At 70.2% G+C, this 55197-nt stretch carries 58 protein-coding genes and 1 pseudogene (1 of these 59 cut by a window edge); 23 read left to right on the forward strand and 36 right to left on the reverse strand.

The features are described from left to right. The 4 genes from PXH83_RS19135 to afsQ1 all read right to left on the reverse strand — a co-directional run. Nucleotides 1-510, reverse strand: the 5' portion of a protein-coding gene (locus tag PXH83_RS19135) for a VanZ family protein (RefSeq protein WP_274561592.1). It extends 45 nt beyond the left edge of the window; the window shows 510 of its 555 coding nt (coding positions 1-510); its start codon is at nucleotides 508-510; its stop codon lies beyond the left edge, outside the window. 96 nt (nucleotides 511-606) lie between these two features. After that, nucleotides 607-1248 (reverse strand): hypothetical protein, encoded by a 642-nt coding sequence (locus PXH83_RS19140; protein WP_274561593.1) that lies wholly within the window; start codon nucleotides 1246-1248, stop codon nucleotides 607-609. Next, nucleotides 1233-2768, reverse strand: a complete 1536-nt coding sequence (locus tag PXH83_RS19145; RefSeq protein ID WP_274561594.1) for a sensor histidine kinase — start codon at nucleotides 2766-2768, stop codon at nucleotides 1233-1235. The genes PXH83_RS19140 and PXH83_RS19145 overlap by 16 nt, the downstream gene beginning before the upstream one ends. Beyond that, on the reverse strand, nucleotides 2765-3442 hold the full coding sequence (gene afsQ1 / locus PXH83_RS19150) for a two-component system response regulator AfsQ1 (RefSeq protein WP_214921288.1): 678 nt from the start codon (nucleotides 3440-3442) through the stop codon (nucleotides 2765-2767). Before afsQ1 ends, PXH83_RS19145 begins: the two co-directional genes overlap by 4 nt. A 196-nt stretch (nucleotides 3443-3638) precedes the next feature. Here afsQ1 and PXH83_RS19155 point away from each other — a divergent pair, with 196 nt between their 5' ends. Then, a complete protein-coding gene (locus tag PXH83_RS19155; RefSeq protein ID WP_274561595.1) occupies nucleotides 3639-4391 on the forward strand; it encodes a SigE family RNA polymerase sigma factor in 753 nt (250 codons plus the stop codon). Nucleotides 4392-4700: 309 nt separating this feature from the next. Here PXH83_RS19155 and PXH83_RS19160 read toward each other — a convergent pair whose 3' ends face one another. From PXH83_RS19160 to deoC, 4 genes are all read right to left on the reverse strand, one after another. After that, nucleotides 4701-5339, reverse strand: coding sequence for a uridine kinase family protein (locus PXH83_RS19160; protein ID WP_274561596.1), 639 nt, complete (start codon nucleotides 5337-5339; stop codon nucleotides 4701-4703). A 159-nt stretch (nucleotides 5340-5498) separates the two neighbouring features. Further along, a complete protein-coding gene (locus tag PXH83_RS19165; RefSeq protein ID WP_274561597.1) occupies nucleotides 5499-6413 on the reverse strand; it encodes an aldehyde dehydrogenase family protein in 915 nt (304 codons plus the stop codon). After that, a complete protein-coding gene (locus tag PXH83_RS19170; RefSeq protein WP_274561598.1) occupies nucleotides 6406-7842 on the reverse strand; it encodes an aldehyde dehydrogenase family protein in 1437 nt (478 codons plus the stop codon). Before PXH83_RS19170 ends, PXH83_RS19165 begins: the two co-directional genes overlap by 8 nt. Before the next feature lie 5 nt (nucleotides 7843-7847). Beyond that, entirely contained in the window at nucleotides 7848-8807 is a 960-nt protein-coding gene (gene deoC / locus PXH83_RS19175) for a deoxyribose-phosphate aldolase (RefSeq protein ID WP_274561599.1), read from the reverse strand. A gap of 89 nt (nucleotides 8808-8896) precedes the next feature. Between deoC and PXH83_RS19180 the strand changes: the two genes are divergently transcribed. Next, the gene (locus PXH83_RS19180; protein ID WP_274561600.1) at nucleotides 8897-9547 is read left to right on the forward strand and encodes a PH domain-containing protein; all 651 of its coding nucleotides are present in this window, start codon (nucleotides 8897-8899) and stop codon (nucleotides 9545-9547) included. Nucleotides 9548-9557: 10 nt separating this feature from the next. Here PXH83_RS19180 and PXH83_RS19185 read toward each other — a convergent pair. The 4 genes and pseudogenes from PXH83_RS19185 to PXH83_RS19200 form a co-directional block, all read right to left on the reverse strand. Next, a pseudogene (locus PXH83_RS19185) lies at nucleotides 9558-9816 on the reverse strand (hypothetical protein); the annotation flags it as partial. A 269-nt stretch (nucleotides 9817-10085) separates the two neighbouring features. Next, nucleotides 10086-11738: a phospho-sugar mutase gene (locus PXH83_RS19190; RefSeq protein ID WP_274561601.1), complete on the reverse strand. Its 1653-nt coding sequence runs from the start codon at nucleotides 11736-11738 to the stop codon at nucleotides 10086-10088. Between the two features lie 304 nt (nucleotides 11739-12042). Beyond that, complete coding sequence (locus tag PXH83_RS19195) at nucleotides 12043-12873, reverse strand: purine-nucleoside phosphorylase (RefSeq protein ID WP_214921296.1); 831 nt, start codon at nucleotides 12871-12873, stop codon at nucleotides 12043-12045. Between the two features lie 123 nt (nucleotides 12874-12996). Beyond that, nucleotides 12997-13434, reverse strand: coding sequence for a gamma-glutamylcyclotransferase family protein (locus tag PXH83_RS19200; RefSeq protein ID WP_274561602.1), 438 nt, complete (start codon nucleotides 13432-13434; stop codon nucleotides 12997-12999). Between the two features lie 192 nt (nucleotides 13435-13626). Here PXH83_RS19200 and PXH83_RS19205 point away from each other — a divergent pair, with 192 nt between their 5' ends. Continuing rightward, nucleotides 13627-15066: an NAD(P)H-quinone dehydrogenase gene (locus PXH83_RS19205; protein WP_274561603.1), complete on the forward strand. Its 1440-nt coding sequence runs from the start codon at nucleotides 13627-13629 to the stop codon at nucleotides 15064-15066. 143 nt (nucleotides 15067-15209) lie between these two features. Further along, entirely contained in the window at nucleotides 15210-16193 is a 984-nt protein-coding gene (locus PXH83_RS19210) for a DeoR/GlpR family DNA-binding transcription regulator (RefSeq protein WP_274561604.1), read from the forward strand. Between the two features lie 4 nt (nucleotides 16194-16197). On the opposite strand, the gene PXH83_RS19215 is transcribed toward PXH83_RS19210, so the two are convergent. Beyond that, nucleotides 16198-16749, reverse strand: a complete 552-nt coding sequence (locus PXH83_RS19215) for a TetR/AcrR family transcriptional regulator (protein WP_214921325.1) — start codon at nucleotides 16747-16749, stop codon at nucleotides 16198-16200. Nucleotides 16750-16920: 171 nt separating this feature from the next. After that, nucleotides 16921-18675 carry an acetyl/propionyl/methylcrotonyl-CoA carboxylase subunit alpha gene (locus tag PXH83_RS19220; protein WP_274561605.1) on the reverse strand — a complete coding sequence of 585 codons (1755 nt, stop codon included), beginning with the start codon at nucleotides 18673-18675 and terminating at the stop codon, nucleotides 16921-16923. 364 nt (nucleotides 18676-19039) lie between these two features. Between PXH83_RS19220 and PXH83_RS19225 the strand changes: the two genes are divergently transcribed. Then, the gene (locus PXH83_RS19225) at nucleotides 19040-19504 is read left to right on the forward strand and encodes a hypothetical protein (protein ID WP_274561606.1); all 465 of its coding nucleotides are present in this window, start codon (nucleotides 19040-19042) and stop codon (nucleotides 19502-19504) included. Between the two features lie 52 nt (nucleotides 19505-19556). Here the strand turns inward: PXH83_RS19225 and PXH83_RS19230 are convergent, their stop codons facing one another. Together PXH83_RS19230 and PXH83_RS19235 are read right to left on the reverse strand one after the other, a co-directional pair. After that, the gene (locus PXH83_RS19230) at nucleotides 19557-20252 is read right to left on the reverse strand and encodes a B3/B4 domain-containing protein (RefSeq protein ID WP_274561607.1); all 696 of its coding nucleotides are present in this window, start codon (nucleotides 20250-20252) and stop codon (nucleotides 19557-19559) included. 49 nt (nucleotides 20253-20301) lie between these two features. Continuing rightward, nucleotides 20302-20907 carry a LysE family translocator gene (locus tag PXH83_RS19235; RefSeq protein ID WP_274561608.1) on the reverse strand — a complete coding sequence of 202 codons (606 nt, stop codon included), beginning with the start codon at nucleotides 20905-20907 and terminating at the stop codon, nucleotides 20302-20304. A gap of 64 nt (nucleotides 20908-20971) precedes the next feature. Between PXH83_RS19235 and pdxR the strand changes: the two genes are divergently transcribed. Then, nucleotides 20972-22543 carry a MocR-like pyridoxine biosynthesis transcription factor PdxR gene (gene pdxR / locus PXH83_RS19240; protein ID WP_420803233.1) on the forward strand — a complete coding sequence of 524 codons (1572 nt, stop codon included), beginning with the start codon at nucleotides 20972-20974 and terminating at the stop codon, nucleotides 22541-22543. Here the strand turns inward: pdxR and PXH83_RS19245 are convergent. From PXH83_RS19245 to PXH83_RS19260, 4 genes are all read right to left on the reverse strand, one after another. Next, a complete protein-coding gene (locus PXH83_RS19245; protein ID WP_274561610.1) occupies nucleotides 22524-23138 on the reverse strand; it encodes a Maf family protein in 615 nt (204 codons plus the stop codon). The two genes, pdxR and PXH83_RS19245, sit on opposite strands and share 20 nt — an antisense overlap. A gap of 104 nt (nucleotides 23139-23242) precedes the next feature. Then, a complete protein-coding gene (mmpB, locus tag PXH83_RS19250) occupies nucleotides 23243-23371 on the reverse strand; it encodes a morphogenic membrane protein MmpB (RefSeq protein ID WP_274561611.1) in 129 nt (42 codons plus the stop codon). Nucleotides 23372-23677: 306 nt separating this feature from the next. Beyond that, on the reverse strand, nucleotides 23678-23887 hold the full coding sequence (locus PXH83_RS19255) for an acyl-CoA carboxylase epsilon subunit (protein WP_214930075.1): 210 nt from the start codon (nucleotides 23885-23887) through the stop codon (nucleotides 23678-23680). A gap of 20 nt (nucleotides 23888-23907) precedes the next feature. Next, nucleotides 23908-25488 (reverse strand): acyl-CoA carboxylase subunit beta, encoded by a 1581-nt coding sequence (locus tag PXH83_RS19260; protein ID WP_274561612.1) that lies wholly within the window; start codon nucleotides 25486-25488, stop codon nucleotides 23908-23910. Between the two features lie 105 nt (nucleotides 25489-25593). On the opposite strand from PXH83_RS19260, the gene PXH83_RS19265 reads away from it, so the two are divergent. From PXH83_RS19265 to hutH, 5 genes are all read left to right on the forward strand, one after another. Continuing rightward, complete coding sequence (locus PXH83_RS19265) at nucleotides 25594-26484, forward strand: biotin--[acetyl-CoA-carboxylase] ligase (RefSeq protein WP_274561613.1); 891 nt, start codon at nucleotides 25594-25596, stop codon at nucleotides 26482-26484. A gap of 100 nt (nucleotides 26485-26584) precedes the next feature. Next, a complete protein-coding gene (locus PXH83_RS19270) occupies nucleotides 26585-27772 on the forward strand; it encodes an adenylate/guanylate cyclase domain-containing protein (protein WP_274561614.1) in 1188 nt (395 codons plus the stop codon). 49 nt (nucleotides 27773-27821) lie between these two features. Continuing rightward, nucleotides 27822-28631, forward strand: coding sequence for an enoyl-CoA hydratase/isomerase family protein (locus PXH83_RS19275; protein ID WP_274561615.1), 810 nt, complete (start codon nucleotides 27822-27824; stop codon nucleotides 28629-28631). Between the two features lie 80 nt (nucleotides 28632-28711). Next, nucleotides 28712-29857, forward strand: a complete 1146-nt coding sequence (locus tag PXH83_RS19280; protein WP_274561616.1) for a GGDEF domain-containing protein — start codon at nucleotides 28712-28714, stop codon at nucleotides 29855-29857. Nucleotides 29858-30004: 147 nt separating this feature from the next. Beyond that, nucleotides 30005-31549, forward strand: a complete 1545-nt coding sequence (hutH, locus tag PXH83_RS19285) for a histidine ammonia-lyase (protein ID WP_274561617.1) — start codon at nucleotides 30005-30007, stop codon at nucleotides 31547-31549. Between the two features lie 34 nt (nucleotides 31550-31583). Here hutH and PXH83_RS19290 read toward each other — a convergent pair whose 3' ends face one another. Further along, nucleotides 31584-31910: a hypothetical protein gene (locus PXH83_RS19290; protein WP_274561618.1), complete on the reverse strand. Its 327-nt coding sequence runs from the start codon at nucleotides 31908-31910 to the stop codon at nucleotides 31584-31586. 157 nt (nucleotides 31911-32067) lie between these two features. Here PXH83_RS19290 and PXH83_RS19295 point away from each other — a divergent pair, with 157 nt between their 5' ends. The 5 genes from PXH83_RS19295 to PXH83_RS19315 all read left to right on the forward strand — a co-directional run bounded on the left by PXH83_RS19295 (nucleotide 32068) and on the right by PXH83_RS19315 (nucleotide 37470). Then, complete coding sequence (locus tag PXH83_RS19295) at nucleotides 32068-32334, forward strand: hypothetical protein (protein ID WP_274561619.1); 267 nt, start codon at nucleotides 32068-32070, stop codon at nucleotides 32332-32334. A gap of 214 nt (nucleotides 32335-32548) precedes the next feature. Next, on the forward strand, nucleotides 32549-33817 hold the full coding sequence (locus PXH83_RS19300) for a L,D-transpeptidase (RefSeq protein WP_274561620.1): 1269 nt from the start codon (nucleotides 32549-32551) through the stop codon (nucleotides 33815-33817). 139 nt (nucleotides 33818-33956) lie between these two features. Next, on the forward strand, nucleotides 33957-35426 hold the full coding sequence (locus PXH83_RS19305; RefSeq protein WP_274561621.1) for an ABC transporter permease: 1470 nt from the start codon (nucleotides 33957-33959) through the stop codon (nucleotides 35424-35426). A gap of 65 nt (nucleotides 35427-35491) precedes the next feature. Further along, a complete protein-coding gene (locus PXH83_RS19310) occupies nucleotides 35492-36181 on the forward strand; it encodes an ABC transporter ATP-binding protein (RefSeq protein WP_274561622.1) in 690 nt (229 codons plus the stop codon). A 314-nt stretch (nucleotides 36182-36495) separates the two neighbouring features. Further along, nucleotides 36496-37470 (forward strand): GNAT family N-acetyltransferase, encoded by a 975-nt coding sequence (locus PXH83_RS19315; protein ID WP_274561623.1) that lies wholly within the window; start codon nucleotides 36496-36498, stop codon nucleotides 37468-37470. A gap of 37 nt (nucleotides 37471-37507) precedes the next feature. Here PXH83_RS19315 and PXH83_RS19320 read toward each other — a convergent pair whose 3' ends face one another. Continuing rightward, a complete protein-coding gene (locus PXH83_RS19320; RefSeq protein WP_274561624.1) occupies nucleotides 37508-38119 on the reverse strand; it encodes an RDD family protein in 612 nt (203 codons plus the stop codon). 30 nt (nucleotides 38120-38149) lie between these two features. On the opposite strand from PXH83_RS19320, the gene PXH83_RS19325 reads away from it, so the two are divergent. Together PXH83_RS19325 and PXH83_RS19330 are read left to right on the forward strand one after the other, a co-directional pair. Next, nucleotides 38150-38911, forward strand: coding sequence for a group II truncated hemoglobin (locus PXH83_RS19325; RefSeq protein WP_274561625.1), 762 nt, complete (start codon nucleotides 38150-38152; stop codon nucleotides 38909-38911). A gap of 133 nt (nucleotides 38912-39044) precedes the next feature. After that, a complete protein-coding gene (locus tag PXH83_RS19330; RefSeq protein ID WP_274561626.1) occupies nucleotides 39045-39389 on the forward strand; it encodes a DUF1330 domain-containing protein in 345 nt (114 codons plus the stop codon). Nucleotides 39390-39534: 145 nt separating this feature from the next. On the opposite strand, the gene PXH83_RS19335 is transcribed toward PXH83_RS19330, so the two are convergent. The 6 genes from PXH83_RS19335 to PXH83_RS19360 all read right to left on the reverse strand — a co-directional run bounded on the left by PXH83_RS19335 (nucleotide 39535) and on the right by PXH83_RS19360 (nucleotide 43963). Beyond that, complete coding sequence (locus PXH83_RS19335; protein ID WP_274561627.1) at nucleotides 39535-40287, reverse strand: excalibur calcium-binding domain-containing protein; 753 nt, start codon at nucleotides 40285-40287, stop codon at nucleotides 39535-39537. Nucleotides 40288-40642: 355 nt separating this feature from the next. Next, on the reverse strand, nucleotides 40643-41080 hold the full coding sequence (locus PXH83_RS19340) for a hypothetical protein (protein WP_274561628.1): 438 nt from the start codon (nucleotides 41078-41080) through the stop codon (nucleotides 40643-40645). Nucleotides 41081-41183: 103 nt separating this feature from the next. Next, the gene (locus tag PXH83_RS19345; protein ID WP_274561629.1) at nucleotides 41184-41708 is read right to left on the reverse strand and encodes a type II toxin-antitoxin system RelE family toxin; all 525 of its coding nucleotides are present in this window, start codon (nucleotides 41706-41708) and stop codon (nucleotides 41184-41186) included. A gap of 3 nt (nucleotides 41709-41711) precedes the next feature. Further along, nucleotides 41712-42020, reverse strand: a complete 309-nt coding sequence (locus tag PXH83_RS19350) for a type II toxin-antitoxin system prevent-host-death family antitoxin (RefSeq protein ID WP_274561630.1) — start codon at nucleotides 42018-42020, stop codon at nucleotides 41712-41714. 103 nt (nucleotides 42021-42123) lie between these two features. After that, nucleotides 42124-42786 carry a peptide-methionine (S)-S-oxide reductase MsrA gene (gene msrA, locus PXH83_RS19355; protein WP_274561631.1) on the reverse strand — a complete coding sequence of 221 codons (663 nt, stop codon included), beginning with the start codon at nucleotides 42784-42786 and terminating at the stop codon, nucleotides 42124-42126. Between the two features lie 70 nt (nucleotides 42787-42856). After that, the gene (locus tag PXH83_RS19360) at nucleotides 42857-43963 is read right to left on the reverse strand and encodes a hypothetical protein (protein ID WP_274561632.1); all 1107 of its coding nucleotides are present in this window, start codon (nucleotides 43961-43963) and stop codon (nucleotides 42857-42859) included. 61 nt (nucleotides 43964-44024) lie between these two features. Here PXH83_RS19360 and PXH83_RS19365 point away from each other — a divergent pair, with 61 nt between their 5' ends. Beyond that, nucleotides 44025-45170: a cystathionine gamma-synthase gene (locus PXH83_RS19365; RefSeq protein ID WP_274561633.1), complete on the forward strand. Its 1146-nt coding sequence runs from the start codon at nucleotides 44025-44027 to the stop codon at nucleotides 45168-45170. 76 nt (nucleotides 45171-45246) lie between these two features. Here the strand turns inward: PXH83_RS19365 and PXH83_RS19370 are convergent, their stop codons facing one another. The 4 genes from PXH83_RS19370 to PXH83_RS19385 form a co-directional block, all read right to left on the reverse strand. Next, the gene (locus PXH83_RS19370; protein WP_274561634.1) at nucleotides 45247-45438 is read right to left on the reverse strand and encodes a DUF1059 domain-containing protein; all 192 of its coding nucleotides are present in this window, start codon (nucleotides 45436-45438) and stop codon (nucleotides 45247-45249) included. 72 nt (nucleotides 45439-45510) lie between these two features. Beyond that, the gene (locus PXH83_RS19375) at nucleotides 45511-45762 is read right to left on the reverse strand and encodes a hypothetical protein (RefSeq protein ID WP_274561635.1); all 252 of its coding nucleotides are present in this window, start codon (nucleotides 45760-45762) and stop codon (nucleotides 45511-45513) included. Beyond that, nucleotides 45759-46259 carry a sigma factor-like helix-turn-helix DNA-binding protein gene (locus PXH83_RS19380; RefSeq protein WP_274561636.1) on the reverse strand — a complete coding sequence of 167 codons (501 nt, stop codon included), beginning with the start codon at nucleotides 46257-46259 and terminating at the stop codon, nucleotides 45759-45761. Before PXH83_RS19380 ends, PXH83_RS19375 begins: the two co-directional genes overlap by 4 nt. Before the next feature lie 32 nt (nucleotides 46260-46291). Next, the gene (locus PXH83_RS19385; RefSeq protein WP_274561637.1) at nucleotides 46292-46864 is read right to left on the reverse strand and encodes a MarR family winged helix-turn-helix transcriptional regulator; all 573 of its coding nucleotides are present in this window, start codon (nucleotides 46862-46864) and stop codon (nucleotides 46292-46294) included. A gap of 146 nt (nucleotides 46865-47010) precedes the next feature. On the opposite strand from PXH83_RS19385, the gene ilvA reads away from it, so the two are divergent. Continuing rightward, nucleotides 47011-48240 (forward strand): threonine ammonia-lyase, encoded by a 1230-nt coding sequence (gene ilvA, locus PXH83_RS19390; protein WP_274561638.1) that lies wholly within the window; start codon nucleotides 47011-47013, stop codon nucleotides 48238-48240. Between the two features lie 145 nt (nucleotides 48241-48385). Here ilvA and greA read toward each other — a convergent pair whose 3' ends face one another. Together greA and PXH83_RS19400 are read right to left on the reverse strand one after the other, a co-directional pair. Further along, on the reverse strand, nucleotides 48386-48883 hold the full coding sequence (gene greA / locus PXH83_RS19395; protein WP_274561639.1) for a transcription elongation factor GreA: 498 nt from the start codon (nucleotides 48881-48883) through the stop codon (nucleotides 48386-48388). A 142-nt stretch (nucleotides 48884-49025) separates the two neighbouring features. Continuing rightward, nucleotides 49026-49445 carry a DUF4307 domain-containing protein gene (locus PXH83_RS19400; protein ID WP_274561640.1) on the reverse strand — a complete coding sequence of 140 codons (420 nt, stop codon included), beginning with the start codon at nucleotides 49443-49445 and terminating at the stop codon, nucleotides 49026-49028. A gap of 96 nt (nucleotides 49446-49541) precedes the next feature. Here PXH83_RS19400 and mca point away from each other — a divergent pair, with 96 nt between their 5' ends. The 3 genes from mca (at nucleotide 49542) to PXH83_RS19415 (ending at nucleotide 53069) form a co-directional block, all read left to right on the forward strand. Then, entirely contained in the window at nucleotides 49542-50423 is an 882-nt protein-coding gene (gene mca / locus PXH83_RS19405; protein WP_274561641.1) for a mycothiol conjugate amidase Mca, read from the forward strand. Beyond that, the gene (locus PXH83_RS19410) at nucleotides 50416-50694 is read left to right on the forward strand and encodes a hypothetical protein (protein WP_274561642.1); all 279 of its coding nucleotides are present in this window, start codon (nucleotides 50416-50418) and stop codon (nucleotides 50692-50694) included. The genes mca and PXH83_RS19410 overlap by 8 nt, the downstream gene beginning before the upstream one ends. Before the next feature lie 344 nt (nucleotides 50695-51038). Beyond that, nucleotides 51039-53069, forward strand: coding sequence for a thioredoxin domain-containing protein (locus tag PXH83_RS19415; RefSeq protein WP_274561643.1), 2031 nt, complete (start codon nucleotides 51039-51041; stop codon nucleotides 53067-53069). A 106-nt stretch (nucleotides 53070-53175) separates the two neighbouring features. On the opposite strand, the gene PXH83_RS19420 is transcribed toward PXH83_RS19415, so the two are convergent. Together PXH83_RS19420 and PXH83_RS19425 are read right to left on the reverse strand one after the other, a co-directional pair. After that, a complete protein-coding gene (locus PXH83_RS19420) occupies nucleotides 53176-54348 on the reverse strand; it encodes a glycosyltransferase (protein WP_274561644.1) in 1173 nt (390 codons plus the stop codon). Further along, entirely contained in the window at nucleotides 54345-54680 is a 336-nt protein-coding gene (locus tag PXH83_RS19425) for a hypothetical protein (RefSeq protein ID WP_274561645.1), read from the reverse strand. The genes PXH83_RS19420 and PXH83_RS19425 overlap by 4 nt, the downstream gene beginning before the upstream one ends. Nucleotides 54681-55197: the final 517 nt, after the last annotated feature.

The following is a 55197-nucleotide window of genomic DNA, read 5'->3' on the forward strand; positions in this document are numbered from 1 at the left end:
AGACACCTCGTCCCCCCTCAGCGCCCGGCCTCGCCCCCGCCGCTGCCGGCGTCGGCGCCGCAGCCGCGCCCGCCCCGCCGGTACGACCGTCAGGTGCGCCAGCGCCACCCCGGCCGCGTTCAGCAGCACCGAGTCCACGTCGACGACCTGTCCCGGCACCCCGGTCTGAAGCAGCTCGATCCCGAGCGAGACCAGCGTCCCGGCCGCGACCGTACGTACCAGCGAGGCCACCGGCGAGACGAACAGCCTGCCCCCGGCCATGGGCAGCAGTACGCCCAGCGGCGCGAGCAGCAGCAGCCCCTCGCAGATGCGGCGCGCGGCCTCGGCGGGGCCGAGCGCCAGGTCCGCCTTTATGCCGGCCAGCGGATGGAAGTTCGGCGCGGTGATCCACGGAACGTCCAGGGGCCGAAGCGTCAGCCACCCGACGAGCAGCAGATGCGCGAGGAGGAGGAGACCTCCGGCGACGCGGAAGCGAATGATGACGGCGCTGCCGTCCGAGCCATGACGCACGCCCCACAAGACGCGCCTACCGGCGGGATCGGTTCCGCCATGTTCCACGGTGTGAGGAACAACAGTTGAGGTGCCACCGTGCCGTCGTGCCGCCGCTCAGCGCGACGGGCGGGTCTCACCCACCGTCGGAACGGCGTCCGGCCGGTCCTTGAGCGCCGACGTGCACTGATAGCCGCGCGCGGGGTCGTCGGAAGGCCCGCCGAGGATCACGGCCCCGTCGGACCCGGACGCCGCACTGTCCGCGTACGTGCAGACAATCTGCGCCAGCGCATGCGTGGGCAGATCCTCGGGCTGGCTGCTCAGCCGCAGCGTGTTCTTCGCATCGCCCTTTCGCGGACCGGAAACCGCCAGTGTGTCCCGTACGACCGTGGTGAAACCGGCCTGCCTCTCCTCGGCCGAAGGCTCCCTCTGGAGCTCGTCGAGGAGCGTCTGCGCGACCCGCACCCGGTCCGACATCAGCTTTTCCTCGGGTATCCGCACCGCCCGGTCCACCGAGACCAGCTGAGCCCCGCAGACCAGGTACACCTCAAGCGGAATGCCCGGCGTCGACTGCGTGGCGATGTCCTCCGGCGCCAGCTCGCACGGCACCCTCGACGGGGCAGCGCCCGCGTCGACCGGCACCGACGTCGTCCGGATGCCGCAGCCGGCCAGGGCGGCGCAGAGCACGGCGAGGCCCGTGACGGAGCCCAGCCGCCTGCGTCGCGTCCCGCTCTCCGCGGCTGTCACTGCTCTTCGCATTCCTCCCCCTCTCTCAAGCCGTCGTCCTCTCCTTCGTCCGCCGCCTGCGACACATCGAGCGGCAGCCGCAGTACGAACACCGCGCCGCCCTCCTCCGAGTTGGACGCCGTGATGTCGCCGCCGTGAATGTGCGCGTTCTCCATCGCGATGGACAGGCCGAGCCCGCTGCCCTCGGAACGGGGCCGCGACGCGCTCGCCTTGTAGAAGCGGTCGAAAACATGCGGCAGTACGTCCTCGGGGATGCCCGGGCCGTGGTCCCGTACCTCGATGACCAGCTCATGATCGACGGGCCGCACGGACACCCGTACCGGCGAACCGCCGTGCTTCAGCGCGTTGCCGATCAGATTCGCCAGGATCACATCCAGCCGGCGCGGGTCGAGCCGCGCCATGATGCCGCGCTCGGCGTCGAGATCCACCGCGTCCAGCCAGGCGCGGGCGTCGATGCAGGCGGTCACCTGGTCCGCGACATCGACGTCGTCGAGGACGAGACGGGCCGTACCCGCGTCGAAGCGGGTCACCTCCATCAGGTTCTCCACCAGGTCGTTGAGCCGCCGCGTCTCGCTCACCACCAGATGTACGGCGGGTGCGATCATCGGGTCGAGGTTGTCCGCCTCGTCCTCCAGGACCTCCGCCACTGCCGTGATCGCGGTGAGCGGCGTCCGCAGTTCGTGCGACATGTCGGCGACGAAGCGGCGGCTCGACTCCTCCCGCGCGCTCATGTCGGCGACCTTCTTCTCCAACGACTCGGCGGTCCTGTTGAACGTCCGTGACAGATCGGCCAGTTCGTCCGTGCCCGACACCCGCAGCCGCGTGTCGAGCTTCCCCTCACCGAGCTGCCGCGCCGCGTCCCCGAGCCGCTGCACAGGCTTGAGCACCGTCGTCGCCGCCGCCTGCGCGAGCAGCGCGGAGCCGAGCAGCGCGAGGGCGGTGGCGATCGCGAGGGACCAGGCGAGCGAGTTGAGGTCGGCGCGCTCCTGCTCCAGGGAAGTCAGCATGTAACCGGTCGGCCCGCCGCCGATGACCTTCGTACCGGCCACCAGGAACGGCTTGTCCTTCGGGCTTATGCGCAGCCAGTACAGGTGGTACGCATAGTCGTTCGCGTCCGTGACCTTCTGCCTGCGGTTCACCGCGTCCTGAAGCTCCTGCGGTACGTCTTCGAGCGTGAAGGCGTCGATGTCCGAGTTGCCGACGATGGGCTTGCCCGCCGCCCGCTGGTCGACGAGCAGCACGCTGTAACCGGGGCCGCTGCTGGCCGCCATCTGCGCGGCCGCGGCCTGGAGTTCGGACTGGGTCGGGCGTATCGGCAGGGTGGCAGCGCGGTTCTGCATCTCCTGCCGGAAGTCGTTCAGCGCGGCGTCCTGCGTACGCGTCAGCACCGCCTCGCGGTTGAGCCAGTACGCGATGGCGGACGCGGAGACGGCGGCGGTCAGCGCCACCAGGGCGAACACGACGACGAGCCGCAGCCGCAGACTGGTCCAGCGCAGCCCCGCCAGCAGCGCGCGCCTGGGGGCGGCACTCACGAAGGTGTGTCCAGCCGGTAACCGACACCCCGGACGGTACGGATGAGAGTCGGCGACGACGGTACGTCCTCGACCTTGGCCCGCAGCCGCTGCACGCAGGCGTCGACCAGCCGCGAGTCGCCGAGGTAGTCGTGCTCCCACACCAGGCGCAGCAACTGCTGCCGCGACAGGGCCTGCCCGGGTCTGCGGCTGAGCTCCAGGAGCAGCCGCAGCTCGGTCGGCGTGAGCTGCAGGTCCTCGCCGTTCTTGGTGACCGTCATGGCAGAACGGTCGATGGTCACATTGCCGAAGACCGCCGCGTCGTTGGCCTCCCGCTCGCCGCGACGCAGTACCGCGCGGATGCGGGCGTCGAGCACCCGGCCCTGGACGGGCTTGACGACGTAATCGTCCGCGCCCGACTCCAGGCCGACCACGACGTCGATGTCGTCGCTGCGCGCGGTCAGCAGAATGATGGGCAATTGGTCGGTACGCCTGATGCGCCGGCACACCTCGAATCCGTCGATGCCGGGCAGCATCACGTCCAGCACAATCAGATCCGGCCGCTGCTCGCGCAGCAGTTTCAGGCCGTCCTCTCCCGTCGCCGCGGTGGCCACTCGGTGGCCCTGGCGTGACAGCGAGAGTTCGAGGGCCGTGCGGATGGCGTCGTCGTCCTCGATCAGCAACAGGAAAGGCACAGAGGTCATTCTGGCCCATGGGGGAGGAGTACTTCGACATCCCCCAGACTTCGTCCGGGGGGACCCCCATCCGCGCTCCCATTGCTGTGACAGGCCTGTGACAGTCGGCGGACACCGCGATGAAACTGCCCCGGCAAGCTCATTGGCACACGGACCGCAACAGACAGCAACGGATTCCACCGACGGGGGGCGCGAGATGAACGCACTGCACAGCACCACCTCCAGCGCAGTTGTCACGCGTCTCCACGACGTCACGAGGAACACCGAGAAGTCCGGTGCAGCGAGCTTGCGGGGGTGTGCTCGCGGCACCGGGCGTCAGCGCACGCAGACCATGCATGTGGCTGCGGTGCTCGACGCTTCTGTGGGGGGACACGGGGGCCAGGGGGGAACGGCGTACGGGGAGGTCACCGGGGAACGGGCTTCTGTGTCGGAGGCGGAATTCACCGCCTACGTCCAGGAGCGCCGAGCCTCCCTGTACGCGACCGCCTACCACCTGACCGGCGACCGCTTCGAGGCCGAGGATCTGCTGCAGAGCGCCCTCTTCTCGACGTACCGCGCCTGGGACAGGATCAGCGACAAAGCGGCGGTCGGCGGCTATCTGCGCCGCACCATGACGAACCTGCACATCAGCGCCTGGCGCAGGCGCAAGCTCAACGAGTACCCGACCGAGGAACTGCCGGAGACGGCGAACGACACGGACGCGATGCGCGGCACCGAACTGCGCGCCGTGCTCTGGCAGGCGCTCGCCCGGCTGCCCGAACTCCAGCGCACGATGCTGGTCCTCCGCTACTACGAGGGCCGCACCGACCCGGAGATCGCGGACATCCTCGACATCAGTGTCGGCACGGTGAAGAGCAGCATCTGGCGGTCACTGCGCCGGCTGCGCGAGGACGAGGTCCTCAGCTTCGGCCGTGACGAGGAAGAGTCCTTCGGCGAGCTGGTGGCCTGAAGGTACGGGGGGACACGGGGGACAGGGGGAATCGGGGGAGGAACGGCCGCGGTCTCGGGGGAGACGGCGGCCGGTACGGGGGAAAACGCAGCGGGGCTGGATGGGCCGGGGGGCCTGTTCGGCCCTGCGGTGCGTTTACGCGGTGCGGTGCGGGGTGCCGGTGCGGGCCGCTGCGCGGGGCTTTCCCCACCCCGCCCCTTCCCGCTGTGACATTTGCGGCTCCGCCGCGGGCCTCAAACTCCCCCAAGGACTGCGTCCAGGGGGGACCCCCACGGGCTGGGTTTTCCAGCCCGTACGTGCCGCGGGCCGCTACGCCGGCTCGCGTGCCGCCGGGGTGCGGTGGCGGCCCGCTGCCGCGGCTGCGAGGCGGCCCAGGGCCTCCTCCTTCGCGCAGGGGTGCGCCCCCAGCGCCGCCTGACGCTCCACGATGCCGCGCTCCGCCCGCATCAGCCGCCAGCCCCTGCGCAGCAGGAAGGGTACGGATTTGCGGCCCTCCCGCAGATCCCGGAGCAACCGCCGCCGGAACGTCGTCGCCGGACGCCCCCGCAGACACAGCGCGTCCGCGAGCACGCCGAGCTCCTGGCAGCGCGCAACAATGTCCGCCGCAAAGATCCCCTCGGCCACGAAGAGCGGTGTGCGCTCTATGTCGAGCGCCTCCCTGTCCACGCGTGCGCTGATGGAGATGTCGTACACGGGGACGGTCGTACGTCCCGTACGGCACAGTTCCTCGATCGACGCGACGGCGGCGTCCGCGTCCCAGGACAGCGGAGAGTCCCAGTCGATGTCCGTACTACCCGCGACCTGCGGAAGCGTGGGGTCGTCGCCCTCCTTGTAGAAGTCGTCGAGGCGCAGCACGGGCAGACCCGTGCGGGCGGCGAGCGACGACTTTCCGGAGCCGGAGGGGCCTGCGAGCAGGACGACGCGAGTGGGTATGGGGGATGAACTCACGGGACACAATCATGCGGCATCGAGCCGGTCCTGGGACCCCACCGTGCACCCGCTGGTGCCGTTGGTATTGAGCATCACATCGCGGCCACGCAGAACATGAGACGACCCCGCCGGTCGGGGGACGGCCCGGCCGGCGAGGTCGTGTCGGTGGGGCTCCGCTCAGTACGCGGAGCCGGACGCGCCCAGGGAGCCCGTCGGGTGCCAGACCGTCTTCATCTCCAGGAAGGCGGTCAGGCGGTGGGTGCCGGGGTCGGCCGCCCAGTCCACAGGCTGTGGACGGAAGACCCGCTTGAGGTTGTCCGCCGCGGCGATCTCCAGGTCGCGGGACAGCTCGCTGTCCGCGCCGGTGAGGTCGATCGCGTTGACGTCCTGGTGGGAGGCGAGCGGGGCCGCGATCTCCGACGTACGGCCGGTCAGGATGTTGACCACACCGCCCGGCAGGTCGGACGTGGCCAGGACCTCGCCGAGGGAGAGCGCGGGCAGCGGGGACTTCTCCGAGGCGACCACGACGGCCGTGTTGCCCGTCGCGATCACCGGGGCGATCGCCGAGACCAGGCCCAGGAAGGACGACTCCTGCGGGGCGAGCACGGTGACGACGCCGGTGGGCTCCGGCGTGGAGAGGTTGAAGAACGGGCCCGCGACCGGGTTCGCGCCGCCCACGATCTGGGCGATCTTGTCGGTCCAGCCCGCGTACCAGACCCAGCGGTCGATCGCCGCGTCGACGACCACGGCCGCCTTCGACTTGGACAGGCCCTCGGCGTCCGCCACTTCACGTACGAACTGGTCCTTGCGGCCCTCCAGCATCTCCGCGACGCGGTAGAGGATCTGGCCCCGGTTGTACGCCGTCGCCCCCGACCAGCCGCCGAACGCCTTGCGCGCCGCGACGACCGCGTCACGGGCGTCCTTGCGGGAGGAGAGCGGCGCGTTGGCCAGCCACTTGCCCTTGTGGTCCTGCACTTCGTACACCCGGCCGCTCTCGCTGCGGGGGAACTTTCCCCCGACGTACAGCTTGTAGGTCTTGAAGACGCTCAGACGCCGCGCGGCGGAGCCGCTGATCGATTCGTGCTCAGACATCGAGGTACGCCTCCAGGCCGTGGCGGCCGCCTTCGCGGCCGAAGCCCGATTCCTTGTATCCGCCGAAGGGCGAGGTCGGGTCGAACTTGTTGAACGTGTTGGCCCAGACGACACCGGCCCGGAGCTTGTTCGCGACCGCCAGGATGCGGGAGCCCTTCTCGGTCCAGATGCCTGCCGACAGGCCGTACTGGCTGTTGTTGGCCTTGGCGACGGCCTCGTCGGGCGTACGGAACGACAGGACCGAAAGCACCGGGCCGAAGATCTCGTCGCGCGCGACGGTGTGCGCCTGCGTGACGTTCGTGAAGAGCGTCGGCGCGAACCAGTAGCCGGAGGACGGCAGATCGCACGGCGCGGACCAGCGCTCGGCGCCCTCCGCCTCGCCCGTCTCGGTGAGCGCGGTGATACGGGCCAGCTGCTCGGCCGAGTTGATCGCGCCGATGTCGGTGTTCTTGTCCAGCGGGTCGCCGAGACGCAGCGTCGACAGGCGGCGCTTCAGCGAGTCGAGCAGCTCGTCCTGGATCGACTCCTGGACCAGCAGGCGCGAGCCCGCGCAGCAGACCTGGCCCTGGTTGAAGAAGATTCCGGTGACGATGCCCTCTACGGCCTGGTCGATGGGGGCGTCGTCGAAGACGATGTTTGCGCCCTTGCCGCCCAGTTCGAGGGTGACCTTCTTCGACGTACCGGCGACCTGGCGGGCGATCGCCTTGCCGACGGCCGTGGAGCCGGTGAAGGCGACCTTGTTGACGTCCGGGTGCTCGACGAGTGCGGCGCCCGCGTCCCCGTAACCGGGAAGGATGTTGACGACGCCCTTGGGCAGGCCCGCCTGGCGGCAGATGTCCGCGAAGAAGAGCGCGGACAGCGGGGTCGTCTCGGCCGGCTTCAGGACGACCGTGTTGCCCGTTGCGAGCGCCGGGGCGATCTTCCACGCGAGCATGAGGAGCGGGAAGTTCCAGGGGATGACCTGGCCCGCGACACCGAGGGGCGCCGGATTCGGCCCGTACCCCGCGTGGTCGAGCTTGTCGGCCCAGCCCGCGTAGTAGAAGAAGTGAGCGGCGACCAGGGGAAGGTCGGCGTCCCTCGTCTCCTTGATCGGCTTGCCGTTGTCGAGGGTCTCCAGGACGGCCAGCTCGCGCGAGCGCTCCTGGATGATCCGGGCAATACGGAAGAGGTACTTGGCGCGCTCGGCGCCGGGCAGTGCCGACCACTTCTGGAAGGCCTTGCGGGCCGCCTTCACCGCACGGTCGACGTCCTCGGTGCCCGCCCGGGCGACCTCGGAGAGGACCTCCTCGGTGGACGGCGACACGGTCTTGAAGACCTTGCCGTCGGCCGCCTCGGTGAACTCGCCGTCGATGAACAGGCCGTACGACGGGGCGATGTCGACGACCGAGCGCGACTCGGGCGCGGGTGCGTATTCAAAAACAGATGCCATGGTGATCAGTCCACCGTCACGTAGTCGGGACCGGAGTAACGGCCGGTGCTCAGCTTCTGGCGCTGCATCAACAGGTCGTTGAGCAGGCTGGAGGCGCCGAAGCGGAACCAGTGGTTGTCCAGCCAGTCCTCGCCCACGGTCTCGTTGACCAGGACCAGGAACTTGATCGCGTCCTTGGTCGTGCGGATCCCGCCGGCCGGCTTCACGCCGATCTGGATTCCAGTCTGCGCCTTGAAGTCGCGTACGGCTTCGAGCATCAGCAGGGTGTTGGAAGGCGTGGCGTTCACGCCCACCTTGCCGGTCGAGGTCTTGATGAAGTCCGCGCCCGCCAGCATCCCGAGCCACGAGGCCCGCCGGATGTTGTCGTACGTCGACAGCTCGCCGGTCTCGAAGATGACCTTGAGGCGGGCCTTGTCGCCGCACTCGGCCTTCACGGCCACGATCTCCTCGTAGACCTTCAGGTAATGACCGGACAGGAAGGCTCCCCGGTCGATCACCATGTCGATCTCGTCGGCCCCGGCGGCCACGGCGTCGCGGACGTCCGCGAGCTTCACCGGCAGCGCCGCGCGGCCCGCCGGGAAGGCGGTGGCGACCGAGGCGACCTTGATGCCCGTACCGGCCAGGGCTTCCTTGGCGGTGGCCGCCATGTCCGGATAGACGCAGATCGCGGCGACCCTGGGCGTCGTACGGTCGGTCGGGTCCGGGTTGGCGCCCTTGGCGCACAGCGCCCGGACCTTGCCCGGGGTGTCCGCGCCTTCGAGCGTGGTCAGGTCGATCATGGAAATGGCCAGGTCGATGGCGAACGCCTTCGACGTGGTCTTGACCGAACGGGTGCCGAGGGATGCGGCGCGTGCTTCGAGGCCGACGGTGTCTACGCCGGGCAGCCCGTGCAGGAAGCGGCGCAGCGCACCGTCGGACGCCGTCGCGTCGGCGAAAGCGGCAGTTGCGGGTGCAGTGGTGGGCATGGTCACTACTGCAGCATATCTACGCGCGTAGCAACCTGTACAGCCCCGGCCCCGAACAAGGCGGTGTGACGTGAGGCAGAATCGGGCCCATGACAAGCAGCAGCCCCGGCCGGCAGCCCGGCGAGCCCACCGAGCCGACCTACGCCGACCGCGTCTTCCGCTCGCCCGGCGCGCTCGCCGGCGGCGTCCTGGTGCTCCTGCTGGCCGCCTGGGTCGGCGGTGACGCGCTGATCCGCGGGGAGGGCCGTACGCCGTGGGTGGCGCTGGCCGGTCTGTTCTTCGTCGTGCCGCTGGTCGTCGCATACACACTGCGGCCCGCCGTCTTCGCCAACGACGACCGGCTCCTGATCCGCAATCCGTTCCGTACGATCACGCTGCCCTGGGCGGCGGTCGACGGCGTGCGCGCCGGGTACTCCAGCGAGGTGCTCGCGGGCGGCAAGAAGTACCAGCTGTGGGCCGTGCCCGTCTCGCTGCGCCAGCGCAAGCGCGTCGCCCGCCAGCAGGCGAAGCAGGCGCACGACGACCCGTACGGCAGGACGTCCGTGACCGCCGACGTGACCGACGCACAGGCCCGCCGGGCGCCCGCCGACCAGACCGTCGAGGACCTGCGCGAGCAGGCCGAGCGGTGCGCGGCGCGGCCGACGGCTCAGGGGGACCCGGAGGTCCGCTGGGCATACGAAATCATCGCGCCGTGTGTGGTGGGCGCGGTGGCGCTGACCGTGCTGCTGGCCACCGGCTGATCGGGCTGATCTACGGCGGGCCCGGCCAGATCAGCAGCATGTACGCCCCGAAACCACACCGACGACATCACCGCCCCGCCCACCACCAGCACCCCGATGAGCCGCCTTCTCGCCCGCGTCACCGCGAGCGCGACCGGCAGCAGCAGCGGGAAGCCGGGGACCAGGAAGCGGGCGCGCGGGAAGTAGACACCGCCGCTGCCCAGGACGACGAGCAGCAGTATGCCGGTGAAGACCAGCAGCGGCAGGCGCTCGGCCGCGCACAGCAGGAACCGCGATCCGGTCCCGCGCGCCTTGGTGCGGGCGGCGGTCGGCAGGGACGGCCGGCCAGGGCCGTCGGGTCACCTGGGGTGCGGTCGGGGGCACTGCGGCGCTCCAGGACTCGGCGGGGATACCGGTCAGCCTTCTCCGTGTGATCGGGGGAGGGCACTGGGCGCTGCGGCGACTGCCGTATGCAAGTCACTCGTACGGGCGGGCCGGTTCCCGTCCTGGGAAGCGACCCGCCCGTACGAGTGCGGTGGTGTCAGTGATGCCAGTGGTGTCAGATGCCTGCGGCGGCCGACAGATCACGCTTGATCGCCGCGAGGATCCCGTCCGCCCGCTCACGGGCGGGTGCCAGCTCACTCGCGTCGGCGACCGGAACCACGGTCTCCAGGTAGCACTTGAGCTTCGGCTCGGTGCCGCTCGGCCGCACGATCACGCGGGCCTTCACCGCACCGTCCAGCTGGTAGCGAAGCCCGTCCGTGGGCGGCAGCCGGTCGGTGCCCCGCGTCAGGTCCTCGGAGCTGGTGACCCTGAGACCCGCGAGCGAGGTGGGCGGCTGCTCGCGCAGCTGGCTCATCGCATTGGCGATCACCGTCAGGTCCTCGACGCGCACCGACAGCTGGTCGGTGGCGTGCAGACCGTGCTCCACGGCGAGGTCGTCCAGCAGGTCGAGGAGCGTGCGGCCCTGCTCCTTGAGCTCGGACGCGAGCTCGGTGACCAGGAGCGCCGCCGTGATGCCGTCCTTGTCGCGTACGCCCTCGGGGTCGACGCAGTAGCCGAGCGCCTCCTCGTAGCCGTAGCGCAGGCCCTCGACGCGGGCGATCCACTTGAAGCCGGTCAGGGTCTCCTCGTACGGCAGCCCGGCCGCCTCGGCGATACGGCCCAGCAGCGACGACGACACGATCGACTCGGCGAACGTGCCGCGAGCGCCCTTGTGCACCAGGTGCGCGGCGAGCAGCGCGCCGACCTCGTCGCCGCGCAGCATCCGCCACTCGTCACTGCCGGGTACGGGGACGGCGACGGCGCAGCGGTCCGCGTCCGGGTCGTTCGCGACGATCAGGTCGGGCTCGGCGCGGCGGGCAGTGGCGAAGGCCAGGTCCATGGCCCCCGGCTCCTCCGGGTTGGGGAAGGCGACCGTGGGGAAGTCCGGGTCGGGCTCGGCCTGCTCGGCGACAAGGACGGGCTCCGGGAAACCGGCGCGGGCGAAGGCGGCCGTCAGGACCTCCTTGCCGACGCCGTGCATGGCCGTGTAGACGACGCGGGCGGTGCGGGGGGACCCGTTGGTCAGGACCTCGTCCGTACGCGCGAGATAGGCCTCCAGGACCTCCTCGTCGAGCGTGAACCAGCCGTCCTCGGGGCGCGGTACGTCGGCGAGCGACCGTACGGCGTCGATCTCGGCGGCGATCTCGGCGTCGGCGGGCGGCACGATCTGCGAGCCGTCGCCGAGGTAGACCTTGTAGCCGTTGTCGCGGGGCGGGTTGTGGCTCGCGGTGACCTCGACGCCGGCCACGGCTCCCAGATGCCGTATGGCGAAGGCCAGGACGGGAGTGGGCAGCGGGCGGGGCAGGAGGGCTGCGCGCAGCCCCGCGCCGGTCATGACGGCGGCGGTGTCGCGGGCGAAGTCGGCGCTCTTGTGGCGGGCGTCGTAGCCGATGACGACGAGACCGCCCTCCTGGCCCTTCGCCCTCAGGTACGCGGCGAGGCCGGCGGCGGCCCTCATGACGACGGCGCGGTTCATGCGCATCGGGCCGGCGCCGAGTTCGCCCCGGAGGCCTGCCGTGCCGAACTGGAGGGTGCCGGCGAAGCGCGCGGCGAGCTCGTCCAGGTCTGCGGCGTCGATGAGCTTGCCGAGCTCGTCCCGGGTCTCGCTGTCCGGGTCCTCGGCCAGCCAGGCCTGCGCCCGTGCGACCAGGTCCTGCTCCTGCTGCACGATGTGGTCCACCTCTCGTGTGGGTGCGATCAGATTCGCCTAGCGGCGGGCTTTCCCACCCCCGCCCATATTCCGGGGTTACTACCCCGTACCCGGTCGGCACCGCACCGGTGCCTGCGGCGCAGTTCCCCTACCCGCCCCTTCCCGAACTGGGGCTCCGCCCCAGACCCCGCTCCTCAATCTCCCCCAAGGACTGCGTCCAGGGGGGACCCCCAGAGGCTGGTATTTCAGCCCGTCCGGCGTTTGAGAACTCGGGAAGGGGCGGGGTGGGGTTAAGGAAAAGCTCCGCCCGGGCTCCGGTTCGTCAGATGCGGCGCAGGACCTGGGCCAGGAGTTCGCCCATGCGGGCGGCCGAGTCGCGGCCGGCCTGGAGGACTTCCTCGTGGTTGAGCGGTTCGCCCGTCAGGCCCGCGGCCAGGTTGGTGACCAGGGAGATGCCGAGCACCTCCGCGCCCGCCTCGCGCGCGGCGATGGCCTCCAGGACCGTCGACATGCCGACGAGGTCGCCGCCCATGGCACGGACCATGTTGATCTCGGCCGGCGTCTCGTAGTGCGGGCCGGGGAACTGGACGTAGACGCCCTCCTCCAGGCTGGCGTCGACCTCCTTGCACAGGGCGCGCAGACGCGGCGAGTACAGGTCCGTCAGGTCGACGAAGTTCGCGCCGATGATCGGCGACGTGGCCGTCAGGTTGAGGTGATCACTGATCAGGACCGGCTGGCCGGGGCGCATGCCGGGGCGCAGGCCGCCGCAGCCGTTCGTGAGGACGATGGTCTTGCAGCCGGCGGCGACAGCGGTGCGTACGCCGTGCGCGACGGCGGCGACACCGCGGCCCTCGTAGTAGTGCGTACGGCCCAGGAAGACCAGGGCGCGCTTGTCGCCGATCTTGTACGAGCGGACCGTACCGGCGTGGCCCGCGACCGCGGGCGGCGGGAAGCCGGGCAGCTCGGTGACGGCGAACTCGTGCTCGGGCGCGCCCAGTGCCTCGGCGGCGGGCACCCAGCCCGACCCCATTACGAGGGCGACGTCGTGGGTCTCGGCGCCGGTCAGCTCGCGCAGGCGGGCGGCGGCGGCGTCGGCAGCCGCGTGGGGGTCGGCGAAGCCGTCGGCGGGGGCAGGGGTAACAGATGCGTTCACGCCGACGAGGGTAACCGGTCTGGCCCTACGCGCGTAGATGTCAGTGCTTACGGTGTTCTGATTGTTGCCTTGGCGGATCGAACGAATGCCCCGAAAGGCAGAGGTCAGAATGGTCCGGACAGGTCAGCAGGGGCGCTTGCGGAGCTCCATCACATAGTCGTGCGGCGCGCCCGCCGACTCCGCCGCATCGGCGATTTCGCCCAGGTACCGGGCCGAGGGCAGCCCGCCCTCGTAACCGTTCAGCACGTACACCCAGGCAGGCTCCTCGCCCTCCAGCGTGTGCACCCGCAGCCGCATCCGGCGGTAGATGTCGAGTCCGACACCTTCCCAGCGGTCCATGGAGTCCTCGTCCATGGGAGCGATGTCGTAGAGCGCGACGAACACCTGCGAACGCGGGGCTTCCACGATCGTGGCGAGCGCGCCCTCCCAGCCCATCGACTCGCCGCCGAAGGTCAGCCGCCAGCCGTTGAGCCAGCCGGTGCCGCGCAGCGGTGAGTGCGGGGCGCGGCGCGTCATCAGCCGCGCGTCGAGGTTGCCGGCGTACGCGGCGTAGAGCGACATGAGGTCGAGGGTACGGGAGGGGCTCGTGCGACGGGGCCTCAAGAGGTCACGGCCGGATGGAGGGCCCCGGGGCGAAGCATCTTGAAGCATGCGGGACAATGAAGTACGTACTGCATTCCCCCCGGGCGATCCCCGGATCCCCGGCCGAGCGGGCAGGCGGGCCGGGATTGACAATGCGAGGCGGACTTTTTCGTGACCCGGATCGTGATCATCGGTGGCGGACCCGGCGGTTATGAGGCGGCCCTTGTGGGCGCCCAGCTCGGCGCGGAGGTGACCGTCGTCGACAGCGACGGTCTGGGCGGGGCGTCGGTGCTCACCGACTGCGTGCCGTCGAAGACTCTGATCGCCACGGCCGAAGTGATGACGACCTTCGACTCTTCGTACGAGGAGTTGGGCATCATCGTCGCCGACGACACCCCCCACGTCGAGCAGGCGGCCCGCGTCGTCGGCGTCGACCTGGGCAAGGTCAACCGACGGGTGAAGCGCCTCGCCGTCGCGCAGTCCCACGACATCACCGCGTCCGTCACCCGGGCCGGCGCCCGGGTCCTGCGCGGCCGCGGCCGCCTGGAGGGCCAGCAGGGCGCCGACGGGTCGCGCACCGTCGTCGTCTCGTACGCGGACGGCAACGAGGAGCGCCTCACCGCCGACTCCGTACTGATCGCGACCGGCGGCCACCCGCGCGAGATCCCCGACGCGCTCCCCGACGGCGAGCGGATCCTCAACTGGACGCAGGTGTACGACCTGGACGAGCTCCCCGAGGAGCTCATCGTGGTCGGCTCCGGTGTGACCGGCGCCGAGTTCGCCGGCGCGTACCAGGCACTCGGCTCGCGCGTCACCCTCGTCTCCTCCCGCGACCGCGTGCTGCCGGGCGAGGACCCGGACGCCGCTGCCGTCCTGGAGGACGTCTTCCGGCGCCGCGGCATGAACGTCATGGCCCGCTCGCGCGCCGAGTCCGCCAAGCGCGTCGGCGACCGGGTGGAAGTGACGCTGTCCGACGGGCGCGTCATCACCGGTACGCACTGCCTGATGGCCGTCGGTGCCATCCCGAACTCCGCGGGCATGGGCCTGGAGGAGGCCGGGGTCCGGCTGAAGGACTCGGGCCACATCTGGACCGACCGGGTCTCCCGCACCAGCGCGCCCGGCGTGTATGCGGCGGGTGACGTCACCGGGGTGTTCGCTCTCGCGTCGGTCGCGGCCATGCAGGGCCGCATCGCGATGTACCACTTCCTCGGCGACGCGGTGACTCCGCTGAACCTCAAGACCGTCTCGTCGAACGTCTTCACCGACCCCGAGATCGCGACGGTCGGCTACACCCAGGCCGACGTGGACGCGGGCAAGATCGAGGCACGCTCGGTGAAGCTGCCGCTGCTGCGCAACCCGCGCGCCAAGATGCAGGGCATCCGCGACGGCTTCGTCAAGATCTTCTGCCGTCCGGGCACGGGCATCGTGGTCGGCGGCTGTGTCGTCGCCCCGCGCGCGAGTGAGCTGATCCATCCGATTTCGATCGCGGTCGACAACAATCTGACCGTGGAACAGATCGCGAACGCGTTCACGGTGTACCCGTCCCTGTCGGGATCGATCGCCGAGGTCGCGCGCCAGCTGCACACCAGGAAGACGTCGGGCGAGGCGTAACGGCCCCGCTGCCGGCCCGTAGTTGCGCGGCAGATACCGGGTGTACGCCGCCTATACCACTTCCGGGCTCACCTTACGTACAACTTCTGTTATTCGGCGCAAACTGCTGAGAACTATCGGCCGCTCAGGTTACTGTCAGTTTCGTGTTCGCTGCAGAACGTCGCCAATTGATCCTTGAAATGGTGCGTGCCAACGGGGCGGTTTCGCTCCGTGAGCTCGCCCGTGTCGTCCAGACCTCCGAAGTGACCGTACGGCGGGACGTGCGGGCGCTTGAGGCCGAAGGACTCCTAGACCGCCGGCACGGCGGTGCGGTATTGCCGGGCGGTTTTACGCGGGAGTCCGGCTTTCCGCAGAAATCCCATCTCGCGACCGCGGAGAAGACGGCCATCGCCGACCTCGCCGCGGGACTCGTCGAAGAGGGCGAAGCCATCGTCGTCGGCGCCGGGACAACGACGCAGGAGCTGGCAAGACGGCTTGCCCGGGTCCCCGGGCTGACCGTCGTCACCAACTCCCTGCTGGTGGCCCAGGCGTTGGCCCACGCCAACCGCGTCGAAGTCGTCATGACCGGCGGCACGCTGCGTGGCTCGAATTATGCGCTGGTCGGCAGCGGGGCGGAGCAGTCCCTACAGGGTCTGCGCGTCTCCCGGGCCTTCCTCTCCGGAAGCGGACTGACCGCGGAGCGCGGGCTTTCCACCTCCAACATGCTGTCGGCGAGCGTCGACAGGGCGCTGGTGCAGGCCGCCGCCGAAGTGGTGGTCCTCGCCGACCACACGAAGCTCGGCACCGACACCATGTTCCAGACGGTGCCGACGGACGTGATCACGCGCCTCGTCACCGACGAGCCGCCGCAGCACGACGACCGCGCCGCCACCGAACTGCAGGCCCTGGCAGACCAGGGAGTGCAGATCGCCGTCGCCGGACCGGGGACCGGAGCGGCGGGACCGGGGGGTGACGGCGTCCCGACCGGACGGCAGTCCCGCCGGGACGTGCCGCTTCCCGGCCAGCGCCGTACGCACCCGGGCGGACCCGGGACCGGTGCGCAACTGCGCAGCGCCGGAGCCCTCGCGGAGCAGGCGGGACCCGCCGAGCGCGAGCGGGCGCGCGTCGCCGATCTGCGCCGGCGCTGAATGCTTACTTCTCCGCCCGCAGGCCCTTCAGCGTCAGCGTCAGCAGTCGGTCGGCCAACTCCGGATCGTCGGGTGCCTGTTCGGCAGCCAGCGCGATGGCATTGGTCAGCTGCATCAGGTCCCCGATGGAAACGTCGGGCCTGACCGCGCCGCTCTTCTGAGCCCGTACGAGCAACCGCTCGCCGGCCTCCCTCATCGGCGTACTGCACCGCGCCAGCGCCGAACTCTCGTCGCGCGAGGCCGACATGAGCTCACGAGCGAGCCCCCGGTACTCACCCGCATGAGTGATGATGTCGCGCAGCCACGTCACAAGCGCCCCACAGGGCGCATCGGCATCGGCCAGCGCACGTGAATGAGCCAGCAGCTCGTCCACCGCGCCCTGGAAGACCGCGCTCATCAGCGCGTGCCGGTTGGGGAAGTGCCGGTAGAGCGTGCCGATGCCCACGCCGGCGCGGCGTGCGACATCTTCCAGCGAGGCGTCCGTGCCGTGCTCCGCGAAGGCGATACGGGCCTCGGCGAGCACCCGCTCGTAGTTGCGGCGTGCGTCGGCGCGCATGGGCCGTGCCGAAGGCGTCGACGACGCCGTCGACGTCTCTGCGCTGCTGCTGGTCGCCATTGCGCCGCCCTTCTCGTACCGGCTCTGACTCCAGGATGCCATTGCGTAAACGGAGGGCCTCGCCGGTACTCCGGCGGGGCCCTCCGTCACGTACGCACGTACAGCCGGACGTCAGTCCTTGATTTCGCAGATGGTGGCGCCGGAGGTGACGGACGCGCCGACTTCGGCGGTCAGGCCCTTGACGGTGCCGGAGCGGTGCGCGTTCAGCGGCTGCTCCATCTTCATGGCCTCAAGTACGACGACGAGGTCGCCTTCCTTGACCTCCTGGCCCTCCTCGACCGCGACCTTGACGATGGTGCCTTGCATCGGGGATGCGAGGGTGTCGCCGGAGGCGGCCGGGCCGGACTTCTTCGCCGCACGCCGCTTGGGCTTGGCACCGGCGGCCAGGCCGGTACGGGCCAGGCTCATGCCCAGCGAGGACGGCAGGGAGACCTCAAGACGCTTGCCGCCGACCTCGACGACGATCGTCTCGCGACCGGCCTCGTCCTCCTCGGTGTCCGCACCGGGCACCGAGAACGCGGGAATGGTGTTGACGAACTCCGTCTCGATCCACCGGGTGTGGACCGTGAACGGGTCGGAGGTGAAGGCGGGGTCGGCGACGACGGCGCGGTGGAAGGGGATGGCGGTGGCCATGCCCTCGACGTTGAACTCCGCCAGAGCGCGGGCGGCGCGCTGCAGTGCCTGCTCACGGGTGGCGCCGGTGACGATCAGCTTGGCGAGCAGGGAGTCCCAGGCGGGGCCGATCACGCTGCCGGTTTCGACGCCGGCGTCGAGGCGGACGCCGGGGCCGGAGGGTGTGGAGAAGGCGGTGACGGTGCCGGGGGCGGGCAGGAAGCCGCGGCCGGGGTCCTCGCCGTTGATGCGGAACTCGATGGAGTGCCCGCGCACCGCGGGGTCGTCGTAGCCGAGCTTCTCGCCGTCGGCGATGCGGAACATCTCGCGGACCAGGTCGATGCCGGTGACCTCCTCGGAGACCGGGTGCTCGACCTGCAGGCGGGTGTTGACCTCCAGGAAGGAGATCGTGCCGTCCACGCCGACGAGGAACTCGACCGTGCCCGCACCGACGTAGCCGGCCTCGCGCAGGATCGCCTTCGAGGCGGCGTACAGCTCCTCATTCTGGGCTTCGCTCAGGAACGGGGCGGGGGCCTCTTCCACCAGTTTCTGGTGGCGGCGCTGCAGCGAGCAGTCACGGGTGGAGACGACCACGACATTGCCGTGGGCGTCGGCCAGGCACTGCGTCTCCACGTGCCTGGGCTTGTCGAGGTAGCGCTCGACGAAGCACTCCCCGCGCCCGAACGCGGCCACCGCCTCGCGTACGGCGGAGTCGTAGAGCTCGGGGACCTCATCGAGGGTGCGGGCGACCTTCAGGCCGCGCCCGCCGCCGCCGAACGCCGCCTTGATCGCGATCGGCAGCCCGTGCTCGCGGGCGAACGCGACGACCTCCTCGGCCCCCGAGACCGGGTCGGGGGTACCCGCGACCAGCGGGGCACCGGCACGCTGGGCGATGTGCCGGGCGGCGACCTTGTCACCCAGGTCACGGATGGCCTGCGGGGGCGGGCCGATCCAGGTCAGGCCCGCATCCAGCACGGCCTGGGCGAACTCGGCGTTCTCGGAGAGAAATCCGTACCCGGGGTGAACCGCGTCCGCTCCCGAGTCCTTGGCGGCCTGGAGCACCTTGGCCATGTCCAGATAGCTGGCGGCCGGGGTGTCACCGCCCAGAGCGAACGCCTCGTCCGCGGCACGGACATGCAAAGCGTCCCGGTCCGGATCGGCGTAGACGGCTACGCTCGCGATCCCGGCATCCCGGCAGGCCCGAGCAACGCGGACAGCGATTTCGCCACGGTTGGCGATGAGCACCTTGCGCACGATGGCTCCCTCCTTGAAACAAGCTGAGTTTAGGGACTGCCGACACGGCCCTACGACCCGTCCCCAATGGTGAGCTTGCCCACACGGAGCGTGATGCGAGGCTCGCGCGAGTCGCGAATTCCCTTGTCGCACCACGGTACGACGGGTTCCCTCACCGCACAGTAGCCCTCGGGTGTGGCCAAGGTCTCTGTCCTGGGAGCCAGTGCGGCGGCAGCTTTCTTTGTCGAGTCCCTACGAATGGCCGAATGATTCTTTGCCGCGGCGGTCCGGCTGCGTCAGGACCCTTGTCCCGGCGATTACCGGTTAGTAGCGTTTGCGTCTCGCGTACGTACTAGGGGTAACAGCCGGAAGAGGGTGGGGCGCCGTGCCGCGCAGACCGATAGCCGCCGTGGCAGCGGCCCTGCTGTTCGTCGAAGCCGCCGGGATCGTGTTCGTCAACTGGATCCTCGGCAAGGTCGTCAACAGCCAGTCGATGTCCCTGGACGGCCTGGACCCCGACGTCATGGCCGCGTCGACCTGGGTGATGGGCGGCGTCTTCGGCCTCTACCTGGTCGGCTGCGGCGTCTTCCTGCTGCGCGCCGCGCTGACGGACCGGGCTCCCGGGCGTTTCGGACGCGTACTGCTGATCGCGTGCGCGGTGGTGCACGGTGTGCTGGGGGCGTTGTCGGTCGGGCTGGTCGGCTGGGCGGCGTTCGTGGTGCTGATGGTGGAGTTCGGGCTGATCGTGCTGTCCGTCATCGCGTACGGCAGGCGTGAGGAGCAGCGGGCCGGGGCGGACGCGTCCGGTGCGGCGGACGCGCCGGAGGGCGGGGCTCCCGCGCCGGCCTGACAGGCGCAGGCCCGACGGGCCCTCAGAACGAAGACCCTCAGAACGAAGACCCTCAGAAGTCGAACTGCGGCGACGACCGGCTCAGGATCACGGGCTTCGCGGTCACGGACCACAGGGCGTCCAGCTCGTCGGCGAGCGCGGCCGTGAGCCTCTCCATGTCGGCCGGAGCCGAGTCGTGCATCGCCTCCGCGATGATCAGCACGGTGGACGTCGTCTCCCGGACGGCGGAAGAACCGCTCTGCCGGTTGGTCCACCGCCGGGAGTGGGCCTGTCCGCTGCCGTCCGCGAAGATCACTTCACGTGGGGCGGGATTCTCCGTACCGCCGGAGAACGTCACATAGGTTTCGTCACCGGCCGCGTACCGGACTTCCAGGTTCCCGGTGATCTCGGAAACGTCGAAGACGCCCACCGGGATCGCGAACGCGAGTGAAATGGAGTTGCAGACGTCGATCAGCGGGTGGATCCGGGGAAGCGAGTCCTCTTTCCTGAATCGCCGCAGCAGCGACTCGGAGGCGCACCGGTATTGGGTGGGCTTGAGTCCCATCCGGGAGAACGTACGGCGCCAGGCCTGGATTTCGGGCAGTTCGCCCTCCGTCACGGTCGCCAGCCGGGACCTGGCGATCGCGTTGTAGCGCGCGATCGCGGCGTCGGCCGAAACGTCCGGGGTGATTCCTTCGGCGAAGAGAACCCCGGGAACAAGCTCCGGGAAGTCCTGCCGGACGGCGTCCGCGTGCTGGAAGTGACGCATAAGGTGCCTCGCTGTTTTTGTGTTGAGTATCGCCAGGTCAGAGGGCCGGTCAGAAGAAGGCGAGCTTGGCGCCGAGGGCTGTGAACGCGCCCGCGAACGTCCGGCGCAGCCAGGTCAGGACCCGGGGGCGGGAGATGACGTGACTCCGCATCGCGGCGGCGAATTTCCCGTACGCGACGAAGACGATGAACGTGAGCAGCATGAAGACGGCGCTCAACTCGACCATGCGCAGGAATGCGTTCGGCTCACGGGCGCTCACGAACTGCGGCAGGAACGCGAAGAAGAAGATCGTGAGTTTTGGGTTGAGGATGTTGATCAGGACGCCCGAGGTGATCACCTTCACCGCTGATACGGGCGTCTCGGCCTTCTCCGTCGTGAGTGCGTCCTTGTCGCGCAGGGTGCTCCACGCCATGTAGAGCAGATAGGCCACACCCAGATACTTGAGAATCTGGAACGCCATTGCGCTGGTGTGGAGCAGCGCCGCGAGGCCCGTGATCGCCGCCATCATGTGCGGAATGGTGCCGAGGGTGCAGCCGACCGCCGCGACGATGCTTGCGCGGGTGCCGCGCGAGAGTCCGGCCGCCATGGTGTAGAGCACGCCTGTGCCGGGAGTCGCGACAACGACGAGCGACGTCAACAGGAACTCGATGGTCATGACTTGACCCTGTCGCGACAATGGTCCGGTGAACAGGTCCAATGAGAATGGTCATGACCGGTCCATAAGCGGCGGGTCGGGATCGGGATCGGGGTCCGGGTCCGGGTCCGACTTCCTCCAGCTGGATACCGGTGACGCGCCGGTGGGTGGCCTCTCCGACTGGCTCGCGCACCGGCTGCGGCTCGCGATATCGGACGGCCGGCTGCCGGTGGGCAGCAGGCTGCCCGCGACCCGGGTGCTGGCCGCCGAGCTCCGGGTGTCGCGCGGGGTGGTGACCGAGGCGTACCAGCGGCTGACCGAGGACGGGCATGTCGCCGGGCGGGGGCGGGGCGGAACTGTCGTGGTGGCTACGCCGGTTGCGGTGCGGGTCGCTGAGCGTGGTGCGGGCGGGGCTTCCGGTGCGGGTGCGGGTGCGGGTGCGGGTGCCGGCGGTGGCGGTGCCGGTGGCAGTTGCGATGCCTCTCCGGCTCGTGTGCTGTTCGGCGCCGCCGAGCCCGGCGCCGACATCTTCGACGCGCTACGGGCGGCGCCGGCCCGGATCGACCTGTCGCCCGGTGTGCCCGACCTGGCCGCCTTCCCGCGCGCGGCGTGGCTGCGGGCCGAACGTTCCGTACTCAGGGACCTCTCGGCGTCCGACCTCGGTTACGGAGATCCGCGGGGGAGGCCCGAGCTGCGTACCGCCGTGGTCGACTGGCTGGCCCGCAACCGGGGAATCAGGGCCGACCCCGGCGAGGTACTCATCACCGCAGGCACCGCTCAGGGGCTCGGACTGCTCGCGCAGGTGCTCCGTGACGACGGGTTCCGCGAGATGGCGGTGGAGGATCCCGGCTCGCTCGGCGCCCGGCAGCATCTGCACAACCGGCGGTTGGCGACCCCGCCGGTGCCGGTCGACTCCGAAGGGATACGGGTCGACAAGCTGCGCGCCACGGGAGCCCGGGCCGTACTGCTGACCCCGGCCCATCAGTTTCCGGCCGGTGTGGTGCTCGGGGGAGGCAGACGGCGTGAGCTCATGCAGTGGGCCGGTGACGGCGGCCTGATCGTCGAGGACGACTACGACGCCGAGCACCGCTACGACCGGCCTCCGGTGCCTGCCCTGCGCTCACTGCTCCCGGAGCAGGTCTGTTACGCCGGAAGCGTCTCCAAGCTGCTGGCTCCCGCACTGCGGGTGGGCTGGATTCTGGCGCCGCCGAAGTACCGGGAGGCGCTGGTGGACGCCAAGCGGTTCACCGACCTGGGGAACGCGGCGCTGCCGCAACTGGTGCTGGCCCGCCTGATGGAATCGGGCGACATGGAACGCCAGTTGCGGCTGCTGCGCAGGCGCCATCGGAGGCGCAGGGACGCGATGATCGGTGCGATCGGGGCGCATCTGCCGGGCGCGGTCGTGCACGGCGCCGCGGCCGGTCTGCACCTGATGATCACCTTTGAGCGGACGGACCTTGTGGACACGGACCTTGCCGCGGGCGCGCTCGCGCGTGGTGTGAAGGTGCAGCCGCTGTCGTGGCACCGGCAGCGGCCGGGCCGTCCGGGGCTCGTGCTGGGCTACGCCGCGAGTACGTCGACCGCCATCGGCGAGGGGGTCGCCGTGGTCGGCGATGTGCTGCGGGGGGACGGCGACGTCACGTCCACAGGTCGGTGATCGAGACGTCCAGCTCGCGCAGCAGGCGGCGCAGCAGGGGCAGGGACAGGCCGATGACGTTGCCGTGGTCGCCGTCGATGCTGTCGACGAAGGGGGCCGAGCGGCCGTCGAGAGTGAAGGCGCCGGCGACGTGGAGCGGCTCGCCGGTCGCGACGTACGCCGCGATCTCCGCGTCGGTCGGGTCGCCGAAGCGGACGGTGGTGGACGCGGTGGCGGAGGCACGGCGGCCGGTGGCGGTGTCGATGACGCAGTGACCGGTCTGGAGGATGCCGGAGCGGCCGCGCATGGACTTCCAGCGGGCGGTGGCGTCCTCGGCGTCGTCGGGCTTGCCGAGTGCCTGGCCGTCGAGTTCGAGTACGGAGTCGCAGCCGATCACCAGCGCGTCGGTGGCCTCGGGGCGGTCGGCGACCGACGCGGCCTTCGCCTCGGCGAGTACGAGCGCGAGCTCCCCCGGAGTCGGCGCGCTGATCGCGTCCTCGTCGACTCCGCTGACGATCACCTCGGGGGCGAGGCCCGCCTGGCGGAGGAGCGCGAGGCGGGCGGGGGAGGCGGAGGCGAGGACGAGGCGTCGGCGGGCGTGAGTCATGCGGCTCATGGTAGGACGCGGTGCGGGGGTGGTTGCGAGTGCGGCCTGCCTGCGGCGCTTCCCCCTACCCGCCCCTCTCCCGAAACTGGGGGCAAGCCCCAGCCCCCGGACGTTCAGCGAAGGCCGAGAACGAACATCGCCAGCACCATCGCCAGCGCCATCACGAAGCCCGCGCGGCGGAGCATGGCCTGCGTCTCGCGCAGGTCTTTCGGAGGTTCGTTCTCCGGGTCGGACCACAGCATGCATCCGATCCTGCGGCCGGGCGGCCTCCTCCGCCTGAGTACTCGTACTCAAGCGGACCAGTGCCAACGGACTAATTAGTCGTTCAGTAGGTGAACGCTCCTGCCCGGGCCGCCGCCACCGCCACCGCCGCAGCGCGGACCTCGTCCTGCTCGTGCAGCGGTTTCCGGCTCACTGCGAAGCGGTAGTAGAGGCGAAGACCGTCGCCGAAGTCCTCTGAAGCGCGTACGCCGAAGGCCGGGCCCAGGGAGGGTCCGGCCTTCGGTGTCAGGCTTCGCTCGCGCGGGCTTCGCTCACGCGGGCTTCGTCTACGCAGGCCAGTACGTCCGGCTCCACGCCGCCCGTCCCGGCCGCGGCAGCGGGTGTGCCGCGACCCTCGCCGGGTCCGACCAGGCGGGCGGGGGCTCCTCCGCGCCGCCGGACGCTGCACCGGCCACCGCCGCGGCGCGTGCCTGGACCACCGCGAGAGCGGCGGCCAGCTCCTCCGGGGTCGGGTTGCCCCGTACGACCTTGATCATGGTCACGTCCCTTTCCAGTTCTAGAGCGGGATGTTGCCGTGCTTCTTGGGCGGCAGTGACTCGCGCTTCGTCCGCAGCTGGCGCAGCCCGCGCACGATGTGGCGGCGGGTCTCCGACGGCATGATCACCGCGTCGACGTAGCCGCGCTCGGCCGCGACGTACGGGTTCAGCAGCGTGTCCTCGTAGTCGGCGATCAGCTCGGCGCGGGTCGCGTCGACATCATCGGCGGCCGCGATCGTACGGCGGTGCAGGATGTTCACCGCGCCCTGCGCGCCCATGACGGCGATCTGCGCGGTCGGCCACGCCAGGTTCAGGTCCGCGCCGAGGTGCTTGGAGCCCATGACGTCGTACGCTCCGCCGAACGCCTTGCGCGTGATGACGGTGATCAGGGGCACCGTCGCCTCGGCGTACGCGTAGATCAGCTTCGCGCCGCGCCGGATGATGCCGCCGTACTCCTGGTCGACGCCCGGCAGGAAGCCCGGCACGTCCACGAAGGTAAGGACGGGGACGTTGAACGCGTCGCAGGTGCGGACGAAGCGCGCGGCCTTCTCGGACGCGTTGATGTCCAGGCAGCCCGCGAACTGCATCGGCTGGTTGGCGACGATGCCCACCGGGTGGCCTTCGACCCGGCCGAATCCGGTGACGATGTTCGGCGCGAACAGGGCCTGCGTCTCCAGGAATTCGCCGTCGTCCAGCACGTGCTCCATGACGGTGTGCATGTCGTACGGCTGGTTGGCGGAGTCCGGGATGAGCGTGTCGAGCTCGCGGTCCTCGTCGGACGTCTCCAGGTCCGCCTCCTCGGGGAAGGCCGGCGCATCGCTGAGATTGTTCGAAGGGAGGTACGAGAGCAGCGACTTGACGTACTCGATGGCGTCCTTCTCGTCGCCCGCCATGTGATGCGCCACGCCCGACGTGGTGTTGTGCGTCCGGGCGCCGCCCAGCTCCTCGAAGCCGACGTCCTCACCGGTGACGGTCTTGATGACGTCCGGCCCGGTGATGAACATGTGCGAGGTCTGGTCGACCATCACCGTGAAGTCGGTGATCGCGGGCGAGTAGACCGCGCCGCCCGCGCACGGGCCGACGATCAGCGAGATCTGCGGAATCACACCGGACGCGTGGGTGTTGCGGCGGAAGATCTCGCCGTACATACCGAGGGCCATGACGCCCTCCTGGATACGGGCGCCGCCGGAGTCGTTGATGCCGACGACCGGGCAGCCGGTCTTCAGCGCGAAGTCCATCACCTTGATGATCTTCTGGCCGAAGACCTCGCCGAGCGCACCGCCGAACACGGTGAAGTCCTGCGAGAACACCGCCACCGGGCGGCCGTCGACCGTGCCGTAGCCAGTGACGACACCGTCTCCGTACGGGCGGTTCTTCTCCAGCCCGAAGGCGGTGGAGCGGTGCCGGGCGAACTCGTCGAGCTCGACGAACGATCCCTCGTCCATGAGCAGAGCGATCCGCTCACGGGCCGTCAGCTTGCCCTTGGCATGCTGCTTTTCGACCGCGCGCTCGGAGCCCGCGTGCGTTGCCTCTTCGATACGGCGCTGCAAATCCGCGATCTTGCCCGCGGTGGTATGGATGTCAGTCTCGGGCTCGGACATCGGGATGCGGCTCCCTGCCTGGTCAGCGGACGGCTACTGACACGTAGCGTATCGGCGCGTGTGCCGCTCGGCAGTGCGTCGTTTGCCACACCTACGCTGGGTTGCATGACGCCCCCCGATGCTTCAGGTGATCGCTGGTCCGACCTCGGCCGGCCGCCCCTCAACGCCCCCGGACTGCGCCGTGCGATCGTCCGGCCGGACGGTCTCTGGACCTCCCTGGAAGTCGTTTCCGCCACCGGCTCGACCAACAGCGACCTGGCTGCCCGGGCGGCTGACCTGCCCGAAGGTGCCGTGCTCATCGCCGAGGAGCAGACCGAGGGGCGCGGCCGCCTCGACCGGCGCTGGTCGGCTCCCGCACGCTCCGGGCTCTTCTTCTCCGTACTGCTGAAGCCCGCCGAGGTGCCCGTGGAGCGGTGGGGCTGGCTCCCGCTGCTCGCCGGAGTCGCGGTGGCCACGGCCCTGTCCCGGTCCGCCGGCGTCGATACGGCCCTCAAGTGGCCCAATGACCTGCTGGTGAATGTCGGCGGCGAAGAGCGCAAGGCCGGCGGCATCCTCGCCGAGCGGACGGCGGACGGTGTCGGCGTCGTGGTCGGCATCGGCATCAACGTCTCACTGAGCGACAAGGAACTGCCGGTGCCGGGCGCGGGGTCGCTGCTGCTGGCCGGTGCGGTGTCGACCGACCGGGACCCGCTGCTGCGGTCCGTACTGCGTTCGCTCGACAAGTGGTACGGCGACTGGCGCACGGCGGGCGGCGACCCGGCGGCCAGCCGCCTGCAGGAGGCGTACGCGGCGGGCTGCGCGACGCTCGGCCGCACCGTACGCGCCGAACTGCCCGGCGGCCGGTCCCTGACCGGCGAGGCAGTGGCCGTCGACGGACACGGGCGGCTGGTGCTGGCGACGGAGGAGGGGATGCAGCAGCCGGTGGGGGCGGGTGACGTCGTACACCTCAGGCCATGGACAGGTGCGGAAGACACCCGGGACGGAGGAGTGAGCTAGGGCACACCTGCCGTATCGTTGAGGCGATCCGCGACGGATCGCGCGACAGATGATCGGCAGGACACAGGGCAGTGCGCAGGGAACGGGCAGGAGGCGGTACGTGACCGTCGACGACACGGCGTCCGGCATGGACGCGGAGCCGCCTTCGGGGTCTTCTGCGGGTGGCGACGCGCGCCCGGACCGGGACCCCTCGCAGCATCCCACCCCCCATCACGCCGTCGACCACACCGCCGAGCCGACCGACGACCCGCTCGCCATCCGCCTCGAACAGCTGATCCTCGGCGCCGAGCGCCGCTACACCCCCTTCCAGGCCGCCCGTACCGCAGGCGTCTCCATGGACCTCGCATCCCGCTTCTGGCGTGCCATGGGCTTCGCCGACATCGGGCAGGCCAAGGCTCTGACCGAGGCGGACGTGCTCGCCCTGCGGCGGCTCGCGGGGCTCGTCGAGGCGGGGCTGCTCAGCGAGCCGATGGCGGTACAGGTCGCCAGGTCGACCGGGCAGACCACCGCCCGGCTGGCCGAATGGCAGATCGATTCCTTCCTGGAGGGGCTCACGGAGCCGCCCGAGCCCGGCATGACCCGTACCGAAGTCACGTATCCGCTCGTCGAGCTGCTCCTTCCCGAGCTGGAGGAATTCCTGCGCTACGTCTGGCGGCGGCAGCTCGCCGCCGCCACCGGGCGGGTGGTCCAGGCCGCTGACGACGACGAGATGGTCGACCGCAGGCTCGCGGTCGGCTTCGCGGACCTCGTCGGCTTCACGCGGCTGACGCGGCGCCTGGAGGAAGAGGAGCTGGGGGAACTCGTCGAGGCCTTCGAGACGACCTGCGCGGACCTCGTCGCGGCCCACGGCGGCAGGCTCATCAAGACGCTCGGCGACGAAGTCCTCTACGCGGCCGACGACGCCGGTACGGCGGGCGAGATCGCGCTGCGGCTCATCGAGACGATGGCCAGCGACCAGACGATGCCCGCCCTGCGCGTCGGCATCGCCTTCGGCACGGTCACCACGCGCATGGGCGATGTCTTCGGTACGACCGTGAACCTGGCCAGCAGGCTCACCTCAATAGCGCCGAAGGACGCGGTCCTGGTGGACGGGGCATTCGCGGAGGAACTGTCGCGTACCGGTGAGGCTCCGGTCTCCGAGGCGGAGGCGGCGGCCGAGGCGGAGAAGGCGGAGAAGGAAGGCGTCGAGCCGCCTGCGTACCGCTTCGGGGTGCAGCCGATGTGGCAGCGGCCGGTGCGCGGGCTCGGCACGGTCGAACCGTGGCTCCTGACGAGGCGTGCCACCTAGGGGGTGTCCCCCTAGGATCCTCCCGATAACGGTCGTTAACCGGGAGGGCATGTTCATGAGCGACGAGCAGCGGTTCGGGGACTTCGTCGGCGTACGCCGGCATGCGCAGGGGCACGTGGCCGAGCTGGTCCTCGACCGGCCCAAGGCGATGAACGCGGTGTCCACGGACATGGCCCGCTCCGTCGCGGCGGCGTGCGATGCGCTGGGCGCGGACCCGCAGGTGCGGGTGACCGTGGTGACGTCCAGTCACGAGCGGGCGTTCTGTGTGGGCGCCGACCTCAAGGAGCGGAACTCCTTCACTGACGCCGAGCTGGTACGTCAGCGCCCGGTCGCCCGGGGTGCGTACACCGGCGTACTGGAACTGCCGATGCCGACGATCGCCGCCGTGCACGGCTTCGCGCTGGGCGGCGGCTTCGAGCTGGCGCTGGCCTGCGACCTGATCGTGGCGGACCGTACGGCGGTCGTCGGGCTGCCCGAGGTGTCGGTGGGCGTCATTCCCGGCGGCGGCGGTACGCAGTTGCTGCCGCGGCGGGTCGGGGCGGCGCGGGCGGCCGAGCTGGTGTTCACAGCGCGGCGGGTGGAGGCGGCGGAGGCGGCCTCGCTCGGCCTCGTCGACCAGCTGGTGGACGCCGGCCAGGACCGGGAGGAGGCGCTGGCGCTGGCCGCGCGGATCGCCGGGAACTCGCCGGTGGGGTTGCGGGCGGCGAAGCGGGCGATGCGGCTGGGGCACGGGCTGGACCTGCGGGCGGGGCTGGAGGTCGAGGACGCGGCGTGGCGGTCGGTGGCGTTCTCGGGCGACCGGGCGGAGGGCGTGGCGGCGTTCAACGAGAAGCGCAAGCCGGAGTGGCCGGGGCAGTAGGGCGCTTTCCCGGTTCCCGCTTTCCTGCGTTCGCTTTGCTGAAGCGATCAAAACGTCACAAAACTCCATAAGCTGTGGAGATGGGCGAGGATGCGCGGCTGCAGGCCGTAGTGACGCTGGCGCAGGCGATGGCGGCGGCGCACACCCCGCGTGAGTCCTGGCGGGCGGCCGCGCTGGGCGCGCAGGAGGCGCTCGGCGGCAGCTTCGCGGCCGTCTCGGTGTGGGAGCGCGACCTGGGACGACTGCGGGTGCTCGTGAACGCGGGTGAGCTGGCGGAGGGGGAGGAGAGCTTCCCCGAGGGGGAGACGTATCCCGTACACCAGTTTCCGGAGATCACGGAGTTCCTGCACGAGAAGTGGGCAGGCGGGGGCGAGCCGAACGCGTGGGTCGAGACGGCGCAGGGCCCCGCGGACGGGGCCGATGCCGCCGGGTACTGCCATCAGAGGGTGGCGGCGCTGCGGCGGCGCGGGCGCGGGTCGTGCGTCGTCGCGCCGATCGTGCTGCGCGGACAGGCGTGGGGCGAGCTGTACGTCGCGAGGCCGGCCGGGGCGACGGTCTTCGACCGGTCCGACGCGGACTTCGCGACGGTGCTGGCTTCGGTGGTCGCGGCGGGCATCGCCCAGACGGAAGCACTGGAAGAGGTCCGCAAGCTCGCCTTCACCGACCCGCTGACGGGGCTGGCGAACCGCCGCGCGGTCGACATGGGGCTGGACGAGGCGGTGGAGCGGCACCGCCGCTCGGGCACGGTCGTCAGCCTCGTCGTCTGCGACCTGAACGGCCTGAAGCGGGTCAACGACACCCACGGCCACGAGGTCGGCGACCGTCTCCTCGAACGTTTCGGCTCGGTGCTGTCGCGGTGCGGCGCGCAGCTGCCGGGGGCGCTGGCCGCGCGGCTCGGGGGTGACGAGTTCTGCCTGCTCGTGGTGGGGCCTTCGGCGGACGAGGTGGTGCGGGTCGCCGATGAGCTGTGCGTACGGGCCGGGGAGATGGATCTGGGGGAGGGGGTCGCATGCGGGGTCGCGTCGACGGGTGACGAGATCGGGCCGGTCAAGTCGGCCCGGCGGCTCTTCCGGCTCGCCGACGCGGCGCAGTACCGGGCGAAGGCGGCGCGCTCGGCGAAGCCGGTGGTGGCGGGGCGGGACGGGGCGGTGGTCCGCCTCGCGGACACGCCGCCGCCCGACCCGCACGAGCGCCGCCGCTTCAGGGGGCAGCGGCCGGATGCGTGACGCGGCTGCCGCCGCACGGCAACCTCCCCCGAGGACTGCGTCCAGGGGGGACCCCCAGGGGCTGGATCTTCCGCCTCCCGCCGGGGTAAGGAGCCAAGTCGCCATCCGGTAGTGACAGGGTGGGATTCAGTCCGTAGGGTTCTGAATATGGATATGCAAACAGTCGTGCTGGGCACCGCCGGGACCACCGCAGCGGATGTCATCGCCGTCGCCCGCGGCAACGCCCGCGTCGAGCTCTCCGACGAAGCCGTGGCCGCGCTCGCCGCGTCCCGCGAGATCGTGGACGCGCTGGCCGCCAAGCCCGAGCCCGTCTACGGCGTCTCGACCGGCTTCGGTGCTCTCGCCACCCGGCACATCAGCCAGGACCTGCGCGCCCAGCTGCAGCGCAACATCGTGCGGTCGCACGCCGCCGGCATGGGGCCGGCCGTCGAGCGTGAAGTGGTGCGCGCACTGATGTTCCTGCGGCTCAAGACCGTCGCCTCCGGCCGCACAGGCGTACGGCCGCATGTTGCGCAGACCATGGCCGACCTCCTCAACGCCGGGATCACGCCCGTCGTGCACGAGTTCGGATCGCTGGGCTGCTCCGGCGACCTCGCCCCGCTCAGCCACTGCGCGCTCGCGCTCATGGGCGAGGGTGACGCCGAAGGGCCCGACGGGACCGTACGGCCCGCCGGGGAGCTCCTCGCCGAGCACGGCATCGTGCCCGTCGAGCTGCGCGAGAAGGAAGGGCTCGCCCTCCTCAACGGCACCGACGGCATGCTCGGCATGCTGATCATGGCCATCGCGGACCTCCAGCGGCTCTACACCTCCGCCGACATCACCGCCGCGCTCAGCCTCGAAGCGCTGCTCGGCACCGACAAGGTCCTCGCCCCCGACCTGCATGCCATCCGCCCCCACCCCGGCCAGGGTGCCTCCGCCGACAACATGCTCCGCGTTCTCGCCGGGTCCGGTCTCACCGGTCACCACCAGGACGACGCCCCGCGCGTCCAGGACGCGTACTCCGTGCGCTGCGCCCCGCAGGTCGCCGGCGCCGGTCGCGACACCATCGCGTACGCCCTGACGGTCGCCGAGCGCGAGCTGGCCTCCGCCGTCGACAACCCCGTCGTACTGCCCGACGGCCGCGTCGAGTCGAACGGCAACTTCCACGGCGCCCCCGTCGCGTACGTACTCGACTTCCTCGCCATCGCGGCGGCCGACCTCGGCTCCATCTGCGAGCGGCGCACCGACCGGCTCCTCGACAAGAACCGGTCGCACGGGCTGCCGCCCTTCCTCGCCGACGACGCCGGCGTCGACTCCGGCCTGATGATCGCCCAGTACACGCAGGCCGCCCTGGTCAGCGAGATGAAGCGGCTCGCCGTCCCGGCGTCCGTCGACTCGATTCCGTCCTCCGCCATGCAGGAGGACCACGTCTCCATGGGCTGGTCGGCGGCGCGCAAGCTGCGTACCGCGATCGACAACCTGGCGCGGATCGTCGCCGTCGAGCTGTATGCCGCCACGCGCGGCATCGAGCTGCGCGAGGGGCTCACGCCCGCGCCCGCCTCGCAGGCCGTCATCAAGGCCGTGCGGGAGGCGGGGGTCGAGGGGCCCGGGCCGGACCGGTTCCTGTCGCCCGACCTCGCCGCCGCCGACGCCTTCGTAAGGGCGGGCCGGCTCGTCGAGGCCGTCGAGCCGGTGACCGGGCGGCTGGCGTAACGAGGGTTCGGGAACAGCTGTCGAGGGCCGCGCGTCAGATCAGGCGCGCGGCCCTTCGCACCGAAAACGCCACAAAACCGGCGCCCACTCCGAGGAACGCCGTCCCGCCGATCAGGTACGGGGTGGTGTCCACGCCGCTGCCCGTGTCGGCGAGTCTGAGGTCCTGGGGCAACGGCTCGGGGGACTCGGAGGGCTGCGCGGAGTTGGCCGGAGGCTGTGCCTGAGTCTGCGCTCGCGCCTGCTCCTGCGCCTGGTCCTTGGCCTCCTTCTCCGCCGTCGCGTTGGCGGACGGGACGAACCACAGAGCACACAGCAGTGTGCCCGCAGCGGTGGCGGTCAGCAGCGGTCGGCGTGCGGACACGTAATCGATCCCCCTTGAGGCAACCGGGAATTGGCCGTGTGCGCCGATGCTAATGAAAGCAGCGGGTCGCGGGAAAGTCGCGAGGCTCCCTGGGCCTACGCTCCGACGCATGAACGCAACTGAGACATCACGTTTTGTCCGACTTCAGGTGGAATTGGTGCTGGAAATTTCCCAGCCCGAAGTACTCACCGACGCCGCCCTTTCCCGCGTCACGGACGACGCACTTCTGCAGGACGCAGAACGTACGCATGCCGAGGCCGCTGTCAGGGAAGACGTCGCGGAGGCCCTCGCCCACCTCGTGGACCCGTTCGATCTGGTCGGCGACGTTCCCGGAGTGGAGCTCGCGCAGGCCTCGTGGAGCAGCGAGCGGATCGAGTACGACCCCGATTCCGTGGAGTGGGACCTCGATGAGGACGATGAGTAACGTCCTCCGGGACTCGGCGTAGAAAAATCGGCGTAAGAAAGTGCGCGGCCGCCGCAACCAGCGGCGGCGCGTCTGCGTCGATGACGTCGATGAGTGGTGTTCCCCACATTCACCCCGGATGTGGAACGGACGAATCGGTACAGGCGTTGTAAGGCATTGGCAGGAAAATGCTGCCCGGCGGCTCTGCCCGGGGTGTGTGGGGAATTCGGCAACGATGGAGAAGCGTGTGATGACGGACAGCAAGCGGCGCAGGGGCCTCATGGCCGCGTCCGCACTGCTCGGCGGCGTTCTGGTGCTTTCTGCCTGCGGCGACGGTGGCGACAAGGGCGGCAGCAGCGCCGAGAGCTCGAAGAAGTCGCAGGCCGAAGTCGACAAGGCGGCGGCCAAGGACACATCCAAGGCCCGAATAGCCATTACGCCCAAGAGCGGCGCCGACAACGTCAGCATCAACCGCGGCACCAAGGTCACCGTCAGCGACGGCAAGCTGACCGAGGTCACGATGACCTCGACCGCCGGGACGCAGGTCGAGGGCACCATCGCCGCCGACGGCAAGAGCTGGAAGCCGGACGGGCAGCTGGAGCGCTCGACGACGTACAAGATCTCGGCGACGGCGACCGACTCCGAGGGCCGCAAGGCACATGAGAACGGCTCGTTCACCACCGTCTCGCCCGCCACCAGCTTCATCGGCAACTTCACCCCCGAAGACGGCTCCAAGGTCGGCGTCGGCATGCCCGTGTCGATCAACTTCGACAAGGCGATCACCGACAAGGCTGCCGTCCAGGGCGGCATCAAGGTGACGTCGAGCAGTGGCCAGGAAGTCGTCGGCCACTGGTTCAACTCGCAGCGCCTGGACTTCCGCCCCGAGCAGTACTGGAAGGGCGGCTCCACGGTCACCCTGAAGCTGGAGCTCGACGGCGTCGAAGGCGCCGACGGGATCTACGGCGTCCAGGACAAGACGGTCACCTTCACCGTCGGGCGCAACCAGGTCAGCACCGTCGACGCCAAGTCGAAGACCATGACGGTCACGCAGGACGGCAAGACGATCAAGACGATCCCGATCTCCGCCGGTGCGCCGGAGAACCCGACGTACAACGGTCAGATGGTCATCTCCGAGAAGTTCAAGGAGACCCGGATGAACGGTGCGACGGTCGGCTTCAAGGACGACGACGGCAAGGGCGAGTACGACATCAAGGACGTGCCGCACGCCATGCGGCTGTCCACGTCGGGCACGTTCATCCACGGCAACTACTGGGGCGCCGACTCCATCTTCGGCAGCGCCAACACCAGCCACGGCTGTGTCGGACTGAACGACGCCAAGGGTGCGAAGGACCCGAACCAGCCCGGTGCCTGGTTCTTCAACAACTCGATCGTCGGCGATGTGGTCGTCGTCAAGAACTCCGACGACACGACCATCAAGCCGGACAACGGCCTCAACGGCTGGAACATGGACTGGGCGCAGTGGAAGGCCGGATCCGCGGTCTGATCCGTCTGATCCGTCTGATCCGTCAGCGCACGGCGGCGGGCGTCACCCCCACAGGGTGGCGCCCGCCGCCGTTTGCGTTCTCATGGGGATCTCACGGCGGCCTTATCCAGCCATCAGGCTCCGGCCATAGCTTCGCGTCATGTTCTTCACCTACCTCCGGCGCGAGCTGCGCCGACGCAGAAAGTCGGCGCTCGTCGTCGCCTCGGGGCTCGCCCTGGGCATCGCGCTTGTCATCGTGGTCAGTTCGGTGTCGGCCGGTATGGGACGCGCCCAGGACAAGGTCCTGGAGTCGCTGTACGGACTCGGGACCGACATGACGGTCACCAAGGCCGCGAAGCCGCCGGGCGAGAACGACACCAGCCGCAGGCCCCGCTTCGAGTTCGACGCCAAGGACAGCGGCGACGACGAGGAGCAGAGCAGCGACCGGGTGATGGTGCAGGGCTTCCAGACGCTGGCGTCGTCCACCGTCGGCAAGGTCGGCGCGCAGGACGGCGTCGCGGACGCCGTCGGCGGGCTGAGCCTGCAGGTGCTCAAGGTCAGCGGCCAGTTCAAGCGCGGCGAGGTGGAGAAGGCGCAGCCCGCGCAGCCCGGAGGACCGGGCGGCGGCAGCGGTGGCGGCGATGTTCGCGGCGGAGGCGCGGCGTTCGGCGTCGACTCCTTCTCCGTCTACGGCACCGACGTCACCGAACCCGCCCTGGGCCCCCTCACCTCCTCCAAGGCCAGCTCCGGACGCACCTTCACCGCCTCCGAGACCGACGCGAAGGTCGCCGTACTCGACAGCGCCTACGCGAAGGAGAAGAAGCTCAAGGTCGGCAGCAACGTCACCATCTCCGGTACGAAGTACAAGGTCATCGGCATCGCGACCGCCGACAGCGGCGACGCGGCCGCCAATGTCTACATTCCCCTCAAGCAGGCCCAGACCCTCGCCGACGCCAAGAACAAGGTCACCACCGTCTACGTCAGGGTCACCGACTCGCAGCGCATCGACGGCGTCAAGTCGGCCGTACAGAAGAACATCCCGGGTACGACCGTCACTACCTCCGCCGACCTCGCCGACACGGTCTCCGGCTCCCTCTCCACCGCGTCGGGCCTCGCCACCAGCGTCGGCAAGTGGCTGTCCATCGCCGTGCTCGTCGCTGCCTTCCTGGTGGCCGGGCTGCTCACGTCGTCGGCGGTCAGCCGCCGCGTACGGGAATTCGGCACCCTCAAGGCGCTGGGCTGGAAGAGCGGCCGCGTCACCCGCCAGGTCGTGGGCGAAGCGCTGGTCAACGGGCTGCTCGGTGGCGTGCTCGGTATTGCCGCAGGAGTCGGCGGCGCCTACCTCGTCACCGCCATCAGCCCCACCCTCACCGCGCAGCTCGGCGTCGGCGGTGCGGGCGGCGGAGGCGCCGGTGACGTCATGGTCTCCGGGCCCGGCGGTGGCCCGGGCGGCGCGGCCGGCCAGGCGGCGGGCAAGGCCGTCGACATCGCACTGACCGCGCCCGTCTCCCTCACCACCATCGGGCTGGCGGTCGTACTCGCCGCAGCGGGCGGGCTGATCGCGGGCGGCTTCGGCGGCTGGCGGGCCTCCAGGCTGCGCCCGGCCGACGCACTGCGCCGCGTCGCCTGACCGGCGCCGGCATCTGCACCGCCTCGCATTGCCCCGAACCCCTTACGTAAAGCAGGAGTTGACCCATGTACCAGCTCAGAGGCGTAACCAAGCGCTATCGGCGCGGCAAGGAGACCATCGACGCGCTCTCCGACGTGGACCTGACCATCGAGGACGGCGGCCGGCTCGTCATCCAGGGCCCCACCGGCGGCGGCAAGTCCACCCTCCTCCAGATGCTCGGCGGCCTGGACAGGCCGACGTCGGGCAGCATCGAGTTCGACGGCGTCGACCTGGCCGCCCTGCCCGAGGCGCGGCTCACCAAGGTCCGCGCGGAGAGCATCGGCTTCGTCTTCCAGAGCTTCAACCTCATCCCCACCCTCACCGCCCAGGAGAACGTCGAGACGGCCCTCGTACCGCTGGGCCTGAAGGCGGCCGCCCGGCGCGAACGGGCCGCCGAGGCGCTGGACGCCGTAGGACTCGGCGAGCGCTCCACGCACCTGCCCGGCGAGATGTCCGGCGGTCAGCAGCAGCGCGTCGCGATCGCCCGCGCGCTCGTCAAGCGGCCCAAGGTGCTGCTTGCCGACGAGCCCACCGGCAACCTCGACGAGTCGATGCGCGACGAGGTCATGGAGGTGCTCGAAGGGCAGTGGAAGGAACACGGGCTGACCTTCATCATGGTCACCCACGACACGGCGCTCGCCCGCCGGGCCCCGCGCCTTGCGACCATCCGCAAGGGGCGGGTCACGGTGACGGAGAACGCGGGTCACGTCATGTGACCGTTCCCGCTCATGTGCCCGCTCTTGTGCCCGCTCATGTGACCGTGACGACGGTGTGCGCGCCGTGGGCGGCGAGACGCTCGGCGTCCGTGGCGCGCTTGACCCAGGTCACCACGGCGTACCTGCCGGGGGTCAGCGGCAGCTGGACGGCGGACGACTGGCCTGTGGAGAGTCGCCGTTGTTCACGGCGACGAAGTACGCGCGGACGTCGGCGTCCGTCCTGCCGGGGTGGCTTTTGGGGCTGCCGTGGCTTCCGGGGTCAGGAAAGTACAACTCGTGTGCGGTGCGTCGGGTTCGCGCGTACGTTCCTACGCATGCCGATCACCTTGGGAACCTCGCCCTCCGACCCCGACGTGGACGACTGGCACTCCGTCGTCACCGCCGCCCACACCCACGACCTGCCGGCCGGCGTCCCGGCGCCCGGCCGCGCCGAGAGCGCGGGCAAGCTCCAAGTGCCGTCGGCGCGTGGACGCGTGGTCAACTTTGTGGTGCCGGCGGCCGACGGTGCGAACGCATACGAAGGTGTCGCCTCGCTGCTCCTCCCCTCGGACCCGGGCAATGAGCACACCGCGTCCCTCGACACCCTGGCGGTACGGCCCGACGCGCGAGGGCGCGGAGTCGGGGCGCAGCTGTGGGAGGCGGTGCGGGGCGAACTGGCCGCAGCGGGGCGTACGTCCGTGTCCACGGTGCTGGAACTCGGCGGCGCGGGCGAGAGGTTCGCAACCGCGCGGGACTTCGAGAACGTGCTCCCGATCACCTGGTACGTACAGGACACGACGCTGCCACGCCCGGACGGCGAACTGCCCGACGGCTACGCCTTCGTGGAGTGGCCGGGGGTCGTCCCCGACCACCTTGCTGACGCGGCGGCGGTCGCACATGCCGCGATGGAGGACGCGCCGAGTGGCGACAGGGACGAGGCGGTGCCCGTCTGGGACGCGGACCGGATGCGGGCCGCGGGCCAGGTGATCCTCGACCGGGGCGGTGTGATGCTCACGGTCGCCGCCGTCGATGCCCGGGGCGAGGTGGCGGCGTACACGGAACTGGTGCTGCGCGACCCGTCGGACGTACGCGCGCTCCAGTACGACACGGTGGTCGTGCCCGGGCACCGGGGGCGGGGTCTGGGGCGGGCGGTGAAGCTGCGGATGCTGCGGGTGCTGGCGGAGGGGTACCCGGGGGTGCGGCAGATCGGGACGACTGTGGCTGACGAGAACGGTCCGATGCGGGCGGTGAATGAGGCGCTGGGATATGGGCGGGAGCGGGGGAGCGGGGTTTTCCAGGCGAAGGTTTAGGGCGGGGAGGGGAACAGTCCCGCGCAGCGGCCCGCACCTACACCTGTCGCCCCGCCACCAGATCCCGCCGCCGGACATAGCGCAGCCCCGCCACATCCTCGTACAGTTCGCCCTCCCAGTTGTCCCGCACCGTCCCCCGCGGCGTCCCCGGAGTCCTGCTCAGCCCCCGCCACAAGTCCCGTATCCAGTACCAGGGTTGCATCGGCACCCAGCACAGTCCCGCCAGCCAGCGCTGGAGCGTGCGCAGGGGGCCGGGGCGGCCGCCGTCGGACGCGCGCACCACGCGTATGCCGACCAGCAGCTTGCCCACGCTCGCCCGCGTCAGCAGTGTCAGGACGTACTGGTTGGCGAAGGAGACCCCGACCAGGCACGCGAGCATGGTGCCGAATGCCGGGCTGCCGTCCACCAGGCCGTCGTAACCGTGCGGCAGGACACGCGGCCCCACGACGAACACGAGCGCCGCGTCGATCACGACGGCGCACACCCGCCGCCCGTCCCCGGCGGGGCGAGGCGCCTGATAAGGCGTCGCCCGGTACGGCGCTTGGTATGGCGATTGGTGCTGCGGCTGCTGCGGCGCGTACGGATACTGCTGCTGGTAAGGGCCGGGCTGCTGGTAGGGATAGTGCTGCTGCCCCCGTGAACCGTTCATGTACACATCATCTCCCAGGGAGAAACGCACATGACCGTCGAGTACATCCGATACCGCATCCCCGAGGGTCGCGCCGCGGAGTTCGAGGCCGCCTACGCCCGCGCCTCCGTGCCGCTCAGCCAGTCGCCCCAGTGCGTCGACTACGAGCTCGCGCGCTGCGAGGAGGAGCCCGAGAGCTACATCCTGCGCATCGTCTGGACCTCCACCCACGACCACCTCGAAGGCTTCCGCCGCAGCGAGCAGTTCAAGGCCTTCTTCGCCGAGGTCCGCCCGTACGTCGAGCAGATCGAGGAGATGCGGCACTACGCACCCACCGCCGTGCACGGCACCGGCGGGTCCGTGCCCTCCCTCTACACCTGGGCCGGCGGCGCCGAAGCCCTTGAACGGCTCACCGACGCGTTCTACACCCGCGTACGCAAGGACGAGATCCTCGCCCCGGTCTTCGAGGGCATGTCCCCCGACCACCCCGCCCAGGTCGCGCGCTGGCTCGGCGAGGTCTTCGGCGGCCCCGCCCGCTACACGGAGGAGAACGGCGGCTACCCCGCCATGCTCGCCCACCACCTCGACAAGGCCATCACCGAGCGCCAGCGCCGCCGCTGGGTGTCGCTGCTGATGGACGCGGCCGACGAGACGGGCCTGCCCGACGACCCGGAGTTCCGTTCGGCGTTTGCCGCGTACGTCGAATGGGGCACCCGGATCGCCCTCACCAACTCGCAGCCGGGCGCCAACCCGCCCCGCAGAGCGCCGGTCCCGCGCTGGGGCTGGGGCGTGGCGCCGCCGTACCAGCCGTGACTCGCCGCCGTACCAGCGGTGACCGATCTGACGGCCATCAGGTCATTACCTGAGCGGTAATCGACGGCCATGGATCCCCCCGGCAGGATCTGAGTCACCAGCCACACGAACCACCATCGAGGGAGCAGCACACATGAGCGCCTACGCCATCGGTCATCTTCAGGTTGCCGCCCCGCACGAGGACGTCTTCGAGTACATGGAGCGCATCCAGACCACCCTCGACCCCTTCGGCGGATACTTCCTCGTCCACGGTGCGGAAGTCGAAGTCCGCGAGGGGGAGTGGCCGGGATACCTGGTGATCATCGGCTTCCCGGGCGTCGAGAAGGCGCGTGCCTGGTACGACTCCGAGGCGTACCAGGAGATCCTGCCGCTGCGTACGAAGCACATCACGGGTGATGTGGTCCTGGTCGAGGGTGTTGCTCCGGGGTACGACGCGGCCGAGACGGCGGCGAGGATGCGGCGGGAGTCGGCGGTGTGAGCACGGCGGTGTGAGCACGGCGGTGTGAGTGCGCCGGGGTGAGCGCGGCGGCACCCACGCCACCACGCGCCGACGGGCGGCGGCCCGCCCCCAGCGCGGCAAGGCCACGGGGGCGGCGAGCGAGAACAAATTTCCGCCCGCGCTGTCAGTTCCATTCGCAGCCGATGCCGTCACCGTCGCGGTCGAGGCGATGAGGGTCGGACGAGCCGACCCAGACGGGTCCGGGAAGGTCCGCGCAGTCGACGTCGGGCACACCTGCGGGAGGCCCCGGTGGGTAGGTGCTCTCGGGTTCGTCCGGCGGCGCCGGCGGTTCCACGAGGCGTATGGCGGCGTCAACTATGATCCCGCCCCTGACTGTGTAAGTGCCCTCGTAGGACTGCTCGGTCCCATCCGGCCGCAGCACATCGATCGTGACAGTGACGATCCCGCCGCTGACATCAAGGATGTGAACGGTGTCGCGGTCAACATCGGCAAACCCTGCCGCGAAGGACGAGTAGGAAGGGTCGCCAAGGTTCTTGCCTCCGAGGTCCCACGCCCGTCGGTAGTCGCGCGCGTTGATGGCATCGAAGTACGCCTCGACGGTGGAGGCGGCGTCACGAGTGGGGGCGGGCGGCTTCGGCGTGGTCGGGGCTGGGGGCGGAGGTGGAGGTGGAGGCGGGGTGGGCTTCGGCGGCGTCGGGGTGGGCCTTGGCTCAGGGGTGACGGTCTCGGTCTGGGCCTCGGTCCGGGTCTCGGTCTGCGTCCGGGTGACCGTCGGAGTGGTCCCCTGCGGCGTCTCGTCGCCGTCGGAACCACAGCCACTGAGCCCTGCCACAGCCAGGGCCGCCGTCAGGAGGAGGGCGGAGCCTGAGGAGAGGACGCGGCGCATAGGCATCACCTCACGGAGAGGATCCCGCATTCACTCCAGTGTGCGCCGCCGGTTTGGGACGCGCCTGTGGATCACCTGAGGCGGTCGGTCGTCGCCTGGCCAGCCGGCAGGAACGCTTCCGGGCGCAGCTCGGCGACCGTGACATCGTTCGCGGTGCCGAAGTGGGCAAGGTGCTCAGGAGCCGGAGTTCGCCGTCACCGTCGCTCGCCGTTGCCGTTGCCCGTGAAGGGGGAAAGTCCTGCGCGGTCTGACATGCCGAACCACCTGGATCCTGGCCCTGGTTGGGCCGCTGACCATGACGGTACGAGGGTCATGCGCGGCCGTCTACGCGCACTCGCGACTATGCGCGTTGTGCGCGTTGTGGCATGAACCGGCCGTCGCCCCACTACCAGGGGTAGACGTACCGATTCGCCTCACGGTCGAAGGTCACTTCCACCGACCGAGCATCCAGGCCGAATTCCTCCCGCCCCCACTGCAAAAGCGCTGCGGCCAAGCCTTCCGGCTGGAAGTCCGTCTCCGGGAACAGCACGCGGTGCACGGTGATCAGGGTGTGCTGCGCCTGGCCATGGGCGGCTTCGAGGTCGAGCGTAAGCAAAGCCATACCGTGCCGAAGCCAGGGCAGCTCCTCCGGCGTGAGGCGAACCCCCGAGCGGTCGGCGGGCACATGCTCGCGGACCGGCGTGACGTCGAGCCACACGCGTTCGCCGACCTGTTCACCGCTGCACGGCGGCTCCCGAGTCAGGGCGGCTTCAGCCGTCAGGTCGATGGCGATGCCCCACGGGCCCCGAAGAAGCCGGTATGAGGTTGTCCTCACGCCGCCCACTCACCCCTCCGCCTTCGCCACCCCGATTGGGCAGCTCACGCCCGTTCCACCGATGCCACAGGGGAGCCGAATTACTGTTGGCTGGCGGAGGGGCGAACCGGTGCTATTGCTCCCGCGGTTGTGACATGAAATCGGTCCATAGGTCCACTGCCTGCTGCAAAGTCAGTGCTGCAACCTCTTCGCGGGCCATCCCAGCTGTGTGGACGAGCCTCTCCGCAAGCCAGTCAGGTACAGGCTCCTTGGACGGCTGAGCGCGCGATGTTACGTCCCCGGCCAGCCGCCCGAGCCGCTCGATCACATGGGTGAGGCGAGTGAATTCGGGCCGACTGCTTCCAGCCTCTCTGACCCTGGCGGTGGCTTCCGCGTATACCTCTGCATCGGCGCGGGCTCCTACTGCCCACACCTCGCAGATCTCCACCGACTTGTCCTCGGTAATCCGGTAGACCACGCGCCACGTGTTCCGGCCTACAACAAGTTTCCTGTAGCCGGTGAGTTCCCCTCCAAGCGGGTAACCCGCAGCGGGCTCCTCTTCCAGGAGGAGAACCTTCTTGAGAACCTTCGGGACCGCCTCTGGGCCGATCCGCCTCAAGTCATCGATCGCGGCGTCGGTGAAAGTGATCTCTGCCATCGATCACTCGTCGTCAGGCAGCGCTGTCAGAGACTCGCGTGTGTGTCCGAAGGCATTGAGGACATCATCGAGCGGAGTCCGACGCCCGGTGTCGGTCACGCTGCGTGCGAGTACCAGGGCCAGATCGCGAAGATCGGCAGCGGCTTCCTCGAGCTCGTCAAGTCGGCTGATGCTGACAACGGCGGCCACGCGTTCCTTGTGGCGCGTGACGACAATGCCAGAACCCTGTTCTGCGTCGGCTACGAGTCCCGGGACGCCGCGCCGTGTCGCCTCGGTGACGCTCAATTCGTGGGCATCGTGCAGCACAGTCATAAGAGAAACTGTACAGAAAACTATATAGATTCGCCAGGGGGCTTACGTCAGCCGTCAGTCGGGGTGATCCCTGTCGGGCACGAGCTGCCGTCCGACGAGGTGCTCAGCCCTCCGCCTTCGCCACCCCGATCGGGCAGCTCACGCCCGTCCCCCCGATCCCGCAGTACCCCGCCGGGTTCTTGTCCAGGTACTGCTGGTGGTACGGCTCCGCAGGCCAGAACGGGCGGCCCTCCGCCGGGAGGATTTCCGTCGTGATCGTGCCGTGGCCCGAGCCCGTCAGGACCTTCTGGTACGCCTCGCGGGACGCCTCGGCTGCTGCTGCCTGGGCGGGGGTGTGGGTGTAGATCGCCGAGCGGTACTGCGTGCCTACGTCGTTGCCCTGGCGGAAGCCCTGGGTGGGGTTGTGGTTCTCCCAGAAGATCTTCAGCAGCTGCTCGTACGAGACGACCGACGGGTCGAAGACGACGCGCACCGCCTCCGTGTGGCCCGTCAGGCCCGAGCAGGCTTCCTCGTACGCCGGATTCTCGGTGTAGCCGCCCTGGTAGCCGACGAGCGTCGTCCAGACGCCCTCCGCCTGCCAGAACTTCCGCTCGGCACCCCAGAAACAGCCCATGCCGAAGTCGGCGATCTCCAGACCGTCGGGGTACGGGCCCACCAGCGGGTTGCCGAGGACGGTGTGGCGGGAGGGGACCTGGAACTCGGGGGTCGAGCGGCCTTTCAGGGCCTGTTCCGGGGTGGGGAGCTGGGGGGTGCGGCCGAAGAACATGCGGTCTCCTCCTGGGTGGTCTGTGCCTCCCCCTCAACGCCGGGGGAGGGCCGGGGATTCCTGCGCGGCTTCATCGCGGCAGCGTCGCCGGGCTCCCGCCGTTCGCCTCGTAACCCGCCACCGCCAGCGCCCGGTACACCGCGTACTCCGCCGCCGGGTCCGGGCTGTGCGTCCAAGGGAGGGCGCCGACGTGGCCGTCCACGTGCCGCAGCTGGTCCATCGCCTCCGACCACCGTTCGCACCGTACGAGGAAGAGGACCAGCAGGTGCCGTACGTGCGCCAGCATCGGGTCGTCGGCGCGGGCCGCGTGCACCGCGAAGAGTGCGCCTTCCACCGCCCGCGTCACCACTGCGCTCTGGTAGAAGCCCCGCACGAGATTGACCTCGGGCAGGTGCTCGTACACCGCGAACAGGGGCAGCGCCGCCAGCAGCGACCCCTGCGGCGCACGCGCCGCGGCGGCTGTCGCGAAGGTGTCGGCGGCGTCGCGGGAGCCGTGCCAGTTCTCGCTGCGGTAGCTCAGTGCCGCCAGGTGCGCGCCCATGTGGGCGGGTGCGCGGTCGATGACCTTGGCCCACAGCTGGTCGAACTCCGGCTCGGAGTAGTGCAGTCCGCGCGCCACGGCCAGCTCGACGATGTACGGGACCGGGTCGCCGGGGGCGAGCAGCGCCGCCTCGGCGCACACCGTACGGGCCTCCTCCAGGATGATCCGGAAGTCGTCCGTGCCGGGTGTCGACGTACGCCACGCCTGCTGCACCAGGAACTCCGCGTGCACCTGCGCCCCGCCCGCGTCCTTCGGCGCCTCCGCACGCCACGACCGCAGCCAGCGCCCGCCCTCGCCGGGCTTCTGCGCCAGCTCCAGCGAGGCGGCCCCGGCGAAGGCCTGCACGCGTTGCCAGCGCAGCTCGCCCTCCTTGCCGGTCCCGGCCAGCAATTGCGCGGCGGCCCGCCAGTCCTGCGTCTGCTGCACGACTTCCAGTACGTCCTCCAGGTCCTGGTCCGGGCCCGGCATCCGGATGTCGAGGTGCTCCTGGCGTACGAAGCCGTAGTCGGCCGGGTCGGCGGCGTCGGGGGCGCCGGGCGAGACCAGCCGGATGCCGCCGGCACGCCTGCGCAGCACGAAAGGACCGATGATTGCCACCAGCATGCAGACAGCGATCAGGAACCAGAGAATCTCCATGCATTCATTGTCCCGGACGCCGACGGGAGCCCGGCGCGCGGACGAACTACGCTCGGGTCTCATGACCGACGACCACAGCTTCGAGACGATCGCGATCCACGCGGGCAACACCGCCGACCCCCTCACGGGCGCGGTCGTACCGCCGATCTATCAGGTGTCCACGTACAAGCAGGACGGCGTGGGCGGACTGCGCGGCGGCTACGAGTACAGCCGCAGCGCCAACCCCACACGCACCGCCCTGGAGCAGAACCTGGCGGCCCTGGAAGGCGGAAGCCTCGGCCTCGCCTTCGCGTCGGGCCTCGCGGCGGAGGACTGCCTCCTGCGGACCCTGCTGACCCCCGGCGACCATGTGGTCATCCCGAACGACGCGTACGGCGGCACCTTCCGGCTCTTCGCCAAGGTCGTCTCGCGCTGGGGCGTCGACTTCTCGGTGGCGGACACCTCCGACCCGGCCGCGGTACGTGCCGTCGTCACCCCGAAGACGAAGGCGATCTGGGTCGAGACGCCCTCCAACCCCCTTCTCGGCATCACCGACATCGCGGCGCTCGCGGCCATAGCGCGCACGGCCGGGGCCCGCCTCGTCGTCGACAACACCTTCGCGAGCCCTTACCTCCAGCAGCCGCTCGCGCTCGGCGCGGACGTCGTCGTGCACTCGACGACGAAGTACATGGGCGGGCACTCGGACGTCGTCGGCGGCGCGCTGATCGTCAACGACCCCGCGCTGGGGCAGGAGTTGGCGTACCACCAGAACGCGATGGGTGCGGTCGCCGGGCCCTTCGACGCGTGGCTCGTGCTGCGCGGCATCAAGACGCTGGCCGTACGGATGGACCGCCACAGCGAGAACGCCGCCCGCGTCGCGGAGATGCTGACCCGGCACCCCAAGGTCACCCAGGTTCTCTACCCGGGCCTGCCCGAACACCCGGGCCACGAGGTCGCCGCCAAGCAGATGAAGGCGTTCGGCGGCATGGTGTCGTTCCGCGTCCAGGGCGGCGAGGCGGCGGCGGTCGAGGTCTGCAACCGCGCGAAGCTCTTCACGCTGGGCGAGTCGCTCGGCGGCGTCGAGTCCCTGATCGAGCACCCGGGCCGCATGACGCACGCGTCGGCGGCGGGCTCGCCGCTGGAGGTGCCGTCGGACCTGGTGCGCGTCTCGGTGGGCATCGAGTCGTGCGACGACCTGCTGGCGGACCTGAAGCAGATGCTGAGCTGATTCCCTACGCGCCCGATGCGCGTGTTCCCGGGATGTGCAGGTGCCCGGTCGGGAGGACTCCCGGCCGGGGCCGGGGTCATATGCCGGGCTTCTCGTCCTCCAGGGAGTCCCGGACCATCTGGCGCAGTTCCGGGCTGTCCTCGTGCTGGTGGACGGAAATCGCGTGCTCGGTGGCCGCCCGTACGACTTCCTCTTCCTCACCGGCGATTCTGAGGGTGCAGTTCATGACGCTGGGGGCCTTGCGGCAGTCGGCGACTTTCCTGGTCATGGTGACCTCCTCGGCTCGCTGTACACGGCTCCGTCTCAGGATAGATCCGGGCGAACCGGTCTGTACCGGTCCCTACCACCCCTCCAGCGGCGGCGCGACGTCCGACGGAGGCACCACCCACGGCTGCTCGACCGACGCCCACACCAGGAACGCCACCACCGCCACCACGAGCAGCAGCCACATCACCTGCCGCGCCACCGCCCGCCGCCGCAGCATCCGCGCCCCGCGCTCGGCCGCGCGCACGGCCAGATCCGCCGGGACCGGCGGGTGCGTGCCTTCCAGCATCCGCCGGACCTCGTCCTGCTTACGGTCGGGCAGGCTCACGGCGTCACAGCCTTCGGAAACGGCGCCGCCTGCGCGGGCGGCTTGCTGCGCATCGTGGCGATCGCCCGGGAGCAGATCGCCCGGACCCGCTCCGCCGGCAGCCCGATCTGCGCGGCGGCCTGCTCCTCGGCCACGCCTTCGTACAGGCGCAGGACCAGGATCAGCCGCTCCTGCGGAGTCAGCCGCTCCAGCACACCGCCACCGGCGACGTGCCACCGGCGGACAAATACGCGGTGGTAGCGCCACGCGCCGCGGGCGAACCGGGTCGCGAGTTCCTGACGGGTGCGGTCGTACGGGTCCTCGCCGCGCAGCCGGTCCCAGTCCGCGTACGTACGCGAAAGGGCCGCCGTCAGCAGCCGCTGCGCACGCGCGTTGTCCGACGGCGGCTCGGCCGTCAGCAGCGTGGCGGCATGGAGCAGCCGTCCTGCCGCGCCCGCGACGAACGCCTCGAACTCCCGGGCCCTGCGGCGTTGCTGAACCGCCTGCCGCTCTCGCACGCCCTCATATCAGGCCAGGAACAGGGCCCGGGTCAAGAGGTCGGCGGCACCTCGGACGAGGCATCGGCGGAGGCGTCGGAGGCGTCGGCGTCGGCGTCAGCGCCCGCCTCCGGCCCGGCGTCGCCGCCCGCCGCGCTCTGGCGTGCCGAGAGCGCGGAATTGAACCGGGTGAGCAGCGTGCAGAAGGAATCGCGCTCCTCCGGGCTCCACCCCTCCGTGACCTGCGCCATCAGCTCGCGCCGCGACGACCGCACCTCGTCGAGCCGCGCCTGGCCGCGCGGTGACAGCTGGAGCACGACCGCGCGGCCGTCCTCCGGGTGCGACGTGCGCTTGACCAGGCCCGTGTCGACGAGCGGTGCGACCTGCCTGGTCACTGTGGAGGAGTCGATCCCCATGCCCGCGGCGAGTGCCTTGACGCCCATCGGGCCTTCCTGGTCGAGCCGGTTGAGCAGCAGGTAGGCCGCGCGGTCCATGGAGTTGCGGACCTGGCCCACGCCGCCGAGCCTGGTCTGCTCGGCGCGGCGGGCGAAGACGGCCACCTGGTGCTGGAGGGCATCGAGGAGGCCGGTGTCCGGATCAGTCGTCATGTCCTGGGAAGTGGGCATGGCTGGGGGCTCTCTTCGTGCGGTGGTCGGTTTGGTGGGGGACAGAGTACGCGGATGGCAGCGGGCGCGTACCGGCGCTGCGCAAACCCGTGTCAAGGCCTGGACCCGGGCGGCCGGAAGAGCGGTGAGCTGGGAGACTTGCGGTCATGAGCTTCCGTACGCCCGACCCCTTGCGCACCGTCATTCTCGACGACATCAGGGGTGCGCAGAAGATGCTCTCGGGTGTGGCCAGGACCACCGCGATGGAAGGCAGCCGCTACCTGTCGCAGCTGGTGGGATCCCCTGTCCACTTCAAGTGCGAGAACCTCCAGCGGACCGGTTCCTTCAAGCTGCGCGGCGCGTACGTAAGGATCGCCGGGCTGTCCCCCGAGCAGCGCGCGGCGGGCGTCGTCGCCGCCAGCGCGGGCAACCACGCGCAGGGCGTCGCACTGGCGTCCACGCTTCTCGGCGTACGGTCCACGGTCTTCATGCCGGTCGGGGCGCCCCTGCCGAAGGTCGCAGCGACGCGGGAGTACGGCGCCGAGGTGCGGATGCACGGACAGGTGGTCGACGAGACACTGGCCGCCGCCCAGCGGTACGCCGACGACACGGGCGCCGTCTTCATCCACCCCTTCGATCACCCCGACATCATCGCGGGGCAGGGCACGGTGGGCCTGGAGATCCTGGAGCAGTGCCCGGAGGTAGGGACGATCCTCGTGGGTGTCGGCGGCGGCGGCCTCGCCGCGGGCATCGCGGTCGCCATCAAGTCGCTGCGTCCCGATGTGAGGGTCGTCGGCGTACAGGCGGAAGGCGCGGCCAGTTATCCGCCGTCCCTGGCCGCCGGCCGGCCGGTGACTATCGAGACGGCGCAGACGATGGCGGACGGCATCAAGGTCGGGCGCCCGGGCGACGTACCCTTCGCGATCATCAATCAGCTGCTCGACGGCGTCGTCACGGTGTCGGAGGACGACCTGTCGAGTGCGCTGCTGCTCTGCCTGGAGCGGGCGAAGCTGGTCGTCGAACCGGCCGGCGCGAGCCCGGTCGCGGCGCTGCTGAGCAGGCCGGACGCCTTCGAGGGGCCGGTGGTCGCGGTGCTGTCGGGCGGCAATGTCGACCCGGTGCTGATGCAGCGGATCCTGCGCCACGGCATGGCGGCGGCGGGCCGTTACCTGTCGCTGCGGCTGCGCCTCGCGGACCGGCCGGGCGCGCTGGCCGCACTCCTCGCGGCGTTGTCGGTGGTCGACGCCAACGTGCTCGATGTGGGTCACGTACGGACCGATCCGCGGCTGGGACTTACGGAAGTCGAGGTGGAGTTGCACCTGGAGACGAAGGGCCCCGAGCACTGCTCGGAGGTCAGGGCGGCGCTGCGGGAAGCGGGCTACACGGTGATGACCTGAGGGGTTCCTGCCCCTGGGGGCCATGGGGCTGTGGGGGGATCCGGCGGTCGGCTGCGTTTTGAGGGGCCGAGCCGTCCCTGCACAGACGAAGCCCCCGGCCGGAAACCGGCCGGGGGCATTCGCGCCGTATGTCTGACTGACCGGCTCAGGCCCGGTACGGCACGGCGTCGAGGATCCTCACCGAAGCCTTCTTGCCGTTCGGCATCTCGTACTGCGCGTCCTCGCCGACCTTCTTGCCGTTCACGCCGGTGCCCAGCGGGGACTGCGGCGAGTACGTCTCGACATCCGAGCTCGCGTACTCGCGGGAGGCGAGCAGGAACGTCATCGTGTCGTCCTCGTCGCCGTCGAAGGCGATCTTGACGACCATGCCGGGGGCCACGACGCCGCTGGCCGTGGGCGCCTCGCCGACCTTCGCGTTCTCCAGGAGCTGGGTCAGTTGCCGTACACGGAGCTCTTGCTTGCCCTGCTCCTCCTTGGCCGCGTGGTACCCGCCGTTCTCGCGCAGGTCACCTTCCTCGCGGGCGGCCGCGATCTTGCCGGCAATCTCCGTGCGTGCGGGACCCGACAGGTACTCCAGCTCGGCCTTGAGCTGGTCGTACGCCTCCTGGGTCAGCCAGGTGACGCTCTCGCTGGTCTGGGTCACAGGTGCTCCTCGTCGGTACTGGGAATACAAAGCATCGCCCTACCCAGAAGCATGTGCCTCCACGGGCGGGCGAAACCACGAGCCTAACAATTCAGGCGGCGAAGGGGGAGGAGGAAAACCCTCCGATACACATCATCGCAGGTCAGCCCGTAGAACCGCTGTCGACCGTGCAGCCTGTCAGCTCCGTGCTGGTCGCCCTGGCCGTCGTACGCACGGTGTAGATCTCGTCGAGCCGGGCGGTGGCCTTCTCGTCGATACGGACGTCCCTGCGGCCCACCTCGGCGCCGCTCTCCGCCATCGAGCGCAGCGTGCACGTGCCGGTCGCGTCCGCGTCCTTGCGCACTTCGAGGTGCACCTTGACCTCGGTGTCCGAGACGGTGTCGAACTTGATGACCTCGGCGCTGATCTTCTGGCCTGTGACGTAGTCGTAGCCGAACCAGCCGATCATCCCCAGGAACAGCACGCCGAGCACGGCGCCCGCGATCTTGATCTTGCGGTCCGCGCGTTCGTCCGCCGAGCGGCCGTAGCGCCCCTCGGGGGTGGACTGGCGTACCGCGGTCATGATCTTTCCTCCTGGGGCAGGGCTTCGGAATTTTCCCGCCCCCGATTCGGTCACTATAGAAGCCGCTTATTGCGCCGAATCACTGAGGATCGAGTCTTGACTGAGCAGCTGCGTCTGATGGCCGTTCACGCCCACCCCGACGACGAGTCGAGCAAGGGTGCGGCGACCATGGCCAAGTATGTGTCCGAGGGGGTGGACGTGCTGGTCGTGACCTGCACGGGAGGCGAGCGTGGCTCCATCCTCAATCCGAAGCTTCAGGGCGACAAGTACATCGAGGAGCACATCCACGAGGTACGTAAAAAAGAGATGGACGAGGCCCGCGAGATCCTGGGCGTCCGGCAGGAATGGCTCGGCTTCGTCGACTCCGGCCTCCCGGAGGGCGACCCGTTGCCGCCGCTGCCGGACGGCTGCTTCGCGCTGGAGGACGTCGATGTGGCGGCGGGCCGTCTGGTGAAGTCCATCCGTACGTTCCGTCCGCAGGTCATCACGACGTACGACGAGAACGGCGGCTACCCGCACCCCGACCACATCATGACCCACAAGATCACGATGGTGGCTTTCGACGGGGCGGCGGACACCGAGAAGTTCCCGGAGGCGGAGTTCGGGGCGGCGTGGCAGCCGGAGAAGCTCTACTACAACCAGGGCTTCAACCGGCCGCGCACCGTCGCGCTCCACGAGGCGCTCCTGGAGCGTGGCATGGAGTCGCCGTACGGGGAGTGGCTGGAGCGCTGGAAGGAGTTCCAGCGCGCCGAGCGCACGCTGACCACGTACGTACCGTGCGCGGACTTCTTCGAGATCCGCGACAAGGCGCTCATCGCGCACGCCACGCAGATCGACCCCGACGGCGGCTGGTTCCGCGTCCCGATGGACATCCAGCGGGACGTCTGGCCGACGGAGGAGTACGAGCTCGCGAAGTCGCTCGTCGATACGTCCCTCCCCGAGAGCGACCTGTTTGCGGGCATCCGCGACAATGCCTGATGTGAACGTAACCCTGGCAATGACGCAGATCGTCCCGCTCGCCGCGGACAAGTTCGACAAGAACAAGGTGACCCCGGGGGTTCTCGGGTTTCTTGTGTTCGCGGCGTTGGCCGTCGGCGTGTGGATGCTGATGAAGTCGATGAATCGGCATATGGGGAAGGTCGACTTCGAGGAGACGCCGGTGGGGGAGGCGGGTGCGGAGACGGCTTCGGCTTCCGCGTCCGCTCCGCCTTCGGGGGAGCGGGCTCCGAAGCGGGCGGACAACCCGTAGGCGCGGGGTCGGTGGTGCGGTGCCTGCGGCGCTGTTCCCCACCCCGCCCTTTCCCGGCTGTGACATTTGCGGCTCCGCCGCGTGAGGGGGCAAGCCCCCAGACCCCGGGCACTTTCAGCCCCTGGGGGTCCCCCTGGACGAAGTCCTTGGGGGAGTTCGAGGAGCGGGGGTCTGGGGCGGAGCCCCAGTTCGGGAGGGGGCGGGTAGGGGAAAGCGCCGCAGGCCACCCGCACCGCACCCGGCACCCGCACCGCACCCGGCACCCGCACCGCACCCGGCACCGCACCCCCACCCGCGGCCCGTCACCCGCACCCCTCACGGACGGTTCGTGCAGGATGGGATGTATGCCGAACCGACTGGCTCATGAGACGTCCCCCTACCTCCTCCAGCACGCCGACAACCCCGTCGACTGGTGGCCCTGGTCGGCCGGCGCGTTCGAGGAGGCGCGAAAGCGCGGCGTGCCCGTGCTGCTCAGCGTCGGGTACAGCAGTTGCCATTGGTGTCATGTCATGGCCCACGAGTCCTTCGAGGACGCCCCGACCGCCGCGTACCTCAACGAGCACTTCGTGAACGTAAAGGTCGACCGCGAGGAGCGGCCCGACGTCGATGCCGTCTACATGGAAGCCGTGCAGGCCGCCACCGGGCAGGGCGGCTGGCCCATGACCGTGTTCATGACCGCCGACGCCGAGCCCTTCTACTTCGGTACGTACTTCCCGCCCGAGCCCCGGCACGGCCAGCCGTCCTTCCTCCAGGTCCTGGAAGGCGTCTCGGCCGCCTGGACGGACCGGCGCGCGGAGGTCGCGGAGGTCGCCGGAAAGATCGTGCGCGACCTCGCCGAACGCTCCCTCGCCTACGGCGCACCCGACCTGCCCGGCGAGGAAGAGCTCGCGCAAGCGCTGCTCGGGCTGACCCGCGAATACGACGCCGCGAACGCCGGATTCGGCGGGGCGCCGAAGTTCCCGCCGTCCATGGTGCTGGAGTTCCTGCTGCGCCATTACGCGCGTACGGGCTCCGAAGGTGCGTTGCAAATGGCGGCGGACACCTGCGAGGCGATGGCACGTGGCGGAATTTACGATCAGCTCGCCGGCGGATTCGCGCGCTATTCGGTCGACCGCGAATGGGTCGTACCGCACTTCGAGAAGATGCTGTACGACAACGCCCTGCTGTGCCGCGTGTACGCCCACCTGTGGCGGGCCACCGGCTCCGATCTGGCGCGGCGGGTGGCGCTGGAGACCGCCGACTTCATCGTGAGCGAACTCCGTACGCAGGAAGGCGGATTCGCGTCTGCGCTGGATGCGGACAGCGACGACGGCACGGGCAGGCACGTCGAGGGCGCGTACTACGTATGGACGCCGGAGCAGCTCCGCGAGGTGCTGGGCGAGCAGGACGCGGAATTCGCCGCGCGGCACTTCAACGTGACGCTGGAGGGGACCTTCGAGGAAGGGGCGTCCGTGCTTCAGCTGCCGCTGGCGGAGGGTGTGGAAGACGCCGCGCGGCTGGCGGACATCCGGGCCAGGCTGCTCGCGGCGCGCGCCCTGCGGGCCCGCCCCGGGCGCGACGACAAGATCGTGGCCGCCTGGAACGGCCTCGCGATCGCCGCGCTGGCCGAGACGGGCGCGTACTTCGAACGGCCGGACCTTGTGGAGCGGGCGACCGAAGCGGCGGATCTGCTGGTGCGGGTGCACATGGACGAGGGCGCGCGGCTTTCCCGTACGTCCAAGGACGGGCGGGCCGGCGCCAATGCGGGAGTCCTGGAGGACTACGCGGACGTGGCGGAGGGCTTCCTCGCGCTCACGTCGGTGACGGGCGAGGGGGTGTGGCTGGAGTTCGCCGGCTTCCTGCTGGACATCGTCATCGACCAGTTCGTGGGCGAGGGCGGGACGCTGTACGACACGGCCCACGACGCCGAGAAGCTCATCCGGCGGCCTCAGGACCCCACGGACAACGCGGTGCCGTCGGGGTGGACGGCGGCCGCCGGTGCGCTCCTGTCGTACGCCGCGCACACCGGCTCCGAGGCTCACCGCAGCGCGGCGGAGCGGGCGCTGGGCGTGGTGAAGGCGCTGGGCCCGCGTGCGCCCCGGTTCATCGGATGGGGCCTGGCGGTCGCGGAGGCGGTACTGGACGGGCCGCGCGAGGTGGCGGTCGTGGGACCGGCGGACGACGCGGCGACGCGGGAACTGCACCGGGTGGCGCTGCTGAGCGGTGCGCCGGGGGCGGTTGTCGCGGTGGGTGAGGTGGGCAGCGATGAGTTTCCGCTGCTGGTGGACCGGCCGACGGGGGCGTATGTGTGCCGGCACTTTGTATGCGATGCGCCGACGGACGACCCGGGGGTGCTCGCGGAGCGGCTGGGCGGTGCGAGCGGCGCGGTGCGCTAGCGCGCGGCTTTCCGCCCTTCGGACGTAGTCCTCAAGCGCCCGGACGGGCTGAATTCTTTCAGCCCGTCCGGGCGCTTGAGGACCGGGGTCTGGGGCGGAGCCCCAGTTACGGGAAGGGGTGGGTAGGGGAAAGCGCCGCAGGCACCTGGTCCGCGCGGGCCTGTGCACGTCGCCGGTACAGCCACCGATCGACCACCAGGAACCGCCCCGCGAACACCACCACCATGCTGATCGCCGTCGCCGGCACAGGCGCAATCCCCGCCCAGCCGATGATCAGCGCCGCCAGCGGAAGCCGAGCCACAAGGTCCGCGTTGCCGACCGCTGCGAACGTGAGCAGGCGCACCGATCTGCGGTGGTGGCTGCGCTGCACGCGGTACAGCAGCGAGTCCACCAGGACGAAGTTCCAGAGCAGCCCCGCCTGGTTGGCGATGATCTCGGCGGGGGCGAAGTGCAGGCCGCCCGGCCCGTTGAGCAGCCACAACAGCGCCAGGTTCGGCACGAACCCGGACAGCCCGATCAGCCCGAACGCCGCGACCCGCGCCCGCGGATCCGACGTGCGCAGCGTCACCAGATGGCGCAGGAAGCGCATCCCTTCCTTCACCGTCGACTTCGACTCACCCGCGTGCCGCTGCCCGAAGGTGTACGGGACTTCGGCGATCGCGCGCGGCCGGCACCGTACAGCCAGCTCCAGCAGGATTTTGTAGCCCAGCGGCTGAAGACCCTCGCGGGTCGTTGCCCGGTCCACCGCCTCCCGGCGGATCGCGAAGAAGCCGCTCATGGGATCCGTCAGGCCCCGCAGCGCCCGCGGAAAGAGCGCCTTCGTAAGAGCCGTCGACGCCCCCGAAACCAGCACCCGGTAGCCGCCCGCGAGCCCGGACCGGCTGCCGCCCGCCGCGTACCGGCTGGCGACGACCAGTTCCGCACCGGTCGCGCGCCCGCGGGCGATCAACTCCGGTACCAGCTCCGGCGGATGCTGCAGATCGGCGTCGATGACGACGATCCAGGGTGCCGTCGCGCGGGCGATGCCTTCGACGACCGCACCCCCGAGGCCGCCGACAGGCACCGCCCTGTGGTGCAGAACGACGGGCAGCGGGCTCGACCCCGCCGCCTCCTCGATGACCTCGCAGGTGTGGTCCGTCGAGTCGTCGGCGAAGATCACCTCGGCGGTGACACCCGCCGAGGTGACGGCCGTGCCGATTCTGCGCAGCAACTCCCGGATGTTGTCGGCCTCGTTGAAGGTCGGCACGACTATGGACACATCGGCCGACTCCGGCGTCACCGAACCTCCTGCTGTTGCCGCTGCTGTGGGGCCGTGCTCAGGTGCGCGCCGATGTGGGACGTCAGCTCCCAGTCCCTGCGCCCGGTGTACTCCCGCCAGACCGCACGCAGCGCAGCCGCCGCGAGCACGACCGCGTACAGCGGCCCTCCGACGGTCAGCTTCACGTACTGCCACGGGCCGATCCGGAAACCGTACTCGCGCCCGAAGTCGTGCAGCGCGACCGCTTCGAAGACCGTCATGGCGGCCATCGGAACCATCGGCAGCCAGGCGATCATCGCGATGGGCAGTGGTACGCCGCCGACCCAGGCCAGCAGCAGACCGGCCGGAATCATGACACCAGATGCAGCCGGCTGCGGAACCAGAAGAAGTACCTCTGCTCTTTGCGGCGCCCTTCGGGGTGCGTGACCTTTGTGGGTGCGGGCGCGTTGAGTACGTGAGTCCGACGATCGGACAACGGATCGTTGGGAGACCGGGCAGGGGGTGCGGGGGTGCGGCGGAAGATTCAGCTGAGCGAGGGGGAGACGGAGCGGGTGGCTTGCGCGTCGGCGTCCGCGTTCCGTGCCCTGGACACGGTCACCGGTGAGGTCCTGGACTCCGGTGCGCTGGCCGGGCGCGCGGGCTGGCTTACCGATCTGATCGAGACCATGTGCGAGGTGGTGACCGGCGCCCACTTCAACCGCCCCGACCTGGCTCAACTCGCCTCCGGGCAGGCGCCATCAGGGGAGAAGCTGCCGTCCAATGCGTGGATGGCGTTACGCACCCTGGGCTGGACCGCGAGTGCGCCGCAGGGCGTATACGTCCCCGACCGGGTGCGCCGGATCGCGGAGGAGCAGGCCGGACGGGCGCTGC

Source organism: Streptomyces spiramyceticus (assembly GCF_028807635.1).
In the GTDB taxonomy this organism is placed as follows: domain Bacteria; phylum Actinomycetota; class Actinomycetes; order Streptomycetales; family Streptomycetaceae; genus Streptomyces; species Streptomyces spiramyceticus.

Coding starts and splice junctions, on each gene's coding strand:
- PXH83_RS19305 (WP_274561621.1), top strand. CDS start 33,957: ATGTTCTTCACCTACCTCCGGCGCGAGCTGCGCCGACGCAGAAAGTCG.
- PXH83_RS19345 (WP_274561629.1), bottom strand. CDS start 41,708: ATGGCAGAGATCACTTTCACCGACGCCGCGATCGATGACTTGAGGCGG.
- PXH83_RS19350 (WP_274561630.1), bottom strand. CDS start 42,020: ATGACTGTGCTGCACGATGCCCACGAATTGAGCGTCACCGAGGCGACA.
- msrA (WP_274561631.1), bottom strand. CDS start 42,786: ATGTTCTTCGGCCGCACCCCCCAGCTCCCCACCCCGGAACAGGCCCTG.
- PXH83_RS19200 (WP_274561602.1), bottom strand. CDS start 13,434: ATGTCGCTCTACGCCGCGTACGCCGGCAACCTCGACGCGCGGCTGATG.
- PXH83_RS19325 (WP_274561625.1), top strand. CDS start 38,150: ATGACCGTCGAGTACATCCGATACCGCATCCCCGAGGGTCGCGCCGCG.
- hutH (WP_274561617.1), top strand. CDS start 30,005: ATGGATATGCAAACAGTCGTGCTGGGCACCGCCGGGACCACCGCAGCG.
- PXH83_RS19310 (WP_274561622.1), top strand. CDS start 35,492: ATGTACCAGCTCAGAGGCGTAACCAAGCGCTATCGGCGCGGCAAGGAG.
- PXH83_RS19425 (WP_274561645.1), bottom strand. CDS start 54,680: ATGATTCCGGCCGGTCTGCTGCTGGCCTGGGTCGGCGGCGTACCACTG.
- PXH83_RS19280 (WP_274561616.1), top strand. CDS start 28,712: ATGGGCGAGGATGCGCGGCTGCAGGCCGTAGTGACGCTGGCGCAGGCG.
- PXH83_RS19335 (WP_274561627.1), bottom strand. CDS start 40,287: ATGCGGGATCCTCTCCGTGAGGTGATGCCTATGCGCCGCGTCCTCTCC.
- PXH83_RS19140 (WP_274561593.1), bottom strand. CDS start 1,248: ATGCGAAGAGCAGTGACAGCCGCGGAGAGCGGGACGCGACGCAGGCGG.
- PXH83_RS19370 (WP_274561634.1), bottom strand. CDS start 45,438: ATGACCAGGAAAGTCGCCGACTGCCGCAAGGCCCCCAGCGTCATGAAC.
- PXH83_RS19400 (WP_274561640.1), bottom strand. CDS start 49,445: ATGACCGCGGTACGCCAGTCCACCCCCGAGGGGCGCTACGGCCGCTCG.
- deoC (WP_274561599.1), bottom strand. CDS start 8,807: ATGCCCACCACTGCACCCGCAACTGCCGCTTTCGCCGACGCGACGGCG.
- PXH83_RS19410 (WP_274561642.1), top strand. CDS start 50,416: ATGCCTGATGTGAACGTAACCCTGGCAATGACGCAGATCGTCCCGCTC.
- PXH83_RS19415 (WP_274561643.1), top strand. CDS start 51,039: ATGCCGAACCGACTGGCTCATGAGACGTCCCCCTACCTCCTCCAGCAC.
- PXH83_RS19215 (WP_214921325.1), bottom strand. CDS start 16,749: ATGCGCGCCGACGCACGCCGCAACTACGAGCGGGTGCTCGCCGAGGCC.
- PXH83_RS19385 (WP_274561637.1), bottom strand. CDS start 46,864: ATGCCCACTTCCCAGGACATGACGACTGATCCGGACACCGGCCTCCTC.
- PXH83_RS19320 (WP_274561624.1), bottom strand. CDS start 38,119: ATGAACGGTTCACGGGGGCAGCAGCACTATCCCTACCAGCAGCCCGGC.
- ilvA (WP_274561638.1), top strand. CDS start 47,011: ATGAGCTTCCGTACGCCCGACCCCTTGCGCACCGTCATTCTCGACGAC.
- PXH83_RS19315 (WP_274561623.1), top strand. CDS start 36,496: ATGCCGATCACCTTGGGAACCTCGCCCTCCGACCCCGACGTGGACGAC.
- PXH83_RS19235 (WP_274561608.1), bottom strand. CDS start 20,907: ATGACCATCGAGTTCCTGTTGACGTCGCTCGTCGTTGTCGCGACTCCC.
- PXH83_RS19330 (WP_274561626.1), top strand. CDS start 39,045: ATGAGCGCCTACGCCATCGGTCATCTTCAGGTTGCCGCCCCGCACGAG.
- PXH83_RS19265 (WP_274561613.1), top strand. CDS start 25,594: ATGACGCCCCCCGATGCTTCAGGTGATCGCTGGTCCGACCTCGGCCGG.
- PXH83_RS19230 (WP_274561607.1), bottom strand. CDS start 20,252: ATGCGTCACTTCCAGCACGCGGACGCCGTCCGGCAGGACTTCCCGGAG.
- PXH83_RS19165 (WP_274561597.1), bottom strand. CDS start 6,413: ATGTCTGAGCACGAATCGATCAGCGGCTCCGCCGCGCGGCGTCTGAGC.
- PXH83_RS19180 (WP_274561600.1), top strand. CDS start 8,897: ATGACAAGCAGCAGCCCCGGCCGGCAGCCCGGCGAGCCCACCGAGCCG.
- PXH83_RS19275 (WP_274561615.1), top strand. CDS start 27,822: ATGTTCATGAGCGACGAGCAGCGGTTCGGGGACTTCGTCGGCGTACGC.
- PXH83_RS19155 (WP_274561595.1), top strand. CDS start 3,639: ATGAACGCACTGCACAGCACCACCTCCAGCGCAGTTGTCACGCGTCTC.
- PXH83_RS19170 (WP_274561598.1), bottom strand. CDS start 7,842: ATGGCATCTGTTTTTGAATACGCACCCGCGCCCGAGTCGCGCTCGGTC.
- PXH83_RS19255 (WP_214930075.1), bottom strand. CDS start 23,887: ATGATCAAGGTCGTACGGGGCAACCCGACCCCGGAGGAGCTGGCCGCC.
- mmpB (WP_274561611.1), bottom strand. CDS start 23,371: ATGCTGTGGTCCGACCCGGAGAACGAACCTCCGAAAGACCTGCGCGAG.
- PXH83_RS19365 (WP_274561633.1), top strand. CDS start 44,025: ATGACCGACGACCACAGCTTCGAGACGATCGCGATCCACGCGGGCAAC.
- PXH83_RS19300 (WP_274561620.1), top strand. CDS start 32,549: ATGGAGAAGCGTGTGATGACGGACAGCAAGCGGCGCAGGGGCCTCATG.
- PXH83_RS19245 (WP_274561610.1), bottom strand. CDS start 23,138: ATGAGCCGCATGACTCACGCCCGCCGACGCCTCGTCCTCGCCTCCGCC.
- PXH83_RS19260 (WP_274561612.1), bottom strand. CDS start 25,488: ATGTCCGAGCCCGAGACTGACATCCATACCACCGCGGGCAAGATCGCG.
- PXH83_RS19360 (WP_274561632.1), bottom strand. CDS start 43,963: ATGGAGATTCTCTGGTTCCTGATCGCTGTCTGCATGCTGGTGGCAATC.